This is a genomic window from Pseudoalteromonas sp. Ld19, assembly GCF_045064135.1.
Classification (GTDB): Bacteria; Pseudomonadota; Gammaproteobacteria; order Enterobacterales; family Alteromonadaceae; genus Pseudoalteromonas; species Pseudoalteromonas aliena.
Window position 1 is genome coordinate 114,220 of the sequence record NZ_JBISHA010000008.1, and the last position, 57,671, is coordinate 171,890.

Here is a 57,671-nt window from a genome sequence, read left to right on the forward strand (position 1 = left end):
AAGACTACCGTGATTCACTAAAACCTAATATGCCCCTACCAAGTTACTGTAAAGGGGTTTTACAGGCACTTAAACATATAAATAAACGCATGCTTGATGCAGAGCAAAAACAGGCTCTTAATAACCTGAACAGCGTTTTAAAAGCATTTTCTAGTGAAAAAGCAGCAGCAAAAGAGTTTGGTGAATTTGCCCAATATAACGCCCAAGAATATAAACGTAATTATGTTTATTTTATGGCCGACGCTATTTTTGAACTTCGATTTAGTAATGACCTAACTTTAAGCGATGAAGATGAAGCAGAATTTAATAACCTCTTTTTAGACGAAGAACCAAATGAATTAGATGAGCTTGATGAACTACTTGAACTGGTACTCGCCGATACAGAGCTAAAAGCACTTGAGCCAATGCAGATGCTTTTAGAATTGATGGAAGGGCACATTACAAAGCAATTTATTAAAGACAACGCTGGGCACTTTTGGGGACTGCAAGAAACCCGCCCTTATATGATGCTTCGCGCGCATCGAGCAAAAATACACGCACTGCATGGTTATACCCAAAAAGCGCAATCAGAACTCGAAGAGTTACTAAAGCTAAACCCAAACGATAATCAAGGTAATCGCTTTTTATTAATGAATTGCCTAATAATAAATAAAGAATGGGACAAGTTAGACGCTCTATTGGTTAACTCCGACAGTGAAGAGCTACACGCAACAGCAAGCCGTGCGCTAAGTGCTTTTGTAAAGCATGGCGATTCAAAACCCGCTAACGATTACAAAAAAATGCTCCAGCAGCAAAGTAAACACTTTGCCAAAATACTCACAGGGCAAGAAAAACTAAAAGAACAGCCGCCATATTACAGCCCAGGCAGTAAAGAAGAGGTCGGTGTTTACCTTGATTCATTGGGTAAGCAGGCGTGGATTTCGGTTCCTGCAAGCCTTTTTTGGCTAAGAAAAAAGTAATAACTAAACGCGTAAAAAGTGCTAAGCGTGATTTATGTCGCGCTTAGTGCTCAACATCAGCGCTTAATAATAACAGCGTATTAATTTAAACATTTCTACTCACTAAGCCTATATTTTATTCATTTGTTCCTTAGAGTTTCATAACACGCTTGAGACACACGGGGTATGTAACCTTGTAAATTCATTATTAAGTACTTTATGGTATTATTAAACGCTCAGATTAAGGACTAATTAAATGATATATCTTGATTCAGCAGCTTCGTACCCACTACTTCCAGAAGTTAAAACATCTTTAATAGATGCATTCGATAGTTGTTATGCAAACTCAGCCTCAGGCCACGTTTTAGGTGAAGCTGCTTTACAAAAAGCAGATAAAGTAAGAGAAGAACTTGCTGATATGATCGGTGCATATCCAAGTGAAATCATTTTTACTAGCGGTGCTACTGAGTCTAATAATATAGCCTTCAAGAGCATATTACTTAATAGCGATCATCCAAAAGATAAAAATCATATTATTATTAGTGCTATTGAGCATAAATGCATTTTTGCTATTTGCGAGCATTTAAAAGGCGAAGGTTTTGAAGTGTCCATTGTTATGCCAAACAAAGAAGGAATTATTGAGCCTAAAAGCATAGTAAGCCTGATCAAATCGTCTACAGCACTTGTTTCTGTAATGCATGTTAATAATGAATTAGGAACGATTAATCCCATTTCTGAGATTGGAGAGCTATGTTTTGAGCACAATATTCTTTTTCATAGTGATGCAGCGCAAAGCTTCGGGAAAACTGAGATTGATGTAGATGATCTGAATGTTGATATTATGTCGTTTTCAGCTCATAAAATTGGTGGCCCAAAAGGCATTGGAGCTGTCTATATTCGAGGCTTACGCAAACGCTCTCTAACACCTGTTATTCATGGTGCAGGGCAAGAGCAAGGAGTTAGAGGTGGAACAGTAGCTGCGCCGCTAATAGTCGGTTTTGGAACGGCGATAAATACATTTCCACACAGTTATCTAAGCTTTATTGATAAAGGGATACGTAACTACTTGTTAACGCAGCTTACTATTGCTGAAATCCCTTTTTCTATAAACGGTAATGAAAAAGCTTTACCGCATATGGTTTCTTTAACTTTACCTAAAACAAATGTAGGTATTTTGGTACGAGACAATGAAGAGCTCTTTTGTTTAGCTCAAGGCTCCGCTTGTTCTTCTAAAGAAATCGAGGCCTCACATGTTTTAACCGCATTAGGGCTAAGTCGTGAAGAAGCCGAATTTACTTTTCGCATAAGTTTTACGAACGAAATCACCACCGCAGATATTGATTTATTGGTCTCAGCTATAAAAAAAGCGGCTATTTAGCCGCTTTCTTATTATTTATAACATGTTACACAGGCTCCACCGCCTTCTGCTTCATCATAAATATCATCTAATTCATTGAATTCACATACACCGTCGAAGTCGCCTAACAGTGCATTACGACGCTTTTTCTTGTTAAAGCGAGCAACTTTCTTCTCGTGATTTTCAATAATTCTTTGTTGTACTGCAGGGTCTTCTAATGTTTCTAATGGCTGGCCTTGGCCCATCCAATAAAAGCGTTCACCTACAGTAGTATTGTTGTCATCGCCTTTTTCAAAAGCTTTGGCTTCTTCAAATAAATCAGGGTGCTTTTCCATAAGCTTAACCCATTCAATTTTTCTCTGATAAAAACAAAATGTACAACCAGAGCGAGAGCGCCATTTATAATATTCAGGCAGTTCTAAACCATTGCGCTGTAATATATTTTCGATGTCACTTCTTACTATGCCGTGTTCTCTAAAGGGAAAAACAGATTCAATTGGCTTTTCAATTGTCATATAACCTACGCGTTCAGGTTCATCTGCTCTTATGCCAACATAGTTTTTTATTTTGTAACCATCTTTAATAAAGCTATCTAACCACTGTTCAAAAGGTTTTAGCTTCATTTGAACAGTACACCATCTATCTCTTTGAGAAGGTAAGTAATTACCATGCTCTTTTAAAAGATGAGCAAAGTCTTTTTCACCACGGCCTTCAATATTATTTAAAGAACGCGCATTTAATCGATGAATATAACCAAGCTTTTCTTCAAGTTGATCAATAAAAGCATTTGTTTCAGGTAACTCATAACCTGTATCGGTAAAGAAGTACTCTACGTCTAGTTCAGGATAAGTCTCTTTAACAAATAGGGCTAAAGCGCTACTGTCTTTACCGCCAGAGAGGCCTAAAACATGTTTAACTTTCTGTGTCATTTGGCACCTCTATTTGTGTTTTATCCATCAAATTAGTTAATAAATTGGTAAGTGCAGCCAGTTGCTTTTCTTTTGGCATTTCGGCAATAGCTTGCTGAATATTGTCTACCGCAGCCTGTACATCACCATCAGCCACTAAATCATGCTTCGTGAAACTACTAAATTCTTGATGGTTACCATCGTCATCTGTAGTGATAAAAGCTATGGGTTTCGATGAGCTTTTATCCTGAAAATTGCTAAAAGATTCAATACGTCTAAATTGCACGCATAAATTTTGTAGTTCATCTAGTCCAGTACGCAAAAGCTTGTCTGTCCATTTTGGCTCAGGCACACCCGTTAATATATTAATTACAAATTCAAATTTAGATTTACCATCAATGAATTGCGACAAGCGATTTGCTAAATCTTTTACTTTAGGACGTTTAGCTTCTTTTTCAACTATGTCGCAGCGGGCTTTTAAAACACTATTAAAATCTTCGCCTAGCATATTAATAATAATTTGCTTAAAGCCATTGAGTAGCATTTCGTGCTGTGCGCTTAAATCTTCTATCGCAGTTTTAAGATACACACCTAGCTTTTCTTCAACTTCAGGGTCATCTTGTTTAAAGCCAAAAACAGCAGGTAAATCATCCAACACTAATTTATAAGGATCATTTGCGGCGATCACTTTATTTCTAAAATCTCTCGCTTGCTTAGTTAATCCACTTTCATTTGATCTAGTAAAGCTTTCGCCACTTGTTTTCTTTACCCATGTAGGTAGTTTATGAACAATACCTACAATATGCTTAGCAATATTTAAAATAGCATCATCTTTTTTAGCTTCACCTAAAGTTGCTTTAGCAAGGTTATCCAATAAATGGCTTTGGATTTCTGATATTTTAAAGTACCTAACGCCTGCTTCAATCGGGTGTTTATATATTTTATTAACTAATTCTTCGTCAAGTTCAGGTATAAAAACAAACTGCTTTGTCGAATCCCAGTCATAAAAAGCAACTTGCCCTTCAAGTGCCTTTAATAATGCTAAACCATATATGCGACATAACCCAGCGGTTAAACCAAACGGTGGTAACATCCACATTTCATAAAGTTCAGCCATTGTTACATGTTTTGTAGCTGAGTTATTTTTTATGAATTCAAAACCGCTTTCAAATAGTTCATACATTTTGGGGTTAGCATTTATAGACTCTTTACTCCACTCACTTGGGAATAAAAAACCCTCTGAAGTTTTGCAGTGCCAGCCTTTGCTCTTTAAGCAAGAAAGATAAAGACCTTTTTCAGGTGGAAAGGCTTTTTCATCAAAACCAAGATCTTTTTCATCGCCTTTTTCAAACATGGCATTCATTAATTTTCGTATTGCACTGTTTGCACTACCAGAAGGCTTTGAACGGTTCACTAACTCGTTTATTACTACTGGTGATTTTTTAAATAGCTCATTTGCAATTTTTGAGGCGATAGATGTTAAAGGTGCCGTTCCTAACTTTTTACCGCAGTGGAACCAGTCAGCATTTTTATAAACATACTGCAGCTCATTATCTACATTTGCCTGCGCAAATTTAATACGATTCTCTAGCTCATTTTTTGCAATTAGGTCATGCGCTATTTTTTTCTCGTCTTTGAGTATTTGTTTTAAAGCTATTAACTCAATAGCAGCATTTTTAAGGTTTGAAAAGTCTGCAAACTTCCCAACAATACTGAAAGGCATTGCTTCTTCATGAGGTTTAAGTGCTTTAGCAATATCTTCATTTACACATAAAATAAACGTAGCAAATGCTTCACCCGTTTTAGGTGGGGTAACAAATGGCTTGATAAGAGCAACATCGTATTTGTTTATCAGCTTCGTAGTTGCCCACCGCATAGTACCTGTTTTATGGTAATGCGCTGTTGCTAATATATTTTGCGGCATATCACATATTTCAGTCCAATCCACACCATAACTTATGGCTTCAATACGTTCGTTGATTAGGTTATTTATATCGATATCACTACCTTGAAACACAAATAAAGCATCGTGTTTTTGGCGATAAATAACAACTGTCCAAGTCTCTAAGTCAATCAAAGATTGCATTATTTCAGCAGCTTCGTATCCCCGACTAATAAAATACTTTTTTATAAAATCACGTTTAGCATGTAACTGGTGATGAAAACCAAAAATAGTTAATAGAGCAATTAGCTTCGTAATAGCGGTATGTAGTTCGCCACCTTTTTGTTCAGCTCTATAAATTGCATCACAACCCTCTAGCCATGCTTTACTATCTTGTGAAGTAACAATTAAATGGTGTAAATTATGGTGTAAGTAGTCCCAATACAATTCAGGGCGATACAAACTTAGCGCTTCATTAAGCTCGCAATATTCTGTTTCTAAAAATTCTCTAAATCCATATTTCTCATGTGACGCTAAAAAGCCGAACAAACTACGCTCATTTTGAGAAAAACGACGACGAGAAACAGGGCCAAGCAACAAACTGACGATAGGATCTAGGGGTAACGTATTACTTAATGCATCAACATTTTTGTTTTGATTTGCGAACGCCGAGCTTACAACTTCGACTAGCTTTTCATACTTTGACTCAATAGCTTTTACTACTTTTGGGGCTCTAAATATTGAGTCACCTACAAGTACTAAAGATTCATCAATTGAAGGGTTAAAGCTTAAATCTCTATAGCGGCCTTGAACTTTACTCCACTCTTGCTGTGTTTTTACGTCTTTATTTTTAGCGTAATCAGAGAATGCCTGATGTAAAAAACCAACCAGTAATACAGGGCGTTTTACTTGTTGAACAATATCAGCGAGAGACTGAAATAAATGTAAGTCTTTATTTGCACGCGATTGATAGTCTAAAGCTTTACCCATTTCATCGAGCAAAATTAAAACGCCGTCTTCGTTATCATTTTGCTTTTGTAAAATAGATTTTATTTTTGCTAAGCACTTATCATCATCAAGAGCGAGTATATCTTCTGCATTAAACTTGATGTTAAACGCTTTCAATAAGCTTATTAGAATACTATTTGCTGGGGCTTCAAGGCCACAGACATGCTTAATGGTTTTCCAACCATTAGCAATTTTAAACCTATCATCAAACCCAGTTATTACTTTTTGAGAATTATTAAGCTTGTTTAAAGCGTAACTACGTTGTTCTGAATCTGTAGAAAGCAAGCAAGATAAAAATAAGGCTATAGTCGATTTACCAGAGCCATAAGGGCCCGTGATTGTATAGGCTCTTTGTGTACTGCCCTCAAACTCACGGCTTACAGTATCAAGTACATTAATAGCCGTTCCATGTACGATAAAGTCATCTATAAAGGGGGTTAGGTTAGCACTATCAACATCAATACGAGTGGAGCTTTTATATCGTTGATTTATTTCAATAATAGATTCAGACATTATATTTGCCGTAATAGTAATTTAAGTATTTGAAAGTATTGTTTTTTACTGAGTCAGATATATTTACTTGTCTTAGCCCTAATGAATCGACCCATGATATTTCTTTTTTAGTATGTTGCTGAGCTTCATCGAGTTTTTGCCCTAATCCAGATTCAGATAATCTAAATATTCGGCCAGGCGAACACGGTTTAGTAAGTAACGAATCAAAATCAACAGTGCTCACTTTTGATTCAGTTGTTTCTACTTTAAAGAATTCGAGTAACGCATAAATAAATACTTCAATAGGTAACTCAGGCCTTTCAGTTAAATTACTGACATAAAAAGAGCGGCCGTTATCTTGTACTAAATTAAGCTCAGCAAGAGGGGAAGTGAAGTGTTCTTCATCTATCTTCTTCGCTGTAGACTTAACCTTTTTACTGTACATATTTAAAAAACAATCCATGTCTTTTTTTATAGTAGTAATGTTACCTACTTCACTTTTAACAAGGCGTTTAGAATCTTCATAGCAATCATCAATTAATTTTGATTTTTCAAAATGCTGAACATTTGAATAATTAAAAAAGTATCGGTATGCAGTTAGGTGCTCATCATTAAAGTTTAACCAAAAGTGTAATAACCAAATAGAACCATGCAATTCGAGGTAAGGGTCTTTGCCGTTGTCACCAAACAAAAAGTGCCCTTTGTTTTTCGTCACATTATGAAGGGTTTTATTATTTTTTCTGTCGCTTTCAATAATGCCGCTCGACTCAGCCCAATACTGAATCGCTTTAACCATATTTTTACCAACGCCAAGTTCTACAATAGAATGACGAATACTTTCTTCGTCAGAACTTGAAAAATTACCATTTGAATTCAAATGATTAACCGCTTTGAATAGCCATCCATAGCGCAGAGGGAATGTGTCGTGACCTGTAAACTTTGCTTTCATCGCCTTAAGAGTTCCTCTGGAGAAATTGTCCAGTAGCAATGATATCTTGTTAAGTCAATTGATAAAAGCTATTTCTCTTATCTAAACTGTTTTTATGTACAGCATTTGTGTGATTTTTTTTGATTTAAATATTTGAGTGATTAATTTAGTATATTCATGGCGTTATATTAGGTATGTTAATATAAAAGTTTAGCATTGAGATAGGGATTGTTATGGTTTGGAAGCAAAATAAGTGGATTAAATATCTAGAAGGATATTGTCAGGGAAAGAATCAAATTCAAGATGAATATGTTAGAAAGGTTGCATCTAGCTTGGGTCTTGATGAGCCTTTGAATATACAATTTGAATGGCAAAAACAAATTACACAGCAGTTTGAATCCGAAGATGCTCAAGGAGTTATAATTCTTACAGGCACCGCTGGTGATGGAAAAACAAAGCTATGCAGAGATATTGTAAAACAAATCGATGGTGACTCTTTCGATGAGGATAAATGGAACGCTAAAAGCTATTTTTGTTCTTCAGAAAGGACGATTGTTAAGGATTTTTCAGAATTACAACATGAGAAGTCGTTAGTAATACAAGAGCTATTAAATGTTTTAGTAAATGGAGCTTCGAGTAAACCCATACTAATTGCTGTTAATGATGGAATTTTAGTCGAGGAGATCGACAATTTTATCTTAGACTCACAAAATGAAGAAACAGAAAAAAGAGCGATTCAGCTAAAAGAGATCATTGAGGATAAAATTAATCTTGGTTTTAGTAATTGTGAGCAACAAGATCTGATTAAGCTTATTAACTTATCTAAACTTAATGCCAAGGAAAATTTCTCTCTAATTTTAGACGAAATTATCAACCACCCTGGTTGGGAGGGCTGTAATTCATGTGAAGGGGCTATCGATGCTATTTGCCCAATTTACAACAAATATAACCTTTTAAAAACTCAGAGAAACATCAGAGATAATCTAAGTGATATCATTCTATTACTTCAGCTAAATAACGAACACTTTACAATTAGGGAGTTATTAAATTTAGCAACCAATACAATTTTGGCATCTACTCCAAAGGCTAAACACTTAAGAGCAACTAAGAAAGATACCAATTATCCTATTTTTAATTGTAATCGAGTTAGTAGAGTTAACTCTTTTGAAAATTTGGATTATGAATCAACAGTAGAAGTTGGATTTTGGGGAATGAATCTTGGCCCACACAAAATGAATAATGCAAGACCATACTCTGAAATCAATAAATTAATGTTCGGGGAATTATCTACAAACCATTGGGATAACTACCTTAAAAAAAAATCAGAAAGAAAAATTGTAATACCTCTAGATGATTTTAATGATTTATTAAATTCCAAAAAAGCTACTGAGTTGGATATTGATGCTGAATTATGGGGAGCAATTGTTAGGCGCTCTAGAATCCAACTTTATTGTTATCAAAATGGTGATGATAAGGCCTTCAGCTTACAAAAGTTTTCTAGTTTTTCATACTTCAAAAATATGGTATTTGATGAGCTTCAAGAAAGCGAACACTGCCATAATCTTGATTTAATCTCCCTCATTGTATTAGCACTTAATAGAATCTTTCATGGGAGGTATATTTCTGAAAATACAGGTAAAGATCGACTTTATATACCAGAAAAAGATCAAGGCTCCATAACGCCTATATCAATATTCCATGGAGATGAACTAAGAGACAGGGATATTTATATTACTAAAGTAAAAGGCGATTTTGAGTTGACAGGATCACGAATTGAACCTGTTATTGTATTTGATATTGATAGGAATACTTCTTTGAAGCTTTCTTTGACTGTTGAGTTGTTTGACTTTTTATACAGAGTATCTAAGGGGTCTCCCCCAAACACAACCAATCCCAGACTTTACAAAAAACTACTAATTTTTAGATCGAAATTAGCATCACAAATTAGCAATACTAGTAAATTAGGTGGGAAAAGAATTGAAACTTATACGATAAAGGATGGAGAGTTTAGAACCTCAACCCTAAAGGTGAATCATGGATAGTTTACACACATACTCTTCAGAATTGATGAAAAAATACGGCATCAAGCATATTCCAATTATTGAAAATATGTGGGGGCATAGATTCAGAACAGATCAAACACCTTCAATAATTTTCTTTGAGTTATTGTGCGTTATTGAAAGCCAACTACAGGCTAAACGCGCAGGGCTAATAAACTCAATTTTCTCCTCAGAAAATAAAACTCTATATTTTAAACATAGGCAGTTTTTTAAACTAAGAAAGTTAATTTATCAGAATGAAATATTAGAAACACTTATGCACTCAGACTTTTCTGAGGAAGAGCGGTGGGAGCGTCAATTCGAGTATCTTACAAGGGAAGATAAAGAGTTATTCCAATTTAAAAATGAGGATATAGAGCATTTGAAAAGCAGCTTTTCTTCTTTTGAAAGCTTCTACAACGCTATAAAAATTTTAAGCTCGTTAACTTTTGACCCATTATCAAATAAACGATGGACATCAAAGTTTATTTATCCTATTTCATCTGACTATATTTGGTGCGATTTTGATAATAGGAAGTCAACGGAAGACAGAAGGTTCTTTTGTCGGGGCGGTGAATTAGCGTATTTAATGCTTTGTAGAGCAGGAACTGAAGTTTGTGGAGAGTTAGAAAAATATTTTGAGCTATGGCTAGATAAACAGGATAACTCGTTCGCAAAACTAGCGAACCTTTTAGTGCGTGAAGAAGAAAGGATTCAATTACGTGAGGAAAGCCGAAAAGACCTAGGTTTTTTACCTTACCAAAAGCTATCTATTTTCACAGACTTTGCGAATGATCTTTCAAAGGTATTGTCACTTGAACTAGAAAGGTTAGATAAAGTAAAAGTTATGATTGATATGGTCGGCTATCACATTGGTAATTATGTTTTATCTATTGGTGAAACTTATCATAAATCCCCAAATCCGACTGAATTGAAAAAACCTTCTTACCTGGTCGAGGTACTTTCTAAGGCGACTAACAGTATACGAAAATCATCTATTCAGAGTATCTCAGCACAGCGTAATAAATTAAAAAGAAGCCTCACTCTCCGGGCTGATGAAATAATAGATTTGTACCAAGACGTTATAGATTCAGAAGAAGAGGCGGAGAGGGTAAACAAATCTAAGGAAGAGTTGTCATACGCTGAGTCCTATTTGGCTAGTCATATTTCAAATTACTCTAATGTTTGTTTTAAACAAGTTGGCTTTTTGTCAAAAAAGAATACTCGTAGCTATAGATATGTTTTAACTGAAGATTTTCTACACTCGCTTGTAGTTACCATTCTTGGAAATGAGAAACGAGTAGAATTTAGTAATTTTGTTAAACAGCTAAGAGTTCAGTATTCAATCTATGTAGATATTTCACCCGATAATGAGCGTGAATTAATTCAGAGGGATTTAAATCGAAATTCAAAAAACTTGGCGAGTTTACTCTATCAAATGGGAATGTTAAGACATTTATCTGACGCATGTAGTTACGTAATTAATCCGTACAGGGAGGACTCGGTATGAGGTCATTAGCAAAGTATTTTTATGAGATAATCAAGAAAGAATATAACGATTGGCGAAATTCAAATAGTGGTAATGGTATCCCTGGACGATTAATTTTAAAAGAATTTGACACGAGATTAGTTCGAGAAATTCTTTTAAATATTAGTGAATCTGGTGATTTTCCTATTGTTGAGATAGGCTCTCCTGACGGCTTCATTATTGCTGTAGAAGACCACGAGCACTATCAGAATATTGATGTTAAAAAGTATACCTTTGCTGACCTTGCACATGAAAGAAACAGAGAAGGAGATTTTTTCTGTTTAATGTTTATTGCTGAAATAAAGCCAACTCTTGAGCAAGTTTCGGGCATTGATCAGAGCACTGTATTTGAGCTAACAGAACTAAAAAGATGGGTAGAACTAGCTAAAAATCAACAACAAGATGGTCAAGCATTTATAGATGAATATATTGAAGAGTTAGCCAGATTTGTCTCCGAATTAACAAATTCAAAATGGAGCAACAGACCATTTATTGAAATTGATAAAATAAATGCATTCATAGAGGGTGTAATTAAGGCAACTATAAAAGATGGGTTGTTTTATGATGCCTTAGGGAAAAGTTGTATTAATCTTGGTGGTATCAATAGGCTGAGTGACTTTCTACCTTTAAAAACTTCTGGTAGTACATATAGAAGTGTTTTTAGAAGTATTGTCACAAAAACTTTATTGAAAGATATCGAATTTTGGAGAGCTATTCATAAAAATAAAGAAGTTGAGCTTGAGGAAATTAAAGATAATTTAAATAGCATTAGGGAGAGTGATAATGATTTCAATGAATTCTGTGAAACAGTAGATAAATATTTTGAAGCATACTATCAAGGAGATAGAACCGATGAAAAGAAACAAAGAGATGAGCTGAAAAATAATTTTGATTGTTTATACCCATACGGTTCAGTCCTTCAAGCAAAAAATGTTAAACCTAAATTTTATATAGGTGAAGAAACAATTTCCTTTTTTGCTGATAATGATATTCCTCTGCCAGAAGATTTTACTGAGCTGTTGAGTTTAGTTGATAAACCTGCACAAAAGCCCGATATAAATGAATTACGAAAGTTTTATTTTATTTATTCAAAGGATATATCAGAAAGTTCTAAATTAGATAAAGCTTGGCTTAAAGAGATAACTAACTCAAAAGCAAATGTATGTAATGACTTGATTGAAGGGGTCTTAGGTGTCTTATCAAAATCTCTATTATTAAAAGATATTGGTGATGACATTGTAGAGTTAAGTTTAGCAAAAGATAGAACGAGAAAAAGCTTAGAAAGAAAAAATTGGTATGCCTTAAATTACTTTAATAATGAATATAAAGACTTAGAGGACTTTTGGTCAAAGTTTGGTGATAACTTTAAAGTTAAATTTGGTAAGGCGTTTAATAACGAGTTTGCATCTTCTGTTGATAGTAAGAACAGAAAGTTTAGTGATGGAAAAGCTGCTAATGAGCTTCATTTTCGAATTATTAGACGTTCACAAGAGGATGAGACTCCGATAGATAGTTGGGAGTTAAAGTGGGTTTTTAATCCTTCGGGATTTGAGTCTTCGAAATATTTAGATTTTGCGAAAGTCGTAGGTCGTAAAGGATTCTTTCATAGGCACTCATTATCTTTAGATCCACTTTTTATAAAAAGATCTGAAAATATACCAACAATTGATAATATCCATATGTTTTTAGCTGTAAGCACAAGTATGAAAAAGGGTGCTGTAGTGAGAAAGCTGGATAAAGAATCTACTTTGTTTTTTGATCTGTTATCTGAGCTTAAAAACCATAAATACCTTAATAATGAAGAGTTTGACTTTATTCAGGCTAGTTACCAAAGCTTTACAACAGAGTGGTTAAACTCTATCGAAGAGCTTCTTCAACATCCCATTTGTGGAAGTTTTACAAAACTAGAGCAAGCTCTAAAAGTTCTTCTTAATGGTATTAACTCATTAAATATTAATAAGGAAAAATCCAACGAGTTAGTTTATGAGTTGATTTCTGCTCATACAATTAACATCACTGAGAATTCAGATTATAATGTTTACCTGCCTTGGTCCCCTTTCAGTCTTTTAGCACAATTTAAAAGAAACTCGATGCTGAATAACATAGCTAAGCAATATAAAGAAAGAACGCTGAGTATTGCTAATAAAAGTGATGGTGTACTAGCAAAATTATTCAAAGAGCTATTGGAAAATAATGGAAAAAGTTTTTATTTAAAGAAAACAAAAGAGAACACTTTTGAGGATTTAGTTTCTACAAAATCAAATTCAGGGTATTTTGAATTCGGTAAGTTAAGCACTTCGAAAAATGCTATAAGTGATGCTGAAATAAAATCAGTAATTAATGCTACAGCGTTCAAGTTTTTAGAAACTTATCCTAACGAAAGACACCATCTACAAATTTTATGTATAGGCTTATTCTCATATCAACACCTCTTAGCTGTTTATGATGAACTTCTTAAGATTTCTGATAATCATGAGGAAGAACTGTCTATTTCATTAGCATTTAATTGTAGTAATAGAGGTGCACTTGATTCAATTTATCAAACTGTTTGTGAAAGTTTTGATTCTGCAAAAGTAGATTCTAATATCACTATTAAAATAGTAAGCAATATTAATGAAATTGAAGACGGTGAAATAGATTTAATTTATAATTTTGATCCTTTATTTTCCCATAATAAAATTGCTGCTGTCCCACCTAAGTATATAGAAAAAGAATTCAAAGGTTTGAATTGGGAGTTCTGTTCTTCTAGAAAAGTACCTTCAGATCCTGTTTCTAGAAAAACACAATTTTCTATGAATAATCATATTCTAGATAGTACAGGGAAACTTTTCCACTCTGCTTTCATGAAGTCAAATAATTTGGATGAAAACTCTTCTTTTTGTAGGGAAGTTAGTCAAACTGGATTGAAGGGGGAAATTTCAAAGGGATTAAATAAATGTAATTGGTTAGTTATTTATGATTTCTTATTGAGCAAAGAGACTTTATCTGCATGTAGTAATGAAGAAACACCGAATAACCGAAGGGTCTTAAGGTATATACAAGGTGAGGGAAGTAAACGTTCCCTCGCTATTATTACAGATAAGGAAACTCAGTATATTACTAAAAACTTAAATACTGACCTTAGATCGTGGCAATTGGTTCATCCAGATAAAGTACCTGCTTTAGTAGAGGAAATATTTACTTTATCGAATTCATTTAGCAGTGATACATTACTTAGGTCCGTAGGAAATGGAAACTTCTCCCACGATCTAGTTGGAACCGCTGGCGCTGCTTCTCTTCTAGAGGCTATTTATGAACGGGAAGATAAAGTATCACCAATTTTCTGGGTTCACTTAGATGATTACTTAACTTGGTTTAAATCATCAATTGAAGATGATGCATTTAAATCAATTGGGCGAACGGTGAATTATATTTCTGACTTACTAGGAATTTACATTTCAAAAGGTGAAAACGGTACAGCAGCAATTAACTTGATAATTAGTGAATCTAAATTAACTAAAGGCTCTGATGATCAATCTACTAAGTCGTGTAAACAAATCAAATCTACAGTTGATTTGATAGCTTCAATGCTCAGTTCTTCACAAGATCTAGATTTTGAATACTGGTTAAATAAATTTTATGAATTTATCGTAGGTCACTTTAAATTTATTCCTAATCAGTTTGAGTTTGAAGACTTGATATCTTTGGATAAAAGTAAAGTTAAAATAAACATTTCTGGAATTTCTGTAGTATTTCATTATGACAATGCTCATATGGAAACCACCTCTAATCCTGTTTACGACAGTAAACATTTACTTCAATTGAAGGTTAGTACGGATGACACAAAATCTATTTTTGAATCGATACTAGATCATGGTAAGACCATAGATTTATTCAATAATTATCAATTTACTCCGTTGAAGTTAAATAGGAAACATCAAGACTGCCTTACTGATGACCATAGCGAAAGAGCATCTAAAATATTATCAGCAGAATCAGACTTATCAACGAATATAGATGTTTCACTTAAAAATAATGTAGAAAGTGTGCTTAAAACAGATAGTCCTGCTGAAACCACTGAAACCACTGAAACCACTGAAACCACTGAAACCACTGAAACCACTGAAACCACTGAAACCACTGAAACCACTGAAAGTATGAATTCAGCCAATAACGTGAAAGAACTTATTTCACATGATAGTGACGCTTTGCAGTTAATTAGAACTTGTGTTGATTTTCTAGAAACTAACATTAGCCATGAGAAAATAAAAGAATTAGATATTTCTACAATAAAGGCGAATATAAGAAAAATATTTGGTCATGCAAATTTGCCTTCAAATTTTGCAGATACGTTAGTTACTCCTAATTCTATTGTTATAAAACTTCATGGTGACGTAAATCTTAATCCGTCCAAAGTTCTGAAATTAAAAGATAACTTTTTATCTGTTGTAGGATTGTCTTTACGTCAGGTTTATCCTGCGCCAGGAATAATGGTTTTGGTCTTCAATCGAGAAAAGAGAGAAACTGTTTATTTTGGTAAATTGGTTAACTCAACTTTGGCTTCTAGAATTAACACTATCAAAAAAGATTTTAATAATAAAATTATGTTGGGTCAGGATGAATATAGCGAAAACGGAGTGTTTTTTAAACTCGATGGAGCAAGCCCCCATGCATTAATAGGTGGTCAAACTAAGTCAGGTAAGTCTATATTGATGAATAATATGATTATTGATCTCCTAATGACAAATTCGCCAAATAATTTACATTTAAGACTTTTTGATCCTAAGCAAGTTGAATTTGCAGCTTACTCAAATACTCCGCATCTCGCCCACCCCGTAGTTCTGGATAAAGATGATGCGGTTTCGAGGCTTAAAGAGTTAGAAAATTTAATGAATGAGCGTTATAAAAATTTAATGAAGCTAGGGCTGAAAGACTTTGAGGCTTATAATAGAAAGTATCCAAATGACAGGATGGCTAGAGAAGTTGTTTTCTTTGATGAATTGGCGGATTGGATCTTAGATAATGATTTTAAAGCAGAAGCCAAAGACATTATTGTTAGACTTTCTTCCAAAGGACGAGCTGCGGGGGTGCACTTAGTTTTAGCTACACAGCGTCCTAGTGCTGATGTGGTCTTTCCCCTATTAAGGGCAAATTTAGATACAAAGATAGCTCTTAAGGTAGATAGAGATCAAAATTCAGAAATAATACTAGGTGAGTCAGGAGCCGAAAACTTGTTAGGCTATGGTCATGGAATTGTGAAAACTGAAGGCGAAACTCATGCAATTCAAGTAGGATTTACGGAGCCTCATATCTTTGATGAACTTGTTGAACTAGTTATTACTTATTGGAATGATAGAAGCGATAACCTTTCAAAAACATACGATTCGTCTCTAACATCGCATACAGACTAGCTTGATTTAAAAAATCACCAGTACTGCTGGAGTTACCGAGTTCTAACCGAAGGCGTTTATTAAACGCCTTTTGTTTTTTATAATCTTCAAATGTATCGTCGATATAATCAATTTTATTAAGAAGTAGTGGGCGCTTTTCCTTAATAATGTAATCAAAAAAGTCTACATCTTGATCTGCCATTTTTATTTTCACACGCTCTTTAAGCTGTGGAAGAGGGGAGTCATAAAAACCTTCATATCCAAGTAGTGTGACTTTACCTGAATGTATGTGAATTTTAATAAGCTGAATATCATCAAGTTCACCATACATCTGCAGAGCGGCGCCAATATATACGCGCAGTACAAGTGGTAACAAGGTGATAAAGTCTTTATGTAGCGTTAGCGCATGAGGCTGCTCATTTTCAAAGTCAATTTTACCTGCTGGTAATAACTTTTCAGCTTCTATACACAATGATTCAATTAGTGCACTGTCTGCTATTTGAAAAAGCAGTTCAGTGGCTTGGTGTTGCGCTACTTTGTAAGTGTCGAAGAATGCTTTTATGTCACGCTTTAAATCTTCAGGTTGTTGGGCGTAAGGCTTTCGCTTTTCAAACATAGCAAGAGCAAAGTAAAGCAGTAAATCTTCTTTACGCATTGTTTCGGCGGTCGTTAGCTCGTCTTCTTCAAACCATTTTAAAACAAGTTGCAGGGCTTTTTTATTTGAACCAATGACTTCTTTTATTTTGTCACTTTGCGCAAACTCATTGTTTGCTGGGCAGCGGCCAAGCGTTAAGCATGTTAACCAAAACGATTCAAAAAGTTGCTGGTGTTGTGTAAATAAAATTCGCGCTTGTTCTTCATTAACAGGTTCTGGCGCTGTTAGGTGCTGCCATTTATAAGCACGTTTATGACGGTTTTGTAAAAAGTGTTGTTCGAGCTGCTTATCTTTAAATATATAATAAATACCAGGTGCAACAGCAATGGCGTTTTCATCAACGCTCATTTCTATAAATGCTTTAAGCTCTGCTTGCGTGTAGTATTTTTGAAAGGTGTTACGACTCGTAATTACGCCATCTTTGTATGGTTGAAATTGGCTTATCAGCGTTTCGTTCCCTAACATTGCAGAAACAACTAGCAGCTTTTGTGTAAGCTCCCATGCACCAAGTAATGCTTCTATTCGTTCATCTCGGTCTTCTATTACATTTATTACAAAACCAATGTTAACAATGTCAGAAATAACTTTATCAGCATCAGGACGATAGTTTAAATCCCAACCTAATGCATCTATCCCGTGCGCCTCAAGCTCTCGTAAGTCGTCACCTCTGCCACACCCATAATCAAATATTGAATAGTCGCCGCTCAAAAAGCCATTTTTAGCTAATGTTTTTAAAGGAGCTGAAAGTTCATGTCGTACAATAGCCGTTAAATGCCGATCTATTGTTTTATCATCATCATCAGGGCTTTGTACGGCAGAGCTACGGAACAAACGACCATCAACTAGCTCATACCCTTTTTTAGCAATCAAGCGCTCCCACGAGCCTCTAAAGCCGATCATACGTGTGTTTTCGTATAAGCCTGCTTGCTCACCTTCAGAAGTTAGGTCACAAAATAATTGGTAATACTTACTAGCGGGTGAAACCATGGTTTCTTTTCGGTGTAAAATAGGTGGATTTTCGCTGTTATTGTATTTAGTTATTCTATGGCTAAGTTTTGCTAAATCTACTGTAACGCTTTGCTTTAATGCGGGGTAAGAGTCTTCATAAAATGTTGGGTAGCTTAATAGTGAAAGCCTAAAGTCACTTTTAAACAGCTTGATTAAGTCGAAATCGGATTCATCAACCTTTAAAGCTTGCGCAACAACTTTAATAAATTTAACTAAATCGGCAGGTGCATCAGCAAATGCATCTTTATGGAAATAAATTGCATCAGGTAGCTTTTTTGCTATTTTTACTTTTTTTACAAGTTGCTTAAATTGCTCTGCGTTCATAGTTTTCTTATTATATTTGTAGGGTCGAAGATTGAATCTTATTGTGTTAGCTCAAGTGCTTATAAATTAATATACATAAAATATAAAACCACAACAAACATTCATTAAATTTATAGATTTAGGTTTTTACTATTTTGATATTGGAATTTTTGTTTCAACATAATAAAAGTACGCACGACCACGCTTTTCAAATTTTAGATCCCCGCGTACACGGCGATGCATTAATGTACATGCTGATATTTTTAAATGCTTCATAGCTTCTTTACTTGAAAGCCACTTGTCTTCTTGTTCTTGATTAGTCATTAAAATTACTCAAATTATGTATGAATTTAATATACCTAACTCTAAGTACATCGACAAATTTAGCTTAAACGCGACAGCTTAGGCAATTCCCCCGTGATCACACCCGAAATTAAATTAATGATGAGTAATTTAAATTGAGGAAATAATGTGACCCTCGGGGCGCCGAGAGATTCCAAAGAGAAGTCGGCGGTTACTTCTCTTTGGTTGCCATCGCCAATGCGATATAAGTAAATTATTTTAAAAGCTTCGCTTTTCGCGCGAGCAAGCTTTGCGCCTACAGCCAATTTTAAGGCCGCTGCTAAGACATTTCCCCCTTCACCTGCAAAACACATAATTAATGAGTAATTACCTCGCATGGATTCGAGGAAAGCGATGCTTGCAAATGGGTGAAAAACGTAGTTTTGAACGAGAGGGTATGGGTACCCGAACTGGGCAGCGTAAAGGGGTGTGAAAGTTGTGCCTTCATCGCGTTTATGTTCATATTAATTATTTGTTTAAAGATAAGTGAAATTGAGGGGCGCCGTGTGACTCCAAAGAGAGATCGGCGCTTGTCTTTCTTTGGTTGCCATCGCCAACGCGATATTAAGTCAATTATTTTAAAAGCTTCGCTTTTCGCGCAAGCAAGCTTTGCGCCTACAGGTGTTTGAGTGAGCTTTGTTTAAAAGCCAAAGTGCGAAGTAAATTCGCACCTACGCTTTTGTTGAGCGCGGTGCTTAAATTACTGTAGGTGAGATTGTATTTATGAACCTTTTTTTAGCTCTGTAATCGCTTTAATGCTAAATACGTGCATAGTTATGTAGTGTTGCTTTTTAATGACTGTTTTTACAATACTTTGATCAATATTTAAGTAATCGTGAACAAGTGCATTTCGTAAGCCTATAATTTTACGCCATGACAGTAGTTCTGCCTCGCTCAAAAAGCCTAAATTAGTAAGTTCGCTAAATGTTTGATAGGCGTTGCTACTGGTACTACTTTTGTGCTGCTTTAGCCAATGCTTTGATAAACCAATACACACCTCGGTCATTAACTGTAGTAATCGCTCTGCAGCTCGGTAGTCTCTGCTATTAAGTGAATCGATTTGACTGAGTTCGTCGAGTTCTTGCATATATTCGTCAATATGGCGTGTTACTTCACTTAAATAAAGTGTAATTCCGGTATCAGTCATGTTTACTCGCTATGGTTTCAAATTCAAACTGGCTATAAATACGCTGCTGCTCTTTCATCGCTCTAACACTATTATTACTTATAATTATTTTTCCATACTCAATAACGTTGAAAGCTAAATAACTTGGAATAATATTTATATCTATAATAGAAACAAGTTGCTCATTGAGGTTGAGTGCATTACTTATTTCAAGCTCAAGCTCTTTTGGTCTAAGGCGCTTATCAAAGAACTCCAGATCAAAGTTTTTAAATGCTACGGCTAAGTCAATGTCACTATGGGGTTGGGCTGTCCCTTTTGCGTGGGAGCCATATAACCAAACCACGTCAATGTCGGTGTTTTGCTGCAAGTACTTAATTATTTTCTGTATAACTTCATTTGCCACGAAAAACTAACCATTGATAAAAACAGTAATAATAACCTATCAGTTTTCTAGTGAACATTAAAATTGATATTAGTTTTATTTAATAGCAAGCTGGGCATCTGCAGTTGCTTAGATGAGCTTAAGTAATTTATATTTTATTGATGAAGCTTAGATTCTATTATTTATAAATAAGGCAAAGTTAACTTGTGGACGATAAATATACATTTAAACTCAAAAATGACTTATTTACTTCTGAATTAGCCCACATTGATTTATGCATAAAAATAATTAATAGAGTTGCAAATAAGCTGAGTGAGCAAATAATACAATTACCAAATATGGATGCGTTTATTTAGGTTTGAAAAATAAATTAAAACCAAAATCGCTATGTAAAATCGCACCTACGGTTTTGTTGAATGTGGTGTTTAAATTATTATAGGTGAGGTTTACACCTCGTTTTAAATTGCTTGTTTATTTATTCTCTGTGTAGCGCTTAAAAGTAATGAGGCAATTAACTCCGTTATTCGCCTCATTGTATGAGGCGAATAATTGGCGTAGACTGAAGCTAATTAATTTTAGGACATAAAGACTATGTGGATATGGCAACAGCAAAACTGGCCAAACTTTACGTGGGATGATGCGGCGCTTGCCCCTTTACTAAGGGAGCTTTCATATAATCAAGGTTTATTAGTAGGGCGTATGGGCGTGCAAACTGCTCATCAAAAGCAGCAGGCCCTTGATACCTTACTTGCAAATATTATTCACTCCAGTGCGATTGAGGGCGAAAAGCTTAATGCATTTTCGGTTCGGTCTTCACTTGCAAAAAAGCTCAATATTAATGAGCAGCCTTACCCAACAACTGTGCAAAGCGATAATCTTGCAGAGATTATGCTTGATGCGATAAATAACACAGGCTCAGCGCTTAATTTAGAGCGAGTGCTTAATTGGCATCGCTTATTGTTTGCAGGTGAGCAAAGCTTGTTTACTAAAATTGAAGGCGGGCAATTGCGTGGTGACGAGCCAATGCAAGTGGTGTCGGGGCGCTTAGATAAACCGATATTACATTTTACAGCGCCTCCTAAAGAGCGAGTAAATAAAGAACTTTCGCTATTTTTTAACTGGTTTAACAAAGCGCAAAATGAACCTCAAATAGACCCTTTTATTCGGGCAGCTATCGCACACTTATGGTTTGTAACAATACATCCACTTGAGGATGGTAATGGGCGTATTACGCGGCTTATAACCGACCTGGCATTAGCGCAAGAACATGCTGAGTCAATTCGGTTTTACGCTATGTCGGTGGCTATTTTAGAAGACAGAAAAAGCTACTACGAAGTGCTTGAAGCAACTCAGCGTGGAGAGCTTTGTATTACAAAGTGGATTAAGTGGTTTTTACGTACGCTCAATAATGCGATACACCATACGCTTAATAATATTGAGCAAACAATTTTTAAAACCAATTACTGGGCAAGTAAAGATCAAACAAAGTTAGGTGAGCAGCAAGTAAAAGTGCTTAATAAGTTACTTGATGGCCAATTTGAACAGGGTATTAGTGCGAGTCAGTATCAAAAAGTGGCTAAGGTTAGCCGTGCAACCGCAACACGCCATTTATCGGACTTGCAAACGCTTGGATTCATAATAAAAACCGCCGCAGGTGGGCGCAGTACACGTTACAAGGTTGCCCAATGAGGCAATTAAACACCTATTTGCCTCACTATTTGAGGCAAATAGGTGTTTTAAATTGAACTAGCCCTGTTAAATGTTAAATTCAAAGCGAGCAGCAAACTCCTATCTATAATTTAAAAGCTGCACTTTTCGCGCGAGTAATCTTGATGTACTTTAAAACATTTATAGGTACACTCTTTTAAGCTTTTTAATTTAACGGATTAACAATGATTAAATGGATTTTACTAATTTTAACCACAGTATTTGCTACAGAACTATATGCTGATGAGACGTACTCCCAAGCTCATTGCGATAGCATTAAAAAAGAACGCAAAGCTATTCGATCGAAATTTAGAAGTGGCTACAGCACAAAAGAAGGTGAGCGTTTAATTGCACGCGATAAAGTTTTATTTACCTTGCTTGCCAATCACTGCAGTAAGCCTAAAAAGAGTGGCAGTGCTTATCAGGCTACTTCTTCTACCCCAACTCGTACGCCTAATAGCAATTGGTTACTCAATCAAAAAGTATCAAACATGTCTTTGCACAGTGGAAAGAGCGTTCATAAATATGTTTAAAACAAAATTACGCGTGGTGTTTGTATTTTTTGTGTTGCTGGTTGCCTCGGCGCTCATTGCTAATCATTTTACTGGGCGGGTATTTAATTATAATGACCCAATTGGTGAGGTTAAACGCATATATAACAGTTTAGCGTTGCAGATAGTGACTGAGCCTATAAACACAAAACAGTCTAAAAAAGTAAGCACAACGACGATGCAAAAAACGTTAGCATCTGCCGATAATCATTTATTTCAGGCTAACAATACGCGCTGCGCAGATATATCGTTAGGTGAGGTTAAATATAAACGTAATGGCGATATATTCACGTGGACAGACAGTGACGGTGTGCCGCATTTTAGTGATAAAAAACCTGACTTTGCAGTAGCGACCTACAGTACAGGTTTTGCTGAACCACTTGACTACTTTGAGCTTACCTTAAAAACGGCTAATTTACCGTCGTCGTTTAATCAAGAGCTACGCATTAAACTTAACACAGTATTTAAGGTGTACGGCCAAATTATTGGTGTACATGCACTTAAAAAGGTAAAGCTGAATTTAACGGTATTGGCTAAGCGCCGTGCTTACGAGGCCGCAATAAAGCAACGCGGTGGTGAGCCTATAAACACTGCGGGTATGTATTTTCACGCGAGTAATTCTGCTTTTATTCACTATGATAATGCACACAGTGCAATGCGCACGTCGGTTCATGAGGCGGTGCATGCTATTAATAAGGCTGTGTTAGGTTATACACCAAGATGGTTAAATGAGGGGTTTGCTGAGTACTTTGAGCTGACTAAAAATAATATGCAAACGGCTGTTGTAGAGCCAAATAGGTCGTGGACAACAAATAGCAGTATCGCTAAAAGTGTATTCACAATTAATTGGTTAATCGGCTTGGAGGATACGTGGCAAAAAGGCGACAACAGCAAACTTTATGCAAGTAGCTGGGCTGCTATTTATTTTTTAATGGATACACAGGCAGGGAGAGCTTTACTAAAAAATATAATGCTTGCTGAGCAACAGTCACCGTGTAGCAAGTTGTCTGAACAAAAATTAAAAAAGATGTTGTATACACAATTACCAAATCTTAAACGTGAATATTCTCAGTGGTTAAAAATACCTTTTAAAGTACATAATTTTTAACCTGTTTGGAGTGTATTGATAAGGTGAGTGGACGGATGGAAATTGGGTTTGGATTTGCGTTATAAATGCCTCATCCGCAGTGATTTAAAATTAAAATAAAGCGTGATGTTAGATCATACCTACAAATTAAAAGCTGCGCTTTTTACGCAAGCAAGCTTGGCGTCTACAGGTGTTTAGGTTGGCTTTGTTTGTATACGCGAGTAAGTTCGTTATTTACAGGTGATTAGGTGAGCTTTGTTTGTAGACGTAGAGCTTGCTCACGTGAGAGGCGTTTAAATGTTCTATGTGGTGTTACTCTACTTCGACGCTAATAAGTGATTTATAAGCGCCGCTTTCTAGGGCATCAAAATACGCTTGGTAACGGCCTGTTTGCTTAAACTTTACTAACTGTTGGTTAAAAATAACTAATAGCTTTTCGCTGCTTGGGTTATTTTTTGGGAATAATAAAAAGCTTTGATTTACTAACACTGGCTTTGGATGATGACTAATAGTATCAATAAGCTCAGGCAACTTGGTATTTAGGGTGTGATAGCCTACATTTTGCTCTTCGGCAAAAGCGTCAATGCGGCCCATCACTAAACGCTGAAAATTTTGCTCTGTTGTACTTACGCGCGATATTTCAAATAAGCCTTCTTCAATTGCTTTATCAAACTTTTTGCCATAACTGTAGCCGAGCCCGCCTCCTAGTAGTAGACCTTTTAAATCACTGAGTTTGTACCAGCTAAACTGCCGCTGTTTTTGATAAAAAAATACAAACCGTTCATTTAGTACCGCCTCGCTATATAAATAGTGGCGTGCGCGGTCTTTTTCAAACATCCACACTGCGGTGGCTGCGTATTTGTTATTAAGGGTGTCGTGATAGGCGCGCGGCCAAGGTAAAAATGTAAAGCTGACCTCAATATTGGCTTGTGCAAATACGCCAGTGATCAAGTGAGCAATTACGCCTTTATAAGGTAACGATTCACTTAAAAATGGTGGCCATTCACCTGCGCTAATTTGCAGGGTTTTAAGGTTATTAGTCGCAGCCTGATTTTCTACCTCAATCGCGTGACTGTAATAACTCATAAAAACCATTAACAATAAAGGCATAGCATAAATACAGCGTTTTAATTTAGCCATTAGCATAACTTTACCTTTTTTGTATAAACCCTAGTTAAACATAGCAATAGCTGGTAAAGCTGGTTAGTTTATGCTTAAACCGTATACTCGCTTAACTGAATACGCAGTAAACTACTCTTTAGTTTGCATGCTTTTAGCGCGCGCTTCTGCATCTATTAATGCTTGTGATTTAGGTGTACGTTTTTTCTTTTCTATAACTGGTTTTTCGGTTGATTCGGGATCCCAGCTTGGATCTAACGATAGGTTTGCAAATGGGTTGCTGCTGTCAATTTTTGCTGCTTCAACGTTAGGTTCAACAGGTTTTGGCTTTTCTTGTATTTTTACTCCAGGTAATGGTGCATCAGGATCGAAAGTGCGCACTTCTGGCTCTTTAAAGTCGTGCTCGTTACTAAATAAAGTCGCCTGCGGTGCAAATACTTTTTCAACTGCATGTGCATTTTCATTAGGTGCAGGTGAGTGTATTAACTCAGGAGGTTTGATGGCCGGCTCTGAAACTAACTCCTCACTCTTTTGATCATTACGTACTGCGCTTTCGTGCTTATGTGGATTGTTAATTGCTAAGGCATCGGGATCAAATTTACGAACTTTTGGCTCATTAAAGTCATTGGCACTTTTTATACGCGCTGCAGCCTTGTTCGCTGCGGCTTCAAACTCTGCGGTATTAAGCTGCGGTATTGGCTCACTTAATATAGCTGATTTTTTTTGATCTAAGGCATTTATTGTTGGTTTTTTATTTATATTATCGGCTGCAGGTTCGGCTACTTTTGCTTTAGATGCATTCAATGGGGGAGTTGTTGGCGTTTGTAATGTTTGCGCTACGCTCGAAATAGCGGTGGTTTCTTTGTTTTGCTTAGCACGGCGCAAACGGACTATAGCCATAACTGCAATCAGCACCACTATAAGCAGTATCAAGCTAGGTAAAAGAAGTGAGTGCGTGCTTTTTACTACTGGCTCAGAGGGCTGAGTGGGAATTAACGTTGGCGCAGGTTTTAATGTTGATAAAGGTGCTGGGAGTACTTCTTTAGTGAGTGTACTGTTTGGTTTTATGGGGGTATTTGGCACGGTTGGCCCTTGCTCTGGAATAACCGCTTTTGGATTAGCTTGTGGTTTGTGAACTACTGGTTTTACATCAAGCATGGCTTGACTTTTATTGTCGGTAAGAGGCTCAACAGTGGGTGTTTGTTGTTCATTAACTACGTTTTTATTTACTGTTTCACTGGTTTTTTCGACTACAGGCGTTGGCTTGGCAGTAATAGGTACAGTTTTAACTTGTGCTTGTAGTTGCTTGGGAGGGATACAGTTTTTACTGTGATCGCGTACTGCATTACGGTAGTTTCTACTTGTTTTATCATTACTGTGTTGCTGCATTTCTTGTTTTATAAGTATGCACATAGCCTCGTTATAAGCTGCGCTATTAATACTATAAAGTAGGGCAAAACAAAGTGTGAAGCGTGTAAATAAAGTTATCATAAAGGTAAAAGCGCTTAAACATTAATGGTTTGATTTTAAGCGCAAAATTAAAAATTATCTAGAGTGGATTAGTCTATTACCATAAGGCTGCGATATTCGTCGTAAGCAAATTGGTCAGTCATGCCACTTATATAATCTTGAATTAATCTACAGCGATAATAAAACTCATAGGCGGCAAAATGATCGGGCTCCTCTTGCATAGCGTCTATGGCATGTTGGTAGCTATTTAGGTGTTTTTTAGAAAGCTTTTTAACCAAGCGTGATTCTATTAATAGGCGTGAGTCGCCGTTTAATGCGCGCTTAAAGTCGTCGCTGTTTAATAGCAGTAATGGCTTATAGCAGTCGAGTAGGCCGTTAATAATTCGGTAACCTTGCAGCTCTAGCTTTTCGACCTCTTTGTTAGAAAAAACATGCTCAAGGGCTACTTGTTTTAGTGTTTTGGTTACCGCGTGCAGGTGGCTTCTGTCTTCTAATAGGGCATAGTTAAAGTCGCCATGATAAATAGGCTCTATGTTTTCGATAAACCGTTTTGCAGCATGGCCAACGAGCGGGTGCAGTAGTGATACTCTAAGGTATATAAAAAACTCACTGTTAAAATTGTACGGCTGGGCTTTGGCGCGATCGAGTGCGTAATCTACCGCTTTATCTACAAAATTTTCATGTTCGGTGTCGTCTATTGTAAGGTTTATAAGTGCTTTTTTATAATGATTTTTAAGCTGTGTGCAAAGGAACTCGGTACTTATTATGCCCTTTTCTACAGCGTCTTCTATATCGGCTAGGCAATACGATATATCGTCGGCAGCTTCCATTATGTAACTTGCGGGATGGCGGCAATATGGCTCAATAGTGAGCTCGTTTTGCAATGCTTCAACAAAGGCTTTTTCGCTGTAGTAGTAACCTACTTTTTTCATTAAGTAATTTTTGTTTTGCGGTATATTTTTTACATCAAGTCCCGCTGGACGGGTGTATTTTAAAATACCGGCGCTTTGGCTATACGTTAAATTAAGCGTTTGCAAAGAATGAATAATACGTATGCCTTGAGCATTACCTTCAAAATTACAAATATCAAGTGCAAGGTGTTTAAAAACTACGCCTATGCCGGTATTAGGCTCTTGGCAACGCATTGGTGTAATGCTCACTAAGTTGTTATTAAACCAATGGTTAATTGCAGCTTCGCCAAAGTGACCAAAGGGTGGATTGCCAATGTCATGCATCAGGCAGGCCATTTCGACTAAGCTTTCTAGTGGGCGTTCAAGCCCTGTTAGCCCGTAGTCTTTTTGCTGTTGGTAGCTTAAATTAGCAAAAATACGCTGCACTATAAAACGACCAACTTGCTGTACTTCAAGCGAATGAGTAAGACGCGAACGAACTGCTGCATTACGCTCAAGTGGAAAAACTTGTGTTTTTTGCTGCAACCGACGAATAGCTGCGCTATTTATTATGCGACCACGGTCGCTTTCAAGCGCCATCTGTAAGTTAGATGTAGTGCGATACATACGCGCTGGCGTTATTTTTTTACTAAAGTCGATAGTCATCGTAGTCCTTTTTATAATTGATGACTGGCAAATTAAGTGCGCGATGTCATTCTTTATTAATACTTAAACGTTAATATATACACCTAGGCGAGTTAGGTACAGGTGCTTGTATCATTTGGGTGTCACCAATTGTATTATAAAGTTAGATTTTTCAGTATTTAACGTATTTTAAAGCAGGCGAGTAATTATGATGAAGCAATGGATTTTAAAGGTGATAGCGCTATGCCTTTTAGTGGGAATAAGTAGTACTGCGTTTGCAGCAAAAGAGCAAACCGTGGTGCTGGTATCAATTGATGGCTTGCGCTGGGATTACATTGAAAAGCATGGCGCAGAAAACTTAAAAGCGATGGCAGAGCGCGGTGTGCGTGGGCAAAAATTGATTCCAGTTTATCCAACTAAAACATTTCCTAATCATATTTCTATTATTACGGGATTATTGCCGGTAAATCATGGCATTGTTGATAATAGTTTTTGCGATAAAGCGCGTAAAAATGAATGCTACAGCATGGGTAAAGCGCTGGGCGACAGTACATGGGTAAAGGGGATTCCGCTTTGGAATTTGGCAAAAATGCAGGGGCTTAAATCTGCAACTTACTTTTGGCCTGAGTCGGATGCGTTATTTAACGGTATGACCCCTGATTACTATTACCACTACTCAAAATACAGTGACTATCAAAGACGTGTTGATCAAATTATTCAGTGGTTAAGTTTACCAAAAGCACAACGTCCGCGTTTTGTAGCAAGTTATTTTTCATTGGTTGATAGTATGGGCCACGAATTTGGCCCCGATGCGCCACAAACTCGTGATGCCGTTAAGCAGCTAGATGAATTAATGGGGCAGTTGCAAACGCGTTTAAGTAAGCTAGAGCAAGATGTAAATTTAGTTATTGTTTCTGATCATGGGATGACAAGTATCGACCCCGAAAAAAGCATTGATACAACGACCCTTCCTCAAGATAAAAACTTTTTAGTTAAAAACACCGGACCACGTTTGCTTATTTACACGCAACCCGGTGCTAAAAATGCCGATATTAAAGGCTATAAGGCACGTTTACAAAAAGCAGCAAACGGGCGTTATACTGTATTAACTGACGCGCAATTAGCTGCATATCATTATAATAAAGGTACTCGCGTAGGTGATATTGTGGTGCAAACGACCGCGCCAGCGGTATTTACTAATGGTAAAAAGCCAATGTACTTAGGCACTCATGGTTATGCATATACAGAGGATATGGCGGCATCACTTATTGCTGTTGGCCCTGCCTTCAAGCAAGGTGTAAGCCTCGAAAAAGTAAATAACCTTGATATCTATCCGGTGCTTGCAAAAGTAATGGGGCTTAAATTGTTAAACAAAGTGGATGGCGATGGCAAAACGTTAATGCCAGCAATTAAACAAAAAATGATTGTGCATTAGTAAGGCAAAAAAAGAGCGCCGAAGCACTCTCAAGGGAAGAATATATTATACCCATTCGTATAAATTGTTGAACAATCAAAGGGAATACTTAAACAAATGGGCATATTAATACCAATTTTATTAAAAACATGATCATTGTAGCGCATTAAATAACTTACTAACGACGTTAAAAATTATTTATATAGAACAACTATGTATCATAATTTTAGCCTTGTTATTGAGCTATTTTCTTATCGCTATAATAATCACTAATTTAATACAATTGGTATAAAGTGTAAAAGTGGGTAATTAGCCCACTTTTACAATCAGCTTTTTACTTAAAATTAGCGATGCTTGTTTTAGTCGCTTTTATAGTACGAATAGCATATGACTCGTTGGTTACGCCAAATGGTACGCCGCCAACAGCCCAGTTTGGATTTGAAAAGTAGTCGTATTGTGTTGCGCTACCAAATACATGTGGGTAAGCCATAATACTTGCAAAGTTGTTTTGTACGCCATGGCCCATACCGTCTGTGTATACACCACCAGAAGTATCGCCTTGTCTACGAGAATGCGCTAAACCTTGGTTGTGACCTAGCTCATGTAGAAAAGTGGTTGCGCCACAGTCAATCGCACTGATTGAGTACATGTTATTACTCATTGAGTTATATAAGTTACCATTTGTACCTTGACCAACCCACGCTAAACCACATGAAATAAGTCCATTACCAGCACTTTGGCCAGTACCTAGTACTGCAACCATATCTGCTTTCCAATCAGAACGAAGGCCGTCTACGTAGCTGCTGTTAGTGATTGAATTTAACCATTGCTCTGATGGTGTTACTGCGTAGTCACCTAGGTTTTTTTTACCTACTAAACGTAGAGTAATGTCTACACCGTTTTGGCTATATACCTGATTACTAAAAGCAATTAGTTGATTTATTTTTGTATCAATATTGCTTGTTGCCGCAGCTGATTGATCAGTATATAAAATACCAATATCGATAGTTTCTGCTTGTACAATACTTGTCATACATAATGCTGCAGCAACAGCGGTTGTGGTGATTAATTTTTTCATTGTTGTATTACCTTACTCTTGTTGTGGTTTAACTTTTTAGCTTACGGTTTGTCATCTGCTTTTGGTGCAAATATGTCTACGGTTTTATCTGTTTTTTGCTCTGGCGTACTCACATCGTGTTCTATGTGACTTTTATATAAATCACGCTTAGCCGCTATCCAGCCATACTGGCCTTTGCTTTCAAATACATAGTTACCGCTTGGTGCCGTAAACTGGCCATAAACGGCGTTTTTTCCTACGGTTAGGACCGTATTGTGCATTTGCCCGTCGACTCCGGTTACTGTGCCAAATATGCTTTTATCGCCATTTTCGGCACTTACAACATTCGTTACTTCGGCGGTGTACGTTTCGGTTGTTTGAGGAATGGCTAAATCAAAATTTTCGCCCGTTTTTAAGGCGCGTAATGAACTTAAATCAAACTCTACATATGCTTCATTGTGCAAATCAGTAGGCAGTACCTTTGCGTTTATAAGTACTTGCTTGGCTTTATCTGAAAGACGATTCACTGCGTCAAACTCGTTAAATGGCACATTTTGAAGTGTTGGCGCGCTTGCTTTCGAAATTATCGGATCGTTACTCATATCAATAGGTAGAGGCGCATGTGTATTTTGAGCCGACAAACTACTCACCGGTACTATGTCAATAGCGATTGGTGCACTACGCTCTGTAATATCATCATTGTTAACAAATAGTTGATAAGTAGCAAAGGCTGGTAACGAAATTGCTATGGTTAAGGCAATAGACCTCTTCATTTGTTTCTCTTTTCGCGCTTTAAGTTAATTGAGTGTTACGTTTTATAGTATAAGTTAGATTAGATCAAGAAAATAAATGTAATCAAAAAGTGGTAACAATTAATTTTTTAATCCCTTCTTTAATATAAAGTTATTCTATTCCCATCCTTTTTTTATTATTTGGTATTGGTTTTTTTCCTGTATTTACACTGGGTTGGAGTTTTTATGGGAACTTCATTGTTTAGTTAAATACAATACTAAAAAGCCTAATTTACTGAATAATTAAATTTGAAAATAAAGTTGATTTTTTTGTCTTTAATATCGCGAATTTATAGCTATGAATAATATGTGTGCAGATAATGAGTGGCGGTTTTCAATGAACATAAGATTGGTTTATGCCAAAACAGAGGTGCTTAATATTTTGAAAACTGCGTTTTTATACGCCAGCAAGTTTTGCGTCTACAGGTAAATTATAAGCTTGTGCTGTAGGGTCGGGCTTGCTCACGCGAGAAGCGGTAGCTTCTTATTGTTAAGATATTTTAAAAACTGCGTTTTTACACGCAAGCAAGCTTTGCGTCTACAGGTAAATTATAAGCTTGTGCTGTAGGGTCGGGCTTGCTCACGCGAAAAGCGGTAGCTTCTTATTGTTAAGATATTTTAAACACTGCGTTTTTATACGCCAGCAAGCTGCGCGTCTACAAGTAAATTATAAGCAGAGGTTGTAGGCGTAGAGCTTGCTCACGCGAGAAGCGGTAGCTTCTTATTGTTAAGATATTTTAAACACTGCGTTTTACACGCCAGTAAGCTTTGCGTCTACAGGTAAATTATAAGCAGAGGTTGTAGGGTCGGGCTTGCTCACGCGAGAATAGGGGGACATAAAGGATTGTGCATATAGCGGGTACAATTGACTCGCTAAATGCTTTTTATTTATAAACGCTTATAACATCGGTTTTAACACATCAAAAATTGCATTGATGTGGTCGTCTCTGTCGTTAAGGGCTGCTATATAGCGGTATTTTTCGCCACCTGCTTCTTCAAAAATTTCGCGGTTTTCGCCTTCCAGCTCTTCTAGAGTTTCTAAGCAGTCTGCGCTAAAAGCAGGGCTAATTATGGCTACGTCTTTTATTCCTTCACTTGGAAGGCTTTCAAGGGTTGCATCTGTGTATGGTTTTAACCATTCGGCCTTACCAAATCGACTTTGGAACGTACTAATTACGTTGTCTTTATCAAGGCCTAACTTTTCTACGACTAAACGCGTGGTTTGTAGGCACAAACAATGGTAAGGATCGCCTCGCTCTAAAAACAACTGAGGCATACCGTGATATGAAAAAACCAGCTTTTGTGGCATTCCATTGGCTTCTAAATCTTCGCTAATACTATTGGCCAAGGACTCAATATAACGAGTATTTTTATGATACCCATTTATAAAATGTAGTTCAGGCACCCAGCGCCATTTACGTAATACACTTGATACAGCATCAAACGTCGAGCCTGTTGTTGGGCTAGAATACTGAGGGTACATTGGCAATATAATGATACGGGTTAAGCCTTTGTTTCTGAGTTCTTCAAGACCAGCTTCGATTGACGGATTGCCATAGCGCATTGCCATAACAACTTCTGTATTGGTGTACCCTTGCTCTTTTAATAATGCATTTAATTTAACGCTTTGTTGGCGAGTAATATGAGTAAGAGGCGAGCCGTTTTCGGTCCATATGCTTTTATATAATTTTGCTGAACGCTTAGGGCGCACACGCAAAATAATGCCATGTAATATGATCATCCACACTAAACGAGGAATTTCTACTATGCGAGGATCAGATAAAAACTCACGTAGATAAATTCGTAAAGCAGCAGCGGTGGGGGCGTCGGGGCTTCCTAAGTTGGTAAGTAATATTCCCGTTTTTTGATTAAAACGCCCGTCGTGGGGATTATCGGTTACGGCAGAAAATCGCGACACGTTGTGCTCCTTCAAGCTAGGTTAATTTTGTAATGAGTGTTAAGCCTGAGGCAAACTTCTTTAATGGATATCAGACTATTTAAGCCCATTGTAACGAATAAAAGCCTAGTTTAGATCAATCATTTAGCAGTTTTAACCATTATTCTAAAGGGCGTTGGTTTTTTTGCTTCAAGCTGCTGAAGCTTTTCTATTGATTTACGAACAAACACATGACCTTTAGGTAGCAGCATTATACCGGCGTGGCTGTGTAAAGCATGGCCAAGTACCATATTTTCCTTAAGTTCGGATGCTGTGCAAATAAGTACTGAACCAGCCGTACTTTTTTGCTCGCTCATTTTAGCTTGGCTGGCTTCTAAGGCGCGTACAATTTTAGGATGATAAAATGTACCACTGTAAAGTTTTACATTTTCTAATGCGTTTGTGTGGCGATCTTTTTCATCTACTGCATTACTGAGTTCAAATGCATCCCAGTAGTCGCGTGCTAAACCAAGTACCATAGCACCAATAGGAATATCATTTCCAGCAAGTCCTTTTGGCATACCATTACCGTTGTAGCGTTCAAACTGATAATAAATGGCATCCGATAAGTCGTGCAAATGTGTGGCGGGCATTAGCATTAATTGTGCGGTACTTGGATGCGTATAAAATGTTTTACGTTGTAATTCGTTTAGTTTACTAACCGGCTTTTTATAAAGTTCAGGATCCATTGCAAGTAGCCCTATTTGGGCTAAGTAACCAGCCATAGGGGCAAGATCTATACTTGCTTGTGATAGGTTTAAATATAACGCTATTTGTGTACATGTATTTGCAATATTTTGTGCTTTGTTCCCATCAAGGTATGGATTAGCGTTAATAAAATTATAAAGTAGCTCAACGGTTGCTTTGTGTTCGTGTTTTTCTCGCTCGTTAGCTGCTTCGAGCTTTTTTAGCACTTGTTTAATTTGTTGAGTACGCTTTTCTACGCGTTGCTCTAATGAGTTATTTAACTCGAGGAGTTCTTGGTTTTGTGTTTTAACTTGTTCTTCTAATAGTTTATTTTGATTTTTTAATGCAAATTTTTCGAGGCTGTTATTAATACTGCGCAGCAGTAAGTCGTTTTGCCAAGGTTTTTGAATATAACCGTTGATTTGACCTTGGTTAACAGCCGCTAAGGTTGTTTCTATATCGGCATAACCGGTCAATAAAATACGTTGTGTGTTTGGTGCTAAAGCACGGGCTTTTTCTAAAAATTGTGCGCCATTCATTTGTGGCATGCGCATGTCGCTAATGATTAAACCAAATTCATGGTTTTCAAAAAGTTTTAATGCCTTTTCAGGGTTATCAGAAATAATAACAGTTAGCTCATTTGTTTTGAGTAAACGCATTAAGGAACGCAATACAATTTCGTCATCATCGACGCACAGAACATCTACATATTTAGCTGGTGTGTGTGTTGTTGAGTTTGTCATTGCTTTACCCCGTTACGTAACCCTAGTTTGAACACATTTGATCCTAAAACTGATATAACATATTTACTAAGCGTAGCTTAAAAAAAAAATTGAGTTGCGTTATTAAACTTAGGCAACTACATCTTACTTATTAATAAGTATAAGGGTGCGAGCTATGAATGGATCAGATAGCGGTTTTGAGCAGGCTTTTTTGAATGAACAAAAAAAACGTTTAGCGGCAGAGTCGCTACTAAAAGATAAAAGCCGTGTTTTAGTCGCTATTAATAATGAATTACAAAAAAAGATAGCAGATCTAGAGTATCAACAAAAGATGTTTATTCAAACTGAAAAAATGGCAACGCTAGGGACCCTTTGTGCTGGAGTCGCGCACGAAATAAATAATCCGCTAGCCTATGCTATGAGCAACATTGAAGGTTTACAGCAGGTAGCCCCCAACATATTTGCGCTGCTAGAACTTAATGATCAATATTTAAAAGGAGACATTGCTAGTCGTGATTATAAAATTGAACTGGCCCTTTTAAATGAGCGGCAACGCTTTTCATGGATCGGTTGCGATTTGTTAGAACAAATAGACGATAGTGTAGAGGGCCTTAGTCGTATTAAGCACATAGTGCATAATTTATTAAACTTTGCTCACCCGTCAATAAGCCAAGATAAACAGCAAGCGAATGTAATCGAGGCTGCAAATAACGCATTAAAATTGCTTAGCAGCCAGCTTAAATTATGCAAAATTAAAACTCACTTCGATTCGGTGCCCAGCATTACTTGTAATTTATCGTCAATTAATCAAATTTTTGTAAATTTATTAATGAATGCAAGCCAAGCATACGAGTTTAAAAATGCTAAAAACTGTGTAATTGAAGTGAATGTTTTTGAAGTTTCTGGACACATTTGCATCGAAGTGAAAGATAATGGCTGTGGTATGAGTGAATATACCCAAGCACATATGTTTGACCCCTTTTATACAACAAAAGATATAGGACAAGGTACTGGGATGGGGATGACACTGGTGTACGCTATGGTACGTGATCATCATGGAACAATAGAAGTTAACAGTGTATTAGATGAAGGTACAAGCATTCGGTGCTTGTTACCAATAAAAACAGAGGCTAGTTAAAAAAAACACAATGTAAATATAAGGTTAATTAATTGAGTCCTGCAATTTAATGCTTTAGTTGTGGTTATTTTAGTCTGTTTGAGGTGGTTTTTTCCTGTATTTGAACTTGTTTGCATACTTAGACCAATTATTTAATTTTTTCATTTCTTTTTGGTTGTATATGTTGCTAGGATGTTTGCAACAGGTTGTGACTATTACAACCTCACACATATTATAAAAACAGAAAAACAGGGTCACCATTATGCCAACATATCGTTTAAATACACTCGCTGTAGCCATTGCTTTTGCCTTTAGCGCACCAAGTATTGTTAATGCACAAGAAGCACCGGTACAAGCAAAAAAAAATATCGAACAAATTTCTGTGCTCGGTTCGCGGGTATCTAATCGAACTTCAACAGAGTCTTCGTCTCCTATCGATTTAATTGACGCTGATGATTTAAATAAAGGCGGGTTTACAGAGCTTGGTCAAAGCCTACAAGCAACAGCACCCTCTTTTAACTTTTCGCGTACGCAGGTGTCAGATGGCTCTGATTTATTTAGACCCGCTACGCTTCGTGGCTTACAGCCTGATCAAACACTTGTTCTTGTAAATGGTAAACGTCGTCATAATCAATCTATTTTTGGCCTTAATGGTACTGTAGGCGCAGGCGCTGCAGGCACCGATATGAATGCAATTCCACTTACTGCTTTAAAAGGTGTTGAAGTACTGCGCGACGGCGCTGCTGCACAATATGGCTCTGATGCGATTGCGGGTGTAATTAACCTATCACTTAATAATTCAACAGGCATTACTACAGGGTTTGTACAATACGGAAGCACCAGTGAAGGCGATGGCGATACTATTTCAGCCGGTATTAACCGTGGTTTTGATTTAGGAAACGAAGGCGGATTTATTAATTTATCGCTTGAGTATCGTGATGCAGATGGCACTAACCGTGCCGAGCGCGATACAGGTGGTTCGTTAAATGTTGCGCCAGGGACGCTTTCAAAAGACGTGCGCTGGGGGCAAGGTAACTCTGAAAGCGAGTTTACTTCATTATTTTATAACATGGCACTGCCATTTGGTGATGCAGAGCTTTATTCGTTTGGTGGTTACTCTGAGCGCACTGCGTTAGGTAACGGTTTTTACCGTAACTTTAACGAAGCATCAAAAAATGTAACACAAGTATACAGCGATGGTTTTTTACCGCGTATATACAACGAGGCCCAAGACATTTCAGTTGCTGTTGGCTTTAAAGGTGAGATAAATGCCGATTGGTTTTACGATGTATCTGCTGTATATGGTGAAAATCAATATGACTTTACATCGCGTAACACACTAAACGCTTCCTACGCGGCAGAGTACTTAGTGAATAATCCAGGTGCAACAGATGCCGATATAGCAGCTAATTCAGGCCCTACAGGTGGCTACTCTGGTGGCTTTAGGTTTGATCAAACAACGTTAAATATGGATATAAGCGGTATTATTGATACAGGTAATGAACCATTATATGTTTCATTTGGCGCTGAATACCGTAAAGAAAATTATGAAATTGTACCTGGCAGCGAAGCATCGTATGCATGTGGTTTAGCCAATATGGATACGTCTTATCCATCGGTTAACGATCCTAGTCAATTTGCACAATGTGGTTTTCAAGCTTATAACGGACTTCGTCCTGAGGCCTCTAATGAGGCCGACCGCTATAGCTATGCAGTTTACGTAGATTTAGAAACGATGATAACCGATGCATGGAATGTGAGCGGTGCTTTACGTTACGAAGATTTTTCTAACGCGGGTGACGACATCATTGGTAAATTAGCAACACGTTACGAAGTTAACGACGATTTTGCTGTTCGTGGTGCTGTATCGACCGGTTTTAGAGCGCCATCACTACAACAAAGTGGTTACACTGCTTTTACGACTAACTTAGGCTCTGACGGTACGTTGACTCAGTCATTTACAGCCACAACTGGCTCGGCTTTTCCAAGTGCTTTAGGTGTTGATAGCTTAGAACTAGAAACATCGACTAACTTAAGTGCTGGTTTTGTTTATGACATTAGCAGTGAGCTTTCACTGACGGTTGATTTTTATCGTGTAGAAATAAAAGACCGTATTAACTTAGGTAGCTTACTTTCGGCAGATGACGTTGCTTTTAGTGCTCAAGCAGTGGCGGCTTTGCAAGCAACGGGTGCTGTGCAAGCTAACTACTTTTCTAACTCTGTTGATTCGACTACGCAAGGCGTTGATGTTATTGCCTCGTACCGTACAGAGCTTGAAGGTGGTAACTTAGGCGTTACTTTTGCGGGTAACTTAAACGATACTAAAATAGACGGTGTAAATGCCTCTGAAGGTATTCCACAAAATGTAGCGCTTGATGACTTACAGCGTAGCTTTTTGACCGATGGGCAACCAGGTGAGCGGGCAACGCTGACGTTTGACTATGAGCGTGATGCGTATACTTCAACAGTGCGTTTTAACTATTTTGGTGAAACAGACGTAAAATACTTTGGTAACGATCATATAGAGCTTGCAACAGATGGTTCGTTTAAAGCAACCAGTACGGTTGAATCTGCGGTATTAGTTGATTTAAATGTGAGCTACCAAATCAATGATATATTTGCGCTTTCGGTAGGTGCAGATAATGTGTTTGACGAAACGCCAGATGAGTTAGGGGATGATGAGGTGCTTAATGCTATTACTAATGGTGCATTTAAATACCCTGTACGTGCATTACCTTACGGCTTTGACGGCAGAACGTATTATGCAAAAATAAGCTTTGAGTTTTAATTAGTTAAAGCATAACTTAACACTTAAAAAGTTAACAACGAGCGCAGTTATTTACTGCGCTTTTTTTATGCTTTTTTATTCTAATAAAACAGTAAACTGACGCTAAAAATTGCTTGCGCGGTTGAAAATTACGTCTACAATCGCCATCTCAGTAGTACCATTATTATTAAACGTAGGAAAAAATATGGCTAAAAAATCTAAAATGAAAACACCAAGCAACAGTGCAGTCGACACTGGCCGAGGTGTAATAAATCACAATGCACTAGCAGCATTAGTAACCTCTAAATTATTCAAACCACAAGTGGTTAAAGCTAAAAAAGGCAAGGGTTCATTTAAACGTGGTAGTAAACATTCAGGACAAGAGTCCTATTTAATCGCGGCTTAAATAGCAACGATCAAATAGGATTTTTAACTGAAAACCGTGCAAGTTAACGGCTTTTCGGGTCTAGTTTATTTGTGTAGTGGAATCACGCACGATAAGCTCTGGGATATATTTTTTGACTATGTCGCGATCATCCCCGTTGCGTATTTGTGCAATTAATAAATTGGCAGCATCTTCGGCTATTTTATCGTTTGGTTGGTTTGCCGTTGTTAATTTAGGCCAGGTTTGACGTGAGAATGGGCTATTTTCAAACCCCGTTATTGATAACTGCTCTGGTATATCAATATTTAATAGTCTTGCAGCAAAAAGTGCACCGGCTGCAATTTCATCATTACATGACACAATAGCAGTGGGTTTATCTGTCAGGGCTATTAATGTTTTAGCGCCTTCTACTCCTGATTCGAATGAATATTCACCCGCAACAATAAGGCGTTTATCTATATTGATGTTGTGTTGTTGTAGTGCGTCTTTATAGCCTTCAAGGCGCTCTTTTGTTGAGTTATGCTCTGCGCCACCGGCCAAAAAACCGATACGTTTATGGCCATTTGTAATTAGGTGTTCTGTAATTGTTTTAGAGGCAAGTTTGTCGTCTATCATAATGCAGGGGGTGAGATTGTCTGGTGCGGTATTGCCAGACAAAACACGCACTATTTTTACATCAAGCTGTGCGAGCTTTTCTACAAATAGAGGCATTTCAGAAAAAGGCGGCGTTAACATCACGCCTGCAATCCGCGTATGTTTAACCATACTCGTGATCTCGTCAATAATTCGTTCTTCTTTTGCGTTACATGGATGGATCAGTAATTCGAATCCGTGCTTTTTACACGCGTTTAATATCCCATTTTGCATATCGATTATGTAATAAGCATTTGGATTATCATATATATAGGCAATGCTGTAAGACTTTGTACCCGCTAAGCTTCTGGCTGCTAAGTTAGGATGATAGTTTAACTCATTAACAGAGACCATTACTTTTTCTCGGGTGTGATCGCGAACTGACGTTTCGTTATTAATTACACGCGAGACGGTTTTTATTGATACGCCGGCATGTTTTGCTACGTCATTAATAGTGGTTTTCATAAAGTTAAGTTACCTGTTCAAACTAGGTTTGTAGAGTATTGATTTTATTTCGTTTCATCAATACTTTATTGAAGGTAAATAGCCAGTGTCCGTTTTTTATACCAATTGCATTAAATTAGTGATCTATTATAGCGATAAGAAAATAGCGCAATAACAAGGCTAAAATTATGATACATAGTTGTTCTATATAAATAATTTTTAACGTCGTTAGTGAGTTCTTTAATACGCTACAATGATCATGTTTTTAATAAAATTGGTATTAATTAGGGGTCAGCAATAAATGTCAACAACAACGAATTGACCTCATTAGGTTATGCATTTCGCGTTGAGAATAAATTGCTCGTGGTCTGAGTAAGTATCGATTTCAATCTCTACACTCGTTTATTTCTGAAATATACATAAACTTAAAAAAGTATAAAAGTTATTCTAATACAGAGGATTAGCTTTTCCATTTTGTTTTTTATGTAAACGAGTTGTGTTTTTTTTGTTCGTTGGTGTAGCAAAAAAAATAAAAAGGGGGTAAAGTTCTACCACCCATGACAGCGTTGTCACCTAAAAGACAGCGTTGTCATTAACAAATTAACCAGCCACACACTGGTTAATTAGCTTTATAACTATTTTAATAATTACGGTAAAGGGAAAAGCAATGTCAAAATCAATCTTTAAAAAGGGGATGCTAGCAAGCTCGATAGCCTTAATCCTCACAAGTGGCACTTCAGCAATGGCAGCAGAGCAAGTTTCTTCGGTAGCTGAAAGTGATATAGAGGTTATTGAGGTTAAAGGGATCCGCAGTTCCCTTAAAGAGAACATTAATGCTAAGCGTTTTTCGTCTAATGTTTCTGACGTCATCACTTCTGAAGATATTGGCAAGTTTCCTGATAAAAATGTAGCTGAAACGCTTTCACGTATTACAGGCGTTGCCGTAAGCCGTGAGTTTGGTGAAGGCGAAAAAGTAAGTATTCGTGGCGCTGGACCTAAATACAACCGTACTTTATTAAATGGACAAACGGTAGGCACCGCAGATTGGTTTATTCTCGATGAAGCCAACCGCAGCTTTAACTACACCATGTTGCCTTCGGTTATTGTTAAAAGCTTAGAGGTGAATAAATCACCGGTGGCAAGTATTGATGAAGGCTCAATTGGTGGAACGATCGTACTGCGAACGCGTCGCCCATTGGAAATGGATGCTAATTCTGTAAGTTTATCGCTTGAAGGGCAATACTCAGAAACCTCTGAAGAAACAGACCCTCAACTGGCGGGTATGTACTCATGGAAAAATGAGGATGAGAGTTTTGGTGTTATGGTCTCGGCGGTAAAACAAGAACGTAATTTAGAGCGTCAAGGTTTTGAAGTTCTGGGTTGGGTTGAAAGTGCCGATGATAAGTACAGCGTCCCTCGCAACATTGGTGCACCTAAATTTGTACAAAGCCGCGAGCGTGAAACTATTTTTGCGACGTTGCAATATGCACCTACCGATAGCTTGTTAATGACACTTAACTACCTTGATTCAAAAATGGATGTTGATAATCAAAATTCAAATTTAATTAACTTCGCTTTTGGTGACCGTGCAGAGATTATTGCTAACGCAACAAAAATTGAAAACGGGGCTATTTTAGCATCAAGTGCAGGTGGTAATTATGCCTATAACTTTATTAACCGTGTTTCAAGTACGCAAACAGATCAGCTGCATTTAGACGTAGATTATCAAGGTGATGGGTACAGCCTAAATGTTGAATTAGGTAGAACAGAAGCTAAGGGCGGCACGTATCGAGAAACGTCATGGGAATATGTCGCTGTAGGCGCAGGCTATGAGTATGACTTAACGGGTACACCGAATGTTAATGTGGGCGTTAATCCAGCTGATGGAAATAACTTTGCGGCGGGTTGGATTTGGGGTGGTGCTAAACCGACGACGGATGAAGAAACATTTGCACAAGCCGATTTAACATTTGATGTTGAGTTTGGCCCATTCACAGCAATTAAAACAGGCGTAAAATATCGCCAAGCAGAGCGTACTCAAGGTCGTCATGCTTATAGCTGGCATGCTCCTTTTGCGGACGGTGGCCCTGATTCAGATCATTATTTAGATCATATTTTTGATAGCTGTCCAACACTTGCTGCGTGTGGTTTAGACGCTAACGGTGCAATTTCAATCGATGCGGGTGTAACGGGTAATATTACTCAACAGGTTTCACATAATCGCGGATTAATGGAAGATATTGCTTTTAATGGCTTAAATGGTGTGTCAGCTGCGTATGCAATTCATGATAATTTAGCCGAAATTTGGGAAGTAAAAGAAGATATTTTAGCGCTGTATGTGCAAGGTGATTTTTCGGGTGACGGTTACAGAGGTAATGTGGGTTTGCGCCATGTGAGCACAGATCAAACATCGTATGGGTACGAGTTCTCAGGTGATTCATGGGGTTTAAATACAATTAATGGTGATTGGTTAACACCTAAAGTATTGAACTGGGTGAGCCAAGATAACGATTATTCAGAGTTTTTACCTAGCTTTAATATCGCCTTTGATTTAACGGATGAGCAAGTGTTTCGTGTCGGCGCTGCGCGCGTAATGGCTCGTCAAAATTGGGCCGATATTTCATCTTCAGAAACATTTGGATCGTTAACGGGCGGCCGAGGAACGGGGAGCAGAGGTAATCCAAATCTTGCTCCAACGATTGCAAACCAATTCGATCTTTCGTGGGAATGGTACTACGACGATGCTTCAATGTTGTCAGTGGCTTATTTTGCTAAAGATTTAAGCTCTTTGCGTTCAACGGTAACCGTGACTGAAGACCGCTACGATCAAGAAAACGATGTATTTGTTCCTGTTGATTTTGCTCAGCCTGGTAATGGTCTCGGTGGTTCAATCCAAGGTATTGAACTTGGCTTACAACATGACTTTGGTGGTTTTGGGGTTTCGGCAAACTATACCTACACAGATGCGAGTGCGGATGAAGAACGCGATATTAGCAAAGCAGGCACTGGTTTAGTTGAAGGCACCTCAAAAAACATGCTTAACCTTATGGCGTTTTATGAAAACGACGATTATCAAGCACGCATTATGTATAACTTCCGCAGTGATTGGTATAAAGGTCTGCACTTTAATGGTGATGAGCTATTTAATGACAGTTTTGGTCAGTGGGACGCCAGCGCATCTTATAACGTCAACCAGTACGTTACTTTAACCTTAGAAGCGGTTAATTTAACTGACGAAGAGATTGTTGAATACAATACTAACGAAGAGCGAATTATGTCGATTTATTCAAATGGACGTCGATATGTTGCGGGTATAAGAGTTAATTTTTAAGTTAGTAAAGTAGTATAACTAAAAGCCGAGTTTAACTCGGCTTTTAGTTACTTAACCTGAACTCAGGATAATAAATCTATCTTGAACAGCTATTTTCAGCGCTAACTGCGTTGAATTTACTGGCAATAGGCCAGTTATTGACGCGTAAATTCGCCTTGTTTTCACTGAAAATCTCTTAACCAGAGTTCAGGTTACTTAAATTAATTCATTTGTGATTGTGGGTATTAAATTATGCGTGCTCTAAAACATGTAGCTATATGGCATAACGTAACGCCAACACTGTTTCGTAATGAAATTGCTCCACTAGCCGAGCCTGCTATTTTAAAGGGCTTAGTGAATGATTGGCCTATTGTTAAAAAAGCGAAAAAAGACGAAAAGATAACCCCAGCTCAATTGCCCGCATGGTTAGAGTATTTGAGTAGTTTATACGTAGGAGGTGATGTCAGGATGGCTGAAATTAAGCCCTGCGCAAACCCCCACTTTTCGTATAATGAAGCATTAAATGGGTTTAACTTTAATCGAAAAATAGCCAGTTATGCGCATTTTTTGCAGTTATTGTGCACAAACGCGCAAAGCATTGAGCAAAATAATCAAGCCGGTGCAGTGGCAATTCAAAGTGCTCCCGTTGCTGATTACTTTAATGAATTTGTACCTCAGCATAGTATGGCGCTGTTTTCTGATAATCCGCAACCACGATTTTGGCTAGGAAATCAATCGACCGTAGTCGCTCATTATGATGACGCTGAGAATATTGCCTGTGTAGTGGCGGGTAAACGTAAAGTTACCTTATTTCCTCCACATCAAATTGCTAACTTATATATTGGCTCGCTGGAACATACCCCCGCAGGGGCACCTGTTTCAATGGTAAATTTAGATGAACCCGATTTTATTAAGTTTCCTAAATTTAAAGAGGCATTAAATGATGCGCTAATTGCTGAGTTAGAGCCTGGGGATGCGTTATTTATTCCTACGCTTTGGTGGCATCATGTTGAAGCGTTAAGTGGCATTAATATGCTGGTAAATTATTGGTCAGGTGGATCAATTACTCATACCGATGAGCCTGTGCCAATGGATGCCATGTTGCTGGCAATATTGACGATTCGCGATTTACCCAAAGCACAAAAAAAAGCATGGCAAGCCTTTTTTAATTATCAAGTATTTGATTACGACCCAGTACAAAACCAACATATTCCCGATCAATTTAAAGGGATTTTAAATTCCTTAACAGATCAACAAAGAGTGCAAGTTAAGCAATGGCTTATCAAGCAGTTGAGCTAATTAAGTACAGTGAGATAACGTATGTCGATGAAATTATTATTAGTTGTTTGTTGCATGGCACTCAGTGTGAGTGCCTGTCAGAGTAATACCGAAAGTAGACAGCAAAAACAAAGCACTAAATTGAGCCCTGCAACTAACGCAGCCATTGATGCCATTGCGCAAAGCTTAGAAATTAAATACCAACAGGTGGACAACCGGCCCTCGGCACAATGTGACCAGCAAGTGGAAGGAGGCAACTGTTATAAAGCTAATTTACGTTTGAGTACCCATAAAGCAATTAATTCTACGCAGTGGAAAATTTACTTTAGTCATATTACGCCCATTCAGAGTATTGAAAGCGAAGAGTTTACAATTAATCACGTCAATGGTGACTTACATGTTATAGAGCCAACCGACAAATTTACGGGCTTTAAAACAAATGAAACAAAGGTCATTACTTTTTATGCCGATTTTTGGTCGTTGTCAGAAACAGATGCAATGCCTAACTACATCGTGGTTAACAATAACGACTATGCAAAAGTTGTTAATAGCACCAAAGCCATTATTGATGAAGATACGGGGCTAGAGTTATTACCTTTTGTTATGCCGTATACTGATGCAGAGCCTCAGTTCAAACGCACTAAAAATGATAAAACACAAAGGTTAACCGCTGAGCGTTTATATGAGCGAAATAAAAAATATGATTTTTCGTCTTATCTCACACAAAACCAGCAATCAACCAGTGTTATTGCACAGCAAATTATTCCTACGCCTAGCTATTCTAAGTTTAGTAGTACGCGCACACTTAATATTAGTGAAGGGCTACACTTTAACTTCAATAATGTTAATAAAAACAAAGTGACAGCAGCTATTAATCGTCTTGAAAAACTAGGCATAAAACGTACAAAGAGCGCATTGGCGATTGATGTTAATCTGCATTTAGTCGCCAATAGTACTGATCCGCAAGGAAGTTATCAGTTAGCGATTAAAGCCGATGCGATAGATATTAATGCGGTTGATGAGTCGGGAATTTTTTATGCCATTCAGAGCCTTGCGAGTTTATATAAAGTAGCAAGTGATACCTTGCCTGTTGGGGACGTTAAAGATTTACCTCATTACCAATTTAGAGGGATTTTAGTTGATGTAGCGCGTAACTTTCGCGATAAAAACTTTATTTTAAAGTTACTCGATCAAATGGGAGCCTACAAACTCAATAAACTCCATTTGCATTTAGGTGACGACGAAGGCTGGCGCTTAGCGATCCCTTCATTGCCTGAATTAACACAAGTGGGATCAAAGCGCTGTTTTGATAAAACAGAGCAACAATGTTTACTGCCACAACTAGGGGCGGGTGTCGATGCGTCGAGTGAAGCGAATGGTTTTTATTCTGTGGCTGACTATCAAGAAATCCTCAAAGCGGCGAGTGCGCGCCATATTCAAGTTATTCCTTCATTAGATATGCCAGGGCATTCTCGCGCAGCAATTAAATCGATGACGGCTCGTTATAATAAATACCTAAAGCAAGGCGACACGCTAAAAGCGGAGCAATTTTTATTACATGATCCGTCTGACACTACGCAATATTCGTCTGTGCAATATTACAACGACAACACTATTAATGTGTGTTTAGAGTCTTCTTATGCATTTATTAATGAAGTAATGCAGCAAGTTAAAGCAATTCATAGTGAGGCTAAACACCCTTTAACCCGTTACCATATTGGTGCCGATGAAACCGCAGGGGCTTGGGTTTCATCGCCAGCGTGTGCCCAGTATATAAAAAATAATGATTCTGGCATTACTAAGCTAAGTCAGTTGGGAAGTCACTTTATTGAGCGCATAGCAAATATGCTTGAGAGTATGGATATTGAAACTGCGGCGTGGAGCGATGGTTTATCTCATACTAATTTACACAATATGCCAGCGGTAGTGCAAGCAAATAGTTGGGGCTTATTAATGTGGAATGGTCACCAGCTAGCCCATCAGTTTGTGAACCAAGATTGGCAAGTGGTATTATCAAACCCTGATGTTTTATACTTTGACTTTCCTTATGAAGCAGACCCTAAAGAGCCCGGTTATTATTGGGGTTCGCGCCATATAAATACTGAAAAAGTATTTCAATTTATGCCTGATAACCTGCCTGTGCATGCAGAGTTTTGGCTTGATAGAGAAGATAATCCTTACGTAGCAGACGATACACTTAAGCTAGATGAAGCTGGAAATATTAAATCAGCGCCATTAATTGCGAATAAGCACGTTTTAGGTATTCAAGGGCAACTATGGAGTGAGAATACTCGCACCAATAATATGGCTGAATATAAATTGTTTCCGCGTTTACTGTCACTCGCAGAGCGCGCTTGGCATAAAGCAAGTTGGTCAGTGCCTTATGACTATAATGGTTTTGTTTATAGCCAAAACAGTGACCGCTTTACAAAGCAGTTAGCACAGCTACGCGATTTTAAATGGCAAACGTTTTCGGCTACCTTGGGGCTAAAAGAATTTGCTAAGTTAGAGGCTGAAAATATTCATTTTCGTATTCCAAATGTAGGAGCGCAAATAGTAAAGGGCACGCTTTTTGCCAATCTTGCCTATCCAGGCTTTTTGATTGAATACAAAACAGTCGATGGTCAATGGAGTGACTATAAGCAGCCTATAAAAGTGGACGCTGATATATGGGTGCGTGCTAAAACTATCTCGGGTAATCGCTTTGGTAGAGCATTAAAGGTTGCGCACCCTTAGGGTGTGTTGATCTTTCGAGGTTGAATTTATACCAATCTGCTTATATATGAGGTCTATTTAACGTTAAAAAAATTACGCTAGGGCGTGTTGACCTTTCGTGATTGATTTTGCAGCAGGCTGTTTGATATTTAAGCAAGGCAGAGTCTATGGTGTGTGGTTATTTCCCATAAATAGGCGATAACGCAGCATGAATGCCAAACATCCGCAGCCCTTTGAGCTCGTCTAGAGACGATTAACTCTTTGTTGCTCGATTTTTACTTATTCTTACAGGGATGTAAGCCATTAGAGTAACGCAGGAGCAGTTACCGAGCCCATTCGGTTACAAACCTCGCGCCGCGATTAAATCGCCCTTAGATTGAACAAATTTCAATCCACAAAGGTCAACACGCCCTCGGGTGAAAATACATTAATGGAAGTCATATAAAAAGTTATTTATATGTAAATAATTTAATGACAACGCTGTCATTTGTGCTAGTATAAGATTACTAAATTACGATAGAAATTGTTTTATTAGCCGCAGTTCAGGTTATTTAGAGTATTTACGCAGCATGGTCGAATAAGGTAAGAGGCAAACATGATCACAGACAATATTAATAAAAATAAACTCTTTATGGGGATCGATGGCGGCGGTACTAAATGTAGGGCAATTATTGTTAATGAATCGAATGACGTTCTAGGCGAGGGTATAGCAGGGCCTGGAAATCCTTTACATGGTTTTGCACAAGCAACAGCATCAATAGAGCAATCCGCGCGTTTAGCGCTACAAGATGCAGGTTTAGCTGATATTCCCTTATCAGAAATTACGGCAGGCATTGGTTTAGCGGGTGTAAATTTACCCAGTTTATTGACTCAAATGAATCAATGGCATTCTCCGTTTAAAAAAATGTACCTAACTACCGATTTACTTATTGCGTGTATGGGGGCTCATCAAGGCGAAGATGGCGCCGTTATAATTGCAGGCACTGGTTCATGTGGATTTTCATACGTAAATGGGCATGCTTTTATGCTTGGTGGGCATGGTTTCCCGCATGGCGATAAAGGGAGTGGCGCATGGGTAGGCTTTGTTGCTTGCCAGCATGCGCTTATGGAACTTGATAAGTTAGTGCCCAGTAGTCTTTTAACCACGCAAGTGTTGGCTCATTTAAAGGTAAGTAATGCAGTGCAATTGGTTGAATTAATAGCGAACAAACCAGCAGCTTATTTTGCACAATTAGCAGCATGTGTTTTTAAATCTGCACAGCAAAATGATGCCGCAGCAATCGATATTATTAAAGACGGTGCAAATTATATCAGCGATATAGCACGCGAATTATTAAAGCAAAACCCACCAAGAATTTCATTTATTGGCGGCTTATCTGAATCGATAACCACTTGGTTAGATAGCGATATAAAAAGTAAATTAGCAGCGCCTTTGTCAGCACCAGAAATGGGCGCGGTACTTTATGCTAAGCAGCAAATTAACAACACTAGGCAGGAATGATAATGTTTCAAACGTTGATGGAAAAAGAAGCGGCGCAAACTCCCCATGTAATTAAAAAACAGTTAATTGCAAACCAACCTTTAGTCGAAAAAATAGGCCAAAAGCTTCGCGATATAGCCCCAAAAATGGTCATGATTATTGGTCGAGGTTCATCTGATCATGCCGGTGTGTTTGGTAAATATTTAATTGAAATTGAAGCGGGTATTCCAGTGAGTTCAGCTGCGCCATCGGTGGCCAGCATTTATGGTAAATCAATAAAGTTGCAAGATGCCTTAGTGATTGTTATTTCACAATCAGGACGCAGCCCCGATATTATTGCCCAAGCAAAAATGGCTAAAAAATCAGGTGCTTATTGTATTGCTCTTGTTAACGATGAAGAGTCTCCATTACAAGATATCGTTGATGATTTTGTGCCGCTTAAAGCCGGCGACGAAATTTCTGTCGCGGCGACTAAAAGCTACTTAGCAACGCTCTCTGCTTTAGTACATATTGTCGCTAATTGGACGCAAAATCAGTCCTTAATTAATGCATTAAATGAGCTGCCACAAGCGCTTAACACAATGATTGATTCGCCCGCGCAACTAACTCCGCCTGCATTTGCCAAAGTAAGCAATATGGTGGTACTTGCGCGTGGGTTAGGATTTTCTATCTCCAAAGAAATGGCTTTAAAATTAAAAGAAGTATGTGCAATTCATGCAGAAGCATTCAGTAGTGCCGAATTTTTGCATGGTCCGGTGACACTCGTCGAACAAGGATTGGTTATTTTAAACTGTGCTGTTGATGACGAAACGACAACCTCACATCAGCAACAAATAGACGAAGTTGCGCAACGAGGGGCTGAGATCATTAATTTGAATCAAAATAACATTGTTATCCACCCTCGTTTAGCGCCATTTTTAATTTTACAGCGTTTTTATTTAGACGTAGCCAAGGTCGCACTAAGTAGAGGCTTTAATCCTGATGAGCCTAAGGGGCTTAAAAAAGTAACAAGGACGTTATAAATGTCAGCCGAACGCGTTCATATAGCACAATTTTTTGATGGGCAACAAATGCAGAGCAACAAAGTGTTCACCATCGAAAATGCAATCATTGTTGATATTGATGACAATGTGCAAAAGTACGATAAAAAGTTAAAGGGCCTTGTTGCGCCGGGCTTTATTGATTTACAAGTCAATGGCGGTGGTGGTGTATTGTTCAATCGTACAAGCACACTGTCAGGTATTAAAAAAATGCTGTTAGCGCATACGCAATACGGAACGACAGCAATGCTACCAACATTAATTACCGACACTGTGGAGGTAATGCAACAAGCCGCTGATGTAATAGCACACGCAATAGCAAAAGAAGTGCCTGGCATCATAGGTATTCATTTTGAAGGTCCACATTTATCAGTTGTAAAAAAAGGTGCGCATAGTGCTGAGTTTATTCGCCCAATTTCTGATCAAGAATGGCAAATATTATCGCGTCAAGATTTAGGCAAAGTTATTGTTACTGTCGCCCCTGAAAATGTATTACCCAGCGATATTAATAAAATGCGCGGACTGGGTATTCAGGTTTGTTTAGGCCATACCAACGCAACGTATAATCAAGCTCAACTGGCTGTTGAGGCCGGTGCCACAGGGTTTACGCATTTATACAATGCAATGTCGCCCTTGCAAGGCAGAGAACCCGGTGTAGTCGGTTGCGCATTACTTAATGATGAAACTTATTGCGGATTAATTGTAGACGGCCATCATGTTGACTTTGCATCTTGTCGGCTGGCATTAAAAGCGAAGCCACAAGGTAGAGTGTTTTTAGTAACGGATGCAATGCCGCCAGTGGGCACAAATCAACATGAATTCGCCTTTTTTGACCGAACAGTACATTTGCAAGACGGTAAATTAACGTCAACCACCGGAGAGCTCGCAGGCTCGGTTTTAGATATGGCAAGCGCGGTTAGAAATTGTGTTCAACATGTGCAAGTTTCGTTACCCGAAGCGCTCAAAATGGCTAGCTTGTATCCTGCAAAGTACATTGGTTTACCTGCTGGATGGGGGCAATTAGTAATAGGTAGTCCTGCAAATTTTGTAGAATTAAATAATCAACAACAGGTAATTAGCACTTGGATTGGCGGTGCTCAGCTTTTTTAAAAATATAATAAATATAATTAAAGGAAAATAACATGACAACAAATGTTATACACACATCTAAGCAAAGTAGCGTGGTTCCCATGGCTATTATTGCGGTCTTGTTTTTTATACTGGGGTTTGCGACATGGTTAAATGGCTCATTAATGCCGTACTTAAGCCAAATACTCAAGCTTACTCCGTTTCAAGGCTCGCTTATTTTATTCTCGTTTTACATAGCTGTTACTTTTACCGCTATTCCATCAGCAATGTTGATTAAAAAGGTCGGCTATAAGAATGGGATGGCGTTAGGCATGACGGTTATGATGGTTGCAGGATTGTTGTTTATTCCAGCGGCTAAATCACAAATATTTCCACTGTTTTTATTAGCTCAACTTGTTATGGGAACAGGCCAAACGCTATTGCAAACAGCAATTAACCCTTATGTTGTACGTTTAGGCCCTGAAGAGTCGGCAGCTGCTCGAATTAGTATTATGGGGATTTTAAATAAAGGGGCAGGTGTTATTGCACCTATGGTTTTTACCGCACTTATTTTAAATAATTTTACAGGCACAGTTGGGCAAGCGTTATCGCAAACCCAAATTGATTCGATGGCAAACAGCCTTATTTTACCTTATTTAGGCATGGCACTGTTTATTGGGGTGCTTGCCCTCGCTGTAAAAAAATCGCCTTTACCAGAGCTTGCTAAAGAAGAAGAAAACTCATCAAGTTCTTTGAGCGAAGTGAAAGAAACGTTATCGCACCCTAATTTAGCATTAGGCGTTATTGCTATTTTTGTTTATGTTGCTGTTGAGGTTATTGCGGGCGATACAATTGGCACTTTTGCGCTATCGTTAGGGATTGAAGGCTATAGCGTAATGACCTCGTATACGATGGTGTGTATGGTTGTGGGTTATATTTTAGGGATCACTTTGATCCCACGCTTTATTTCGCAGCAAAAAGCACTCAGTATTTCAGCCACGTTAGGGGTGATATTAACGCTGGCTATTTTATTTGTTGACACGCAATCAAGCATTATTGCTAATACCGTATTAGTTCCATTAGGTGGGGTACAATTACCGGATGTGTTATTGATGATTGCTTTTTTAGGCTTAGCGAATGCGATTGTATGGCCTGCTGTGTTTCCGCTTGCTCTATCAGGAATGGGTAAACTCACCAGTACAGGCTCAGCGTTGCTTGTAATGGGTATTGCGGGCGGTGCGTTTGGGCCTATGTTTTGGGGATTATTAAGCGGTTTAAGCTCGTTACAAATGGGGTACTCCGTTATGCTCCCGTGCTATTTATTTATTCTATTTTATGCCGTTAAAGGCCATAAAATGAAAAAAGCGATGGTTGAGTAACGCATTTAATAGTAAGGGCTTACTGATCAAACTAGTAAGCCCTTGCGCTTATAACCATATTAAATAACCAGAGTTCAGGTTAAATAGTGTGTGTTTTAAAAACGCCTAGCTGAAAATAAGCTAACTCAATCTTGTTACTTTCATTTTTACCTTACCTGCATTCGCACCATAAAAGCGGCTTAAGTCGTTTGCAAATGGACAAAACTCACCTGACTTAGTGATTTTAATATCTGCGCCATCTGCTATTTCGAATAGATGATCGTCGCTTTTATTTATAGCGCCTATTAACGAAAACCATTGTGCGTGAGGCAATCGTCTAAACGGTTCAAGCACTGCCATGGGGATTTCTTTTACACCAAGTTGCACATTATCGCGGCTCCAGCCTAATGGTGTGCACTTTATACCATCGTCAAACCAATATTGATTTGGGTAGGGTGCAAAGCGATACGTAGCACCTAGTTCAAGCATTAAGCCTGTAGCATTGTAGTGCTCACTGGCAAATACGGTTACATCTTGGCTTTGGTTAATGCTCAGCATACTCATGTTTTGATTAGCCAGCTCAATATGAGCGCTTAGCCCTATAAAACTCAACGTGCTGTTGTCGCTGTAACTAATTTTATATTGCCGCTTTTTTAATGACTCTGGTCGATAGCTTGTCAGTTTATTAATACGCTCAGCTACGCTGTGGTGCACGAGCGGTTTAAGGCTGCTGGTTTCGTTATCTAGTAATACGGCGCATTCCCTGTCTATTAATTTTAACAGCGGGTTAAACCAAAAGTAATTTTGTTGATGACTCAATGCAAGTGGATCGGGTATCACGGTAACATCATCTTGCGCCACTAAGTTACTATCAGGTAGTAATGTTTCATAATCTATACTATGACTGGTTAGCAAAGATATACTAAGCGGCTGCTCTATTAACCATTCTAAGGCGTAGCGTAGGCAAATATCAGCTAAACCATCGCGATAATAACCGCCGCCAATATCAGAATGCGCGCCAGCAAACCACAGCTCAGTAATATTACTTTGATGATTCATAAGTGTGGGTTCAAACGCACGTCTTTTTTCATCAAGGGCTACGCAGTGCAGAGCTTGAGTAACGTTTGTTGCTATGGTGTGGTTTTCAAAAATAACATGCTCTGCGCCATAAGCCGCTTTATTTATTTTTGATAAGCCAATAGAGGCCACGGTATCAAATACACATAAATAAACGTTTTCCTTTATTAAGCGTTCAAGGCATTTAGCAAATCGCCTAGCAAGCGCAGCACCTCGGCTAAAACCAGTTAAAAGTAGTGTGTCGCCACGTTGGTAATGAGTTTTAAAATCACTAAAAGCTTGATTTAAAATGCTAGCTACATCGTCACTTCGTGGCGCAAATGTTTGATTTAGTACCCGCTTTAAGTGGCTACCTTTGGTACCAATACCTTGGTAGTAAAAACTAAGTTGGTTTGAAAATGCAGTGGTAGTGGCGTTTTCTAACTTACCGCCAAGTAGTAAGTGCAATTTTAGGATATTAGAGATACTGGCGTCTTCTTTAAAGTGTTCTGAGCTAAATTGCTCTGCGTCACGAGGCTCATTACCTGTGCCGTCAAAGTTAAAAATTAGCGTTTTTCCCGCCATAGCCCCAATCCTTTATTTGTTTTAAATACTCTACACAAACCGTGTTAAAAATTAAAGACAGTGATAGCGCTCACTGTCTTTAATTTAAACCGCCTTTAATGTAATTTCATTTTTGGGCGCACAACACGTAGTACTTTTTCGCTTATCCATAATGCAAAGGTTTTTGCGCTGCCGTGTATGGCGCGTTGATGCATTCTATAAAGCGATATATACATAAAGCGGGCAATTTTACCTTCAATAAAAAAGGTATTACTGGTGAGGTTCCCCATTAAGTTACCCACAGTGCTGTAGCTCGATAAGTTAACCAGCGAGCCATGATCGCTGTATTTAAAGCCGCGTAGTGGTTGCTGCTTCAATGTGGCTATTAGGTTTTTTTCAACGCACTGCGCCATTTGATGCGCCGATTGTGCGCGTGGTGGTACTTGCTTGCCATCGGCTTGGGTAAATGCGCAGCAATCGCCTAATACAAAAATGCTCTTATCAACGGTGCTTTGTAAAAACTCGTTTACTTGAATTTGATTGCTACGAGTCAGCTCAAAAATACCTAAGTCTTTAATAAAATCAGGCGCTTTTACACCTGCCGCCCATACCATAATATCGGCATCAATGTGTTCATCATCTTTGGTGATAAACCCTTGTTCGGTGCCTTCTTTTACTTGAGTTTGCTCGCGCACATTTACGCCAAGTTTTAATAGTTCGCGTTTGGCGCTGGTAGCTATGCGCTCAGGTAATGCAGGCAAAATACGTGGGCCGGCTTCTATCAAATGAATATGTAAACGTTTAGAGGACATATTCGTTAAGCCATAAAGTTTTAATAGCTCCGACACATGGTAAAGCTCAGCAGAGAGCTCAACACCCGTAGCGCCGCCACCTACAATGGCGATATTAAGCGATTGCTGTTGGTTGTCGTCTTGATGAAGGCGGGTAAAGCTATCAAGTAGCGAATGCTGAAAGCGCTCTGCTTGTTGGCTTGAATCTAAAAAGTAGCAGTGCTCTTTTATACCTGGCGTATTAAAGTCATTACTTACGCTGCCAATGGCAATAACAAGGTGATCGTAGCGTACGGTGCGGCCAGGTAAAATGGTGTGGCCTAACTCGTCATTTAATGGGGAGAGGGTAATTGTTTTATTGCTTTGGTCTATATTGCAAAACGTTCCTAGTTGAAAACGATAATTATGTTTTGCGGCATGGGCTGAATACACAACGCCATCTAAATCGGGGTCAATAGAGCCTGTCGCTACTTCGTGCAGTAACGGCTTCCATATGTGGGTACGATTCTTGTCTATTAGCAGTATATCTGCGTGATTTTTTTTCCCTAGTTTATGCCCAAGTTGGGTTGCAAGCTCTAATCCGCCAGCACCACCGCCAATAACGACGATTTTAGGTATTGTAATACTCATAACGTTGCCCTTAAAAATAATATACCCAAATAATCTGTATTATTTTTAGTGTTTTAAGGTTATTTGGGTATCGCAAAAATTATTTTTGGCAAACGTACTAGCATAGTATTTAGTAAGGTTATTTTGCGCTTAAATAAAGGATATGTCAGCAAAAAATGATGATCAAAGGCATATAAGTTATACTCACGTTTTTATCGCCTAGCTGTGCAGTTAAATCGCTGTTTAAAAACAACGAAAGGACACTTATGACCGCGTCATTAATTCAATCACTTGAACAACATTTTGGTTTCAGCCAATTTAGAACAGGGCAACAACAAACTATAGAGCAGCTTTTAAATGGTCAATCGTCGCTGGCGATATTTCCGACCGGCTCGGGTAAATCGTTGTGTTACCAACTCACCGCATTGCACTTACCTAATTTAACGCTTGTGGTGTCGCCACTGCTTGCCTTAATGAAAGATCAAATTAGCTTTTTAAATAGTAAAGGCATTTATGCAGCTAGCCTTGATTCGAGCCAAGATCAAATGCAAAGCAGCACCGTAATGAACGACGTGCGAAACGGCAAAATTAAAGTATTAATGGTCTCGGTTGAGCGATTTAAAAACGAGCGTTTTAGAGAGTTTATAAGTCAAGTGGCACTTTCAATGCTGGTGGTAGACGAAGCGCATTGTATATCTGAATGGGGTCATAACTTTAGACCCGACTACTTAAAGCTACCGCGTTACCGCGAAGAGCTTAATATTCCTTTAGTGTTGTTGCTTACGGCAACGGCAACTAAAAAAGTAAAGCGCGATATGGCCGAGCGTTTTGCTATTGCACCTGAGTGCATTGTGCAAACGGGCTTTTACCGCGCTAATTTAGATTTAAGCGTGTTGAGTGTTAAAACCGCCGATAAAAATACCGAACTTGCCAATATTGTACGCGCGCAAAGTGGCCCCGGGATTGTGTACGTAACACTGCAGCAAAGCGCCGAGCAAGTCGCTAATGTATTAACCGCGCAAGGCCTGCAAGCAGTGGCTTATCATGCCGGGCTTGAAGATACGCTTAGGTGGCAAATTCAAGATGATTTTATGGGCGGTAAAATTAATGTTGTAGTGGCAACCATCGCCTTTGGTATGGGCGTTGATAAATCGGATATTCGTTTTGTTATACATTACGATTTGCCTAAATCGATAGAAAACTACAGCCAAGAAATTGGCCGAGCAGGGCGCGATGGTAATCCGTCAAACTGTTACACGCTTGCTAATTTAGACGGGCTCAATACGGTAGAAAACTTTGTATATGGCGACACGCCAGAGCTTAGCGGTATTGAATACGTAATTAACGATATTCGCCAAAGCCACCAGCAATGGGAAATGCAAGAGTACAGCCTTTCAAGCGAAAGCAATATTAGACAATTGGCCCTTAAAACCTTGTTAGTACAGCTCGAAATGCAAGGAGCAATAACGCCACAATATGCGTACTACGCCGATTTTAAATATAAATTTTTGGTCGATAAAAATGAGCTACTTAGTCACTTTGACGAGCAACGCCAAGCATTTTTAACACAAATATTTAGCCACACCGATTTTAAAAAAATATGGGGCACGTTAAATTTTGACTCCCTTACACAAGCTGCGCAGGTTGATCGCAAACGCGTGGTGGCTGCCCTTGACTACCTAGCCGAAAAAAACCTAATAACGCTTGAGACCAAACGTATTACCCAAGTATATAAAGTGCATGGGGGGGTTATAAATAATCCCGAGCTTGCGCAGCAACTTCACGACTACTTTACCGACAAAGAACAAGCCGAAATTAAACGTATAGCTGCACTGATACGCTTTTTTGAGCTGCAAAGTTGCTTAAGCTATAACTTAGCGCGCTATTTTGACGATCAAAATGCCCCTGAGCAATGTGGGCATTGTAGTGTGTGTAGAGGTCATGCGGTTAAGCTTGAGTACTCTATAAAGCCTGCGCACATTGATGAGCAACTTATTTATCAAAAAGTAGATGAGTTTTTAGCGCATATGGCAGATAAAAATCATCAAAACGTGGGTGTTGAAACCCAATGCCGTTTTTTAGCGGGGATGAGCGTACCGTTATTTACGCGCAATAAAGTACGCCAGCTGAGTGGCTTTGCATTGTGCGAGCAGATGCGTTACGGCGATATTAAAGCAAAACTACTAGCGCGTTAAACTAGTTACTGTATCATAGTGGCTTATTCAAAAAAGTAAGCCACTATGCCGCATATTGTTATTCCCGTTGAAAATATTACGACTACCCCAGAGCCCGTTACGTGTGCTAACTGCCAAGCCTGTTGTTGCCAATTAGAAGTGCGCATAGTAACCGACACCGGCGTGCCTTTTAACTATATAGCATACGATAAATGGGGCAGCGAAGTAATGAAACGCGCTGACGACGGCTGGTGCCAAGCACTCGATCGTAATACGCTTATGTGTTCTATTTACGAAAATCGGCCATTAGTGTGCCGTGAGTTTGAAATGGCCTCAGACGAGTGTATTACCGAGCGTGATTTAGCGGGTATATAGTTATCTCGTTTAGATTAGTTAACTAACCTGAGCTCTGGTTAAGAGATTTACTAACATATTGAATCATGGTGATATTTAAATTTATTTTCTCTAGCCAGAGATTTTCAGTGAAAACAAGGCGAATTTACGCGTCAATAGCTGGCCTATTGCAAGTAAATTCAACGCA

At 38.1% G+C, this 57,671-nt stretch carries 38 protein-coding genes (1 of these 38 running past the window's edge); 21 read left to right on the forward strand and 17 right to left on the reverse strand.

Annotated features, from left to right (window positions below; all coding sequences use genetic code 11):
* Together ACJJVZ_RS00575 and ACJJVZ_RS00580 are read left to right on the forward strand one after the other, a co-directional pair.
* Nucleotides 1–959, forward strand: the 3' portion of a protein-coding gene (locus ACJJVZ_RS00575; protein ID WP_405597205.1) for a UPF0149 family protein. The gene continues 280 nt to the left of window position 1, outside the view; only the last 959 of its 1,239 coding nucleotides appear in the window; its start codon lies beyond the left edge, outside the window; the stop codon is at nt 957–959.
* A 235-nt stretch (nt 960–1,194) separates the two neighbouring features.
* Nucleotides 1,195–2,316 carry a cysteine desulfurase family protein gene (locus ACJJVZ_RS00580; RefSeq protein WP_405597207.1) on the forward strand — a complete coding sequence of 374 codons (1,122 nt, stop codon included), beginning with the start codon at nt 1,195–1,197 and terminating at the stop codon, nt 2,314–2,316.
* An 11-nt stretch (nt 2,317–2,327) separates the two neighbouring features.
* Here ACJJVZ_RS00580 and ACJJVZ_RS00585 read toward each other — a convergent pair whose 3' ends face one another.
* The 3 genes from ACJJVZ_RS00585 to ACJJVZ_RS00595 are packed head-to-tail and all read right to left on the reverse strand — an operon-like array spanning nt 2,328 to nt 7,534.
* The gene (locus tag ACJJVZ_RS00585; RefSeq protein ID WP_405597210.1) at nt 2,328–3,224 is read right to left on the reverse strand and encodes a phosphoadenosine phosphosulfate reductase family protein; all 897 of its coding nucleotides are present in this window, start codon (nt 3,222–3,224) and stop codon (nt 2,328–2,330) included.
* On the reverse strand, nt 3,208–6,606 hold the full coding sequence (locus ACJJVZ_RS00590; protein ID WP_405597212.1) for a hypothetical protein: 3,399 nt from the start codon (nt 6,604–6,606) through the stop codon (nt 3,208–3,210). The genes ACJJVZ_RS00585 and ACJJVZ_RS00590 overlap by 17 nt, the downstream gene beginning before the upstream one ends.
* Nucleotides 6,599–7,534, reverse strand: a complete 936-nt coding sequence (locus ACJJVZ_RS00595) for a DUF4007 family protein (protein ID WP_405597214.1) — start codon at nt 7,532–7,534, stop codon at nt 6,599–6,601. The genes ACJJVZ_RS00590 and ACJJVZ_RS00595 overlap by 8 nt, the downstream gene beginning before the upstream one ends.
* Nucleotides 7,535–7,746: 212 nt before the next feature.
* Between ACJJVZ_RS00595 and ACJJVZ_RS00600 the strand changes: the two genes are divergently transcribed.
* From ACJJVZ_RS00600 to ACJJVZ_RS00610, 3 genes are read left to right on the forward strand one after another with little or no spacing between them, the layout of a single operon-like run.
* Complete coding sequence (locus tag ACJJVZ_RS00600) at nt 7,747–9,555, forward strand: hypothetical protein (protein ID WP_405597217.1); 1,809 nt, start codon at nt 7,747–7,749, stop codon at nt 9,553–9,555.
* Nucleotides 9,548–11,062 carry a hypothetical protein gene (locus ACJJVZ_RS00605; protein ID WP_405597220.1) on the forward strand — a complete coding sequence of 505 codons (1,515 nt, stop codon included), beginning with the start codon at nt 9,548–9,550 and terminating at the stop codon, nt 11,060–11,062. Before ACJJVZ_RS00600 ends, ACJJVZ_RS00605 begins: the two co-directional genes overlap by 8 nt.
* Nucleotides 11,059–16,470, forward strand: a complete 5,412-nt coding sequence (locus tag ACJJVZ_RS00610) for an FtsK/SpoIIIE domain-containing protein (protein ID WP_405597222.1) — start codon at nt 11,059–11,061, stop codon at nt 16,468–16,470. The genes ACJJVZ_RS00605 and ACJJVZ_RS00610 overlap by 4 nt, the downstream gene beginning before the upstream one ends.
* Here the strand turns inward: ACJJVZ_RS00610 and ACJJVZ_RS00615 are convergent.
* The 4 genes from ACJJVZ_RS00615 to ACJJVZ_RS00630 form a co-directional block, all read right to left on the reverse strand.
* On the reverse strand, nt 16,397–18,436 hold the full coding sequence (locus tag ACJJVZ_RS00615; protein WP_405597225.1) for a DNA phosphorothioation-associated putative methyltransferase: 2,040 nt from the start codon (nt 18,434–18,436) through the stop codon (nt 16,397–16,399). The two genes, ACJJVZ_RS00610 and ACJJVZ_RS00615, sit on opposite strands and share 74 nt — an antisense overlap.
* A 129-nt stretch (nt 18,437–18,565) precedes the next feature.
* Nucleotides 18,566–18,739: a hypothetical protein gene (locus ACJJVZ_RS00620; RefSeq protein WP_405597227.1), complete on the reverse strand. Its 174-nt coding sequence runs from the start codon at nt 18,737–18,739 to the stop codon at nt 18,566–18,568.
* A gap of 739 nt (nt 18,740–19,478) precedes the next feature.
* Nucleotides 19,479–19,904, reverse strand: a complete 426-nt coding sequence (gene hepT / locus ACJJVZ_RS00625; protein ID WP_405597230.1) for a type VII toxin-antitoxin system HepT family RNase toxin — start codon at nt 19,902–19,904, stop codon at nt 19,479–19,481.
* Complete coding sequence (locus ACJJVZ_RS00630) at nt 19,897–20,286, reverse strand: type VII toxin-antitoxin system MntA family adenylyltransferase antitoxin (RefSeq protein ID WP_007379066.1); 390 nt, start codon at nt 20,284–20,286, stop codon at nt 19,897–19,899. Before ACJJVZ_RS00630 ends, hepT begins: the two co-directional genes overlap by 8 nt.
* Nucleotides 20,287–20,856: 570 nt before the next feature.
* On the opposite strand from ACJJVZ_RS00630, the gene ACJJVZ_RS00635 reads away from it, so the two are divergent.
* From ACJJVZ_RS00635 to ACJJVZ_RS00645, 3 genes are all read left to right on the forward strand, one after another.
* Nucleotides 20,857–21,954, forward strand: a complete 1,098-nt coding sequence (locus tag ACJJVZ_RS00635; protein WP_138586793.1) for a Fic family protein — start codon at nt 20,857–20,859, stop codon at nt 21,952–21,954.
* A 203-nt stretch (nt 21,955–22,157) separates the two neighbouring features.
* Nucleotides 22,158–22,505, forward strand: a complete 348-nt coding sequence (locus ACJJVZ_RS00640; protein ID WP_405597234.1) for a hypothetical protein — start codon at nt 22,158–22,160, stop codon at nt 22,503–22,505.
* A complete protein-coding gene (locus ACJJVZ_RS00645; RefSeq protein ID WP_405597236.1) occupies nt 22,498–23,631 on the forward strand; it encodes a DUF1570 domain-containing protein in 1,134 nt (377 codons plus the stop codon). Before ACJJVZ_RS00640 ends, ACJJVZ_RS00645 begins: the two co-directional genes overlap by 8 nt.
* Before the next feature lie 291 nt (nt 23,632–23,922).
* On the opposite strand, the gene ACJJVZ_RS00650 is transcribed toward ACJJVZ_RS00645, so the two are convergent.
* The 3 genes from ACJJVZ_RS00650 to dgt form a co-directional block, all read right to left on the reverse strand.
* Entirely contained in the window at nt 23,923–24,750 is an 828-nt protein-coding gene (locus ACJJVZ_RS00650; protein ID WP_405597238.1) for a substrate-binding periplasmic protein, read from the reverse strand.
* A 111-nt stretch (nt 24,751–24,861) separates the two neighbouring features.
* A complete protein-coding gene (locus ACJJVZ_RS00655) occupies nt 24,862–26,220 on the reverse strand; it encodes a cell surface protein (RefSeq protein ID WP_405597241.1) in 1,359 nt (452 codons plus the stop codon).
* Nucleotides 26,221–26,288: 68 nt separating this feature from the next.
* Nucleotides 26,289–27,755 carry a dGTPase gene (gene dgt, locus ACJJVZ_RS00660; RefSeq protein WP_138585448.1) on the reverse strand — a complete coding sequence of 489 codons (1,467 nt, stop codon included), beginning with the start codon at nt 27,753–27,755 and terminating at the stop codon, nt 26,289–26,291.
* Nucleotides 27,756–27,945: 190 nt separating this feature from the next.
* On the opposite strand from dgt, the gene ACJJVZ_RS00665 reads away from it, so the two are divergent.
* The gene (locus tag ACJJVZ_RS00665; RefSeq protein WP_405597366.1) at nt 27,946–29,169 is read left to right on the forward strand and encodes an alkaline phosphatase family protein; all 1,224 of its coding nucleotides are present in this window, start codon (nt 27,946–27,948) and stop codon (nt 29,167–29,169) included.
* Between the two features lie 313 nt (nt 29,170–29,482).
* Here the strand turns inward: ACJJVZ_RS00665 and ACJJVZ_RS00670 are convergent, their stop codons facing one another.
* The 4 genes from ACJJVZ_RS00670 to ACJJVZ_RS00685 form a co-directional block, all read right to left on the reverse strand.
* Nucleotides 29,483–30,226 (reverse strand): M12 family metallo-peptidase, encoded by a 744-nt coding sequence (locus ACJJVZ_RS00670; RefSeq protein ID WP_138586559.1) that lies wholly within the window; start codon nt 30,224–30,226, stop codon nt 29,483–29,485.
* Between the two features lie 41 nt (nt 30,227–30,267).
* The gene (locus tag ACJJVZ_RS00675) at nt 30,268–30,978 is read right to left on the reverse strand and encodes a hypothetical protein (RefSeq protein ID WP_405597244.1); all 711 of its coding nucleotides are present in this window, start codon (nt 30,976–30,978) and stop codon (nt 30,268–30,270) included.
* Between the two features lie 916 nt (nt 30,979–31,894).
* Entirely contained in the window at nt 31,895–32,914 is a 1,020-nt protein-coding gene (hemH, locus tag ACJJVZ_RS00680) for a ferrochelatase (RefSeq protein WP_138586557.1), read from the reverse strand.
* Between the two features lie 119 nt (nt 32,915–33,033).
* Entirely contained in the window at nt 33,034–34,362 is a 1,329-nt protein-coding gene (locus tag ACJJVZ_RS00685; RefSeq protein WP_138586556.1) for an HD domain-containing phosphohydrolase, read from the reverse strand.
* A 154-nt stretch (nt 34,363–34,516) separates the two neighbouring features.
* Between ACJJVZ_RS00685 and ACJJVZ_RS00690 the strand changes: the two genes are divergently transcribed.
* The 3 genes from ACJJVZ_RS00690 (at nt 34,517) to arfA (ending at nt 38,631) form a co-directional block, all read left to right on the forward strand.
* Nucleotides 34,517–35,479, forward strand: coding sequence for a sensor histidine kinase (locus tag ACJJVZ_RS00690; RefSeq protein ID WP_405597247.1), 963 nt, complete (start codon nt 34,517–34,519; stop codon nt 35,477–35,479).
* 241 nt (nt 35,480–35,720) lie between these two features.
* On the forward strand, nt 35,721–38,246 hold the full coding sequence (locus ACJJVZ_RS00695; RefSeq protein ID WP_138586554.1) for a TonB-dependent siderophore receptor: 2,526 nt from the start codon (nt 35,721–35,723) through the stop codon (nt 38,244–38,246).
* A gap of 184 nt (nt 38,247–38,430) precedes the next feature.
* Nucleotides 38,431–38,631 (forward strand): ribosome alternative rescue factor ArfA, encoded by a 201-nt coding sequence (gene arfA, locus ACJJVZ_RS00700; RefSeq protein ID WP_138586553.1) that lies wholly within the window; start codon nt 38,431–38,433, stop codon nt 38,629–38,631.
* A gap of 60 nt (nt 38,632–38,691) precedes the next feature.
* Here the strand turns inward: arfA and ACJJVZ_RS00705 are convergent, their stop codons facing one another.
* The gene (locus ACJJVZ_RS00705; RefSeq protein ID WP_138586552.1) at nt 38,692–39,708 is read right to left on the reverse strand and encodes a LacI family DNA-binding transcriptional regulator; all 1,017 of its coding nucleotides are present in this window, start codon (nt 39,706–39,708) and stop codon (nt 38,692–38,694) included.
* 646 nt (nt 39,709–40,354) lie between these two features.
* Between ACJJVZ_RS00705 and ACJJVZ_RS00710 the strand changes: the two genes are divergently transcribed.
* The 7 genes from ACJJVZ_RS00710 to nagP all read left to right on the forward strand — a co-directional run bounded on the left by ACJJVZ_RS00710 (nt 40,355) and on the right by nagP (nt 51,957).
* Nucleotides 40,355–43,018, forward strand: a complete 2,664-nt coding sequence (locus ACJJVZ_RS00710; RefSeq protein ID WP_138586508.1) for a TonB-dependent receptor — start codon at nt 40,355–40,357, stop codon at nt 43,016–43,018.
* Nucleotides 43,019–43,249: 231 nt separating this feature from the next.
* Nucleotides 43,250–44,296, forward strand: a complete 1,047-nt coding sequence (locus ACJJVZ_RS00715) for a cupin-like domain-containing protein (protein WP_405597250.1) — start codon at nt 43,250–43,252, stop codon at nt 44,294–44,296.
* A gap of 21 nt (nt 44,297–44,317) precedes the next feature.
* Nucleotides 44,318–47,011 (forward strand): family 20 glycosylhydrolase, encoded by a 2,694-nt coding sequence (locus tag ACJJVZ_RS00720; protein WP_405597252.1) that lies wholly within the window; start codon nt 44,318–44,320, stop codon nt 47,009–47,011.
* 574 nt (nt 47,012–47,585) lie between these two features.
* On the forward strand, nt 47,586–48,491 hold the full coding sequence (nagK, locus tag ACJJVZ_RS00725; protein WP_405597254.1) for an N-acetylglucosamine kinase: 906 nt from the start codon (nt 47,586–47,588) through the stop codon (nt 48,489–48,491).
* 2 nt (nt 48,492–48,493) lie between these two features.
* On the forward strand, nt 48,494–49,492 hold the full coding sequence (gene nagB-II, locus ACJJVZ_RS00730; protein WP_405597256.1) for a glucosamine-6-phosphate deaminase NagB-II: 999 nt from the start codon (nt 48,494–48,496) through the stop codon (nt 49,490–49,492).
* Entirely contained in the window at nt 49,493–50,620 is a 1,128-nt protein-coding gene (gene nagA, locus ACJJVZ_RS00735; RefSeq protein WP_405597258.1) for an N-acetylglucosamine-6-phosphate deacetylase, read from the forward strand.
* 32 nt (nt 50,621–50,652) lie between these two features.
* On the forward strand, nt 50,653–51,957 hold the full coding sequence (nagP, locus tag ACJJVZ_RS00740; RefSeq protein ID WP_193156837.1) for an N-acetylglucosamine MFS transporter NagP: 1,305 nt from the start codon (nt 50,653–50,655) through the stop codon (nt 51,955–51,957).
* 120 nt (nt 51,958–52,077) lie between these two features.
* On the opposite strand, the gene ACJJVZ_RS00745 is transcribed toward nagP, so the two are convergent.
* Nucleotides 52,078–53,577: a DUF2235 domain-containing protein gene (locus tag ACJJVZ_RS00745; protein ID WP_193156838.1), complete on the reverse strand. Its 1,500-nt coding sequence runs from the start codon at nt 53,575–53,577 to the stop codon at nt 52,078–52,080.
* Between the two features lie 95 nt (nt 53,578–53,672).
* Nucleotides 53,673–54,977, reverse strand: coding sequence for an NAD(P)/FAD-dependent oxidoreductase (locus tag ACJJVZ_RS00750; RefSeq protein ID WP_138586522.1), 1,305 nt, complete (start codon nt 54,975–54,977; stop codon nt 53,673–53,675).
* Between the two features lie 245 nt (nt 54,978–55,222).
* Between ACJJVZ_RS00750 and ACJJVZ_RS00755 the strand changes: the two genes are divergently transcribed.
* Nucleotides 55,223–57,151, forward strand: coding sequence for an ATP-dependent DNA helicase RecQ (locus ACJJVZ_RS00755; protein ID WP_405597262.1), 1,929 nt, complete (start codon nt 55,223–55,225; stop codon nt 57,149–57,151).
* 45 nt (nt 57,152–57,196) lie between these two features.
* Nucleotides 57,197–57,505 carry a YkgJ family cysteine cluster protein gene (locus ACJJVZ_RS00760; RefSeq protein ID WP_273047953.1) on the forward strand — a complete coding sequence of 103 codons (309 nt, stop codon included), beginning with the start codon at nt 57,197–57,199 and terminating at the stop codon, nt 57,503–57,505.
* The last annotated feature ends 166 nt before the right edge of the window (nt 57,506–57,671 follow it).

Excerpts from the sequence above, each read along its gene's own strand:
- ACJJVZ_RS00580 (WP_405597207.1), top strand. The coding sequence starts at position 1,195 with ATGATATATCTTGATTCAGCAGCTTCGTACCCACTACTTCCAGAAGTT.
- ACJJVZ_RS00585 (WP_405597210.1), bottom strand. The coding sequence starts at position 3,224 with ATGACACAGAAAGTTAAACATGTTTTAGGCCTCTCTGGCGGTAAAGAC.
- ACJJVZ_RS00590 (WP_405597212.1), bottom strand. The coding sequence starts at position 6,606 with ATGTCTGAATCTATTATTGAAATAAATCAACGATATAAAAGCTCCACT.
- ACJJVZ_RS00595 (WP_405597214.1), bottom strand. The coding sequence starts at position 7,534 with ATGAAAGCAAAGTTTACAGGTCACGACACATTCCCTCTGCGCTATGGA.
- ACJJVZ_RS00600 (WP_405597217.1), top strand. The coding sequence starts at position 7,747 with ATGGTTTGGAAGCAAAATAAGTGGATTAAATATCTAGAAGGATATTGT.
- ACJJVZ_RS00605 (WP_405597220.1), top strand. The coding sequence starts at position 9,548 with ATGGATAGTTTACACACATACTCTTCAGAATTGATGAAAAAATACGGC.
- ACJJVZ_RS00610 (WP_405597222.1), top strand. The coding sequence starts at position 11,059 with ATGAGGTCATTAGCAAAGTATTTTTATGAGATAATCAAGAAAGAATAT.
- ACJJVZ_RS00615 (WP_405597225.1), bottom strand. The coding sequence starts at position 18,436 with ATGAACGCAGAGCAATTTAAGCAACTTGTAAAAAAAGTAAAAATAGCA.
- ACJJVZ_RS00620 (WP_405597227.1), bottom strand. The coding sequence starts at position 18,739 with ATGACTAATCAAGAACAAGAAGACAAGTGGCTTTCAAGTAAAGAAGCT.
- hepT (WP_405597230.1), bottom strand. The coding sequence starts at position 19,904 with ATGACTGATACCGGAATTACACTTTATTTAAGTGAAGTAACACGCCAT.
- ACJJVZ_RS00635 (WP_138586793.1), top strand. The coding sequence starts at position 20,857 with ATGTGGATATGGCAACAGCAAAACTGGCCAAACTTTACGTGGGATGAT.
- ACJJVZ_RS00640 (WP_405597234.1), top strand. The coding sequence starts at position 22,158 with ATGATTAAATGGATTTTACTAATTTTAACCACAGTATTTGCTACAGAA.
- ACJJVZ_RS00645 (WP_405597236.1), top strand. The coding sequence starts at position 22,498 with ATGTTTAAAACAAAATTACGCGTGGTGTTTGTATTTTTTGTGTTGCTG.
- ACJJVZ_RS00650 (WP_405597238.1), bottom strand. The coding sequence starts at position 24,750 with ATGGCTAAATTAAAACGCTGTATTTATGCTATGCCTTTATTGTTAATG.
- ACJJVZ_RS00655 (WP_405597241.1), bottom strand. The coding sequence starts at position 26,220 with ATGATAACTTTATTTACACGCTTCACACTTTGTTTTGCCCTACTTTAT.
- dgt (WP_138585448.1), bottom strand. The coding sequence starts at position 27,755 with ATGACTATCGACTTTAGTAAAAAAATAACGCCAGCGCGTATGTATCGC.
- ACJJVZ_RS00665 (WP_405597366.1), top strand. The coding sequence starts at position 27,946 with ATGAAGCAATGGATTTTAAAGGTGATAGCGCTATGCCTTTTAGTGGGA.
- ACJJVZ_RS00670 (WP_138586559.1), bottom strand. The coding sequence starts at position 30,226 with ATGAAAAAATTAATCACCACAACCGCTGTTGCTGCAGCATTATGTATG.
- ACJJVZ_RS00675 (WP_405597244.1), bottom strand. The coding sequence starts at position 30,978 with ATGAAGAGGTCTATTGCCTTAACCATAGCAATTTCGTTACCAGCCTTT.
- ACJJVZ_RS00685 (WP_138586556.1), bottom strand. The coding sequence starts at position 34,362 with ATGACAAACTCAACAACACACACACCAGCTAAATATGTAGATGTTCTG.
- ACJJVZ_RS00690 (WP_405597247.1), top strand. The coding sequence starts at position 34,517 with ATGAATGGATCAGATAGCGGTTTTGAGCAGGCTTTTTTGAATGAACAA.
- ACJJVZ_RS00695 (WP_138586554.1), top strand. The coding sequence starts at position 35,721 with ATGCCAACATATCGTTTAAATACACTCGCTGTAGCCATTGCTTTTGCC.
- arfA (WP_138586553.1), top strand. The coding sequence starts at position 38,431 with ATGGCTAAAAAATCTAAAATGAAAACACCAAGCAACAGTGCAGTCGAC.
- ACJJVZ_RS00705 (WP_138586552.1), bottom strand. The coding sequence starts at position 39,708 with ATGAAAACCACTATTAATGACGTAGCAAAACATGCCGGCGTATCAATA.
- ACJJVZ_RS00710 (WP_138586508.1), top strand. The coding sequence starts at position 40,355 with ATGTCAAAATCAATCTTTAAAAAGGGGATGCTAGCAAGCTCGATAGCC.
- ACJJVZ_RS00715 (WP_405597250.1), top strand. The coding sequence starts at position 43,250 with ATGCGTGCTCTAAAACATGTAGCTATATGGCATAACGTAACGCCAACA.
- ACJJVZ_RS00720 (WP_405597252.1), top strand. The coding sequence starts at position 44,318 with ATGTCGATGAAATTATTATTAGTTGTTTGTTGCATGGCACTCAGTGTG.
- nagK (WP_405597254.1), top strand. The coding sequence starts at position 47,586 with ATGATCACAGACAATATTAATAAAAATAAACTCTTTATGGGGATCGAT.
- nagB-II (WP_405597256.1), top strand. The coding sequence starts at position 48,494 with ATGTTTCAAACGTTGATGGAAAAAGAAGCGGCGCAAACTCCCCATGTA.
- nagA (WP_405597258.1), top strand. The coding sequence starts at position 49,493 with ATGTCAGCCGAACGCGTTCATATAGCACAATTTTTTGATGGGCAACAA.
- nagP (WP_193156837.1), top strand. The coding sequence starts at position 50,653 with ATGACAACAAATGTTATACACACATCTAAGCAAAGTAGCGTGGTTCCC.
- ACJJVZ_RS00745 (WP_193156838.1), bottom strand. The coding sequence starts at position 53,577 with ATGGCGGGAAAAACGCTAATTTTTAACTTTGACGGCACAGGTAATGAG.
- ACJJVZ_RS00750 (WP_138586522.1), bottom strand. The coding sequence starts at position 54,977 with ATGAGTATTACAATACCTAAAATCGTCGTTATTGGCGGTGGTGCTGGC.
- ACJJVZ_RS00755 (WP_405597262.1), top strand. The coding sequence starts at position 55,223 with ATGACCGCGTCATTAATTCAATCACTTGAACAACATTTTGGTTTCAGC.
- ACJJVZ_RS00760 (WP_273047953.1), top strand. The coding sequence starts at position 57,197 with ATGCCGCATATTGTTATTCCCGTTGAAAATATTACGACTACCCCAGAG.